Origin of the sequence: Cupriavidus basilensis OR16, from assembly GCF_000243095.1 — a bacterium.
In the GTDB taxonomy this organism is placed as follows: Bacteria; Pseudomonadota; Gammaproteobacteria; order Burkholderiales; family Burkholderiaceae; genus Cupriavidus; species Cupriavidus basilensis_D.
This window is the reverse complement of the sequence record NZ_AHJE01000099.1, coordinates 1-56,958: the sequence shown is the minus strand read 5'-3', so window position 1 is coordinate 56,958 and position 56,958 is coordinate 1. Positions and strand designations below refer to the sequence as shown.

Sequence of the window (56,958 nt, the reverse complement as noted above, 5' to 3'; positions counted from 1 at the left end):
GCTACGAAGCCAAGGCCGCCCGTGGCGAGCTCAAGCTGTTCAAGAAGATCCCCGCCATGCAGCTGTGGCGCAAGATGCTGGGCATGCTGTTCGAGACCGGCCACCCGTGGATCACCTTCAAGGATCCGTGCAACATCCGCAGCCCGCAGCAGCATGTGGGCGTGGTGCACAGCTCCAACCTGTGCACGGAAATCACGCTCAACACCAACGAGAGCGAGATCGCCGTTTGCAACCTGGGTTCGGTGAACCTGGTCGCCCACCTGAAGCAGCTGGCCGACGGCACCCAGGTGCTCGACCACGCCAAGCTCGAGAAGACCGTGCGCACCGCGATGCGCATGCTCGACAACGTGATCGACATCAACTACTACGCGGTTGAGAAGGCACGCAGCTCCAACCTGCGCCACCGCCCGGTCGGCATGGGCATCATGGGCTTCCAGGACTGCCTGCACCTGCTGCGCCTGCCGTACGCCAGCGACGCTGCTGTGCAGTTCGCCGACACCTCGATGGAGGCCGTGTGCTACTACGCCTACCGCGCCTCCAGCGAACTGGCCGAGGAACGCGGCCGCTACAGCACCTATGAAGGCTCGCTGTGGGATCGTGGCATCCTGCCGCAGGACTCGCTCAAGCTGCTGGCCGAGGAACGCGGCGGCTACCTGGAAGTGGATCACTCCTCGGCCATGGACTGGGACAGCCTGCGCGCGCGCATCAAGCAGCATGGCATGCGCAACTCGAACTGCATCGCGATCGCGCCGACCGCAACGATCTCGAACATCATCGGCGTGTCGGCCTGCATCGAGCCGACCTTCCAGAACCTGTACGTCAAGTCCAACCTGTCGGGCGAGTTCACGGTGGTCAACGAGTACCTGGTACGCGACCTGAAGGAGCGCGGCCTGTGGGATGAAGTGATGGTCGCCGACCTGAAGTACTTCGACGGCAAGCTGGCCCGCATCGACCGCATCCCGCAAGACCTGCGCGACATCTACGCAACCGCGTTCGAAGTCGAGCCGAGCTGGCTGGTGGAAGCCGCCAGCCGCCGCCAGAAGTGGATCGACCAGGCCCAGTCGCTGAACATCTACATGGCCGGCGCCTCGGGCAAGAAGCTGGACGACACCTACAAGCTGGCCTGGCTGCGCGGCCTGAAGACCACCTACTACCTGCGCACGATGGCAGCCACCCACGTGGAGAAGTCCACCGTGTCGCGCGGCTCGCTCAACGCGGTGTCGTCGGGTAGCGAAGGTGGCTTCAGCGCCGCCGGCATCGACCAGGCCGCCGCCTCGGCACCGGCCATGCCGGAAGCCGAAGGCGCGGTCTGCACGATGCGCCCGGGCGACGCCGGTTTCGACGAGTGCGAAGCCTGCCAGTAAGCCGCCAGTCAGTCATTACCTGCCCTGATCCTCGCCGCGCCGACCGCGCGGCGAGGACGGCGGCAAACCAAAGCATTCCACGGAGAACCACACCATGCTGAGCTGGGACGACGACGTTCAAGCCACCCCGCAGGCTGCCCCGCAGCCCGCGCCGAATCCCCCCGCCACGCCTGCTGCCGCACGCTCTGTCGACCAGCACGGCGTGCTGCCGCCGGCCGCCACGCAGCCGGCCGGCACGGGTATCCTCGGCAACCTGCCGGCGTCCGACGCGCCGACGGACCGCCGCGTGAATGCCGCCGACAAGCGCGTCATCAATGGCTCGACCGACGTCAACCAGCTGGTGCCGTTCAAGTACAAGTGGGCCTGGGAAAAGTACCTGGCTGGCTGCGCCAACCACTGGATGCCGCAGGAAATCAACATGTCGCGCGACATCGCGCTGTGGAAGGACCCGAACGGCCTGACCGAAGACGAGCGCCGTGTAATCAAGCGCAACCTCGGCTTCTTCGTTACCGCCGACTCGCTGGCCGCCAACAACATCGTGCTGGGCACCTACCGCCAGATCACCGCGCCGGAATGCCGCCAGTACCTGCTGCGCCAGGCCTTCGAAGAAGCGATCCACACGCACGCCTACCAGTACATCGTGGAGTCGCTCGGCCTCAATGAAGCCGAGATCTTCAACGCGTACCACGAAGTGCAGTCGATCCGCGACAAGGACGAGTTCCTGATCCCGTTCATCGACACGCTGACCGACCCGGCCTTCAAGACCGGCACGCCGGAGAACGACCAGAAGCTGCTCAAGTCGCTGATCGTGTTCGCCTGCATCATGGAAGGCCTGTTCTTCTACGTCGGCTTCACGCAGATCCTGGCAATGGGCCGCCAGAACAAGATGACCGGCGCCGCCGAGCAGTACCAGTACATCCTGCGCGACGAGTCCCTGCACTGCAATTTCGGCATCGACCTGATCAACCAGATCAAGCTCGAGAACCCGCACCTGTGGACCAACGAGTTCAAGGAAGAGATCACCGCGCTGTTCAAGAAGGCCGTGGACCTCGAATACCGCTACGCCGAGGACACCATGCCGCGTGGCGTGCTGGGCCTGAATGCGCCGATGTTCAAGGGCTATCTGCGCTTCATCTGCAACCGCCGCTGCCAGCAGATCGGCCTGGAGCAGCTGTTCCCGAACGAAGAAAACCCGTTCCCGTGGATGAGCGAGATGATCGACCTGAAGAAGGAACGTAACTTCTTCGAGACGCGTGTGATCGAGTATCAGACGGGTGGGGCGTTGTCCTGGGATTGAGTTGTTGTTTGTCGATGATGACGTGATGGATGGTTTGTGCGGTCGTTGCGGTGAATGCCGCCACACGCAGAGAAAAAGCTCCTTCGGGAGCTTTTTTTTTTCGCTGCATGCACCAGCGATCAGCGATCAGCGCCGCCAGCCAGCATCAGCCAGCGATCCGCCTCAATGCCTCGCCGATCGCGCGCGCGTCGTCCGGCCGCACCAGCCGCGCCACTTCCACGCCATCGCGCATGAACACCAGCGTGGGCCATAGCTTGACCCGGAACGAGCGGCCGAGCGGCTTGCCGCTGCCGTCCTCGACCTTGAGGTGAGCAACCTCCGGATGGCTGGCCATGGCGCTGGCCAGGTGGGGCTGGGCCCGCATGCAGTAGCCGCACCAGGGCGCGCCGAATTCGATCACGGCCGGGCCTTTCATGGCGTCGATCTCGGCTCGGGCCGGCTCGCGTGCTGCGTACACGTCGGTCATCGTCATAGGGAATCCTCTCGCCTGTCCAAATGGGGATGCACGGATTGTATGACTGCGGATGCGTCCGCGTTTTCCAGCGTTTTCCAGCGCTTGCCGCCGCGAACAGCTACTGGCGCGGCGTAGCGCGGCAGGTGTCACGCCTGCGAGGCCTGCGAAGCTTGCGAGCCGCCTTGCGGCACCTCGGCGGCAGCGGGCTTGCGCCAGTGCAGCGTGGCCAGCAGTGACGCCGCGACAATCAGGCCACCGCCCGTCCAGGCGGTGGCCGTGATTTTTTCGCCCAGCCACAAGCTGGCGAACAACGCGCCAAACGCAGGCTCGCTGCCCATCAGCAGGGCCACGCGGGTGGGGCTGCTGCGCTTGATCGCATAGGTCTGCGCGAAGAACGCAAAGAGCGTGCAGGCGATCACCAGGTACAGCACGCATCCCCAGAAGGCACCGTGGCCGGAGAACGATGGCAAGGGTTGCCACTGCGCGGGCATCAGGACCAGCGCCACGGCCGCGCTGCCGAACGCCACCACGCCGGATTGCACCGCTGTCACCGTCAGCGCCGGCATCGCTGTGCTTCCCTTTCCCGGCTTGGTTGCGCACACCATCAGTGCCCGCAGCATCGCGGCGGCCAGGATCAGCCCGTCGCCGGGATTCAGGACGAACTCGCCGTCGCCTGCCAGCAGCCACGCACCGAGCAGCGAGAGCGCTACTGCCACCCATTCGGTGCGGCTGGGCTTGCGCTTGAGCAGCAGCCATTCCACCAGCGGCGTCAGCACCACGCACAGGCTGATCAGGAAGGCGGCGTTGGAGGCACGCGTGAGCAGCACGCCAAACGTCTCGCACAGGAAGATGCCCAGCAGCAGCACGCCGGTGCCGAGCACGCCGCGCCGCGTGGCGCGGTCGGCTTGGCGCAGCCTGGGCAGCATGGGCGAGAGCAGCAGGAAGGTGATGCCAAAGCGCAGCGCCAGCAGGCCCAGCACGGGATAGAACGCCAGCGCGCTTTTGACCACGCCGTAGCTGCTGCCCCACACCACGGCGACCGCTAGCAGCATCAGGTCGGACAGCAACAGGAGGCGTTTTTGGGCTGGCATGGCGAACCTTCGAGGGATGGGCCATGCATTGTGCGGCTTTGCGTTGTCATTGATAATCGGGTCGAAACGCAAAGCTTCCATGTCGCAGATGCATTAATCCAATGCAGCACACGCCACCACCACCATGAATCCCACCGAGCTCTTTGCCTTGCTGCCCGACATGGCGGTGTTCGCGCGCGTGGTCGACGCGGGCAATTTCTCCGTCGCCGCGCGCCAGCTTGGCAGCACGCCATCCACGGTCAGCCGGCAGATCAAGCGCCTGGAGCAAGCCTTGGCCACGCGCTTGCTGGAGCGCTCGACCCGCAAGGTGCGCGTGACGGAGTCAGGCGCGCAGGTGTACCGGTACTGCCGCGACATGGTGAGTGCCGCGTCGGGCGCGATCGATGCGGCAGGCCATCTGGTGGGCCGGCCGCAGGGGCGGGTGAGCGTGAGCGCGCCAACCGCGTTTGCCAAGACCGTGATCCATCCGCTCGTGCCTGGCTTCCTGCGCGCCTACGCGGAGATCGACCTGCAACTGCTGTTCACGGACCATGAGGTCGATCCGCTCGATGACGACCTCGACCTGGTGATCCGGCTGACCGAGCGCCCGCCGCCCGGGCTGGCCGGCCGGCGGCTTGGGGCCGTGCGCTGGGTGCTGTGCGCGTCGCCGGCGTACCTGCGCGCACGCGGCACGCCGGCGCATCCGCGCGATCTCGCGCAGCACGATTGCCTGTACCTGGGCGAAACCACCGACGACAACCGCTGGCGCTTTCAACGGGATGGGCAGACCCACATGGTGGAGGTGAGAGGGCGCTATATCGCGAACCACGCCGGGGCACGGCTCGAAGCGGCGCGGCAGGATTTCGGCATCGCGAACCTGCCGGCCTTCACCGCGGCCGACGCACTGCATAGTGGCGAACTGGTGCAGGTGCTGGCCGACTGGGAACTGCAGGCGCGGGCCTACGTGGGCTCGGTTTGGCTGCTGTATCCGCCCAACCGCTTCCTGCCGCCCAAGGTGCGGGTGCTGATCGATTACCTGGCCCAGCATATCGGCGACACCACCGGCCCGGGTTGACTACCGTTCAGCGCCGGCTGTCAGGTTCCTGTTGCGAGCGCTGGTAGTCCCCCGGTGAAATGCCGACCAGGCGCGTAAAGTCGCGCGTGAGGTGGGCCTGGTCGAAATAACCCAGCTCCGCGGCGAGCCGGGCCAGCCCGACCGGCTCGCCGCGCGCCAGCCGCCATGCGGCCTCTTGCAGGCGGTAGCGGCGCAGCACCCATTTGGGCGCCACACCGACGTATTCCTGGAACATGCGCTGCAGCGCCCGCACGCCCATGCCCGCGTATTGGGCCAACGCTTCCACGCTGGCCGGCCCATCCGCGCTGGCGGCGTGCGCCATCACGCCTTGCAGCTCAGCCACCGTGGGGGTCGGGCGCAGGCAGTGCGCCGCAGAGCAGGGATTCCGCGGCGCTAACCATGGCCTCGTCGCTGCCGGCATCCAGCACCAACGCTTCCGCGCGCGCTTCGTCGCACCGCAGCAAAGGGCGTGCCGGCCGCGTGGCATCGGTCAGCGCGGACATCGGCTCATCGAGCAAAGGGCGCAGGCCGCCCACGCGATAGCGCACGCCGAGTACATGGCCCGTGCCTTCCAGCTTGCGATCGAAGACCCCGCGCACCACCCCGAACAGGGCTGTCTGGCCGCGCTCGAACACCAGGTTGGCGTTGGGGTAGGGCAGCACGCGTTGTACCTCCGGCAGCTGGCCTGACAGGTCCCATGCGACGATCCAGTAGTGCTCGACAAAGGGCGCCAGCGTAGCCGACGGCAGGTAGCGGCCGAGCCGGATGCGCCGCTGCGTGCCGAGCGGGTCGACGATGCCCTTGGGGTCGGCGGTAACGGGCGCGTGCGTGTCGCGTTTTTCCAATCGGGACATGGGGAACGGTGTAAAACTGATGGCTTCGGCAGCAAACAACGAACAGCGATTTGATCCGATTCGATTCGATTCTATCGGAGACAACCATGCCAGAAGCCCGTTACACAGGCGGCTGCCATTAGCGAGGCGATAGCCATGCCGTTCGTCCAGAGTTGCACGATTCCCTTTTCCCCCCGGAGCCAACGCAATGTCCCAACCTGAACTCACCCTGTTCCATTCACCCAACACGCGTTCCACCGGCGCGCTGACCCTGCTCGAGGAACTGGGCGTGCCGTATCGTCTGCATACCCTCGACATGAAGGCCGGCGAGCAGCGCGAGCCGGCTTACCTCGCCATCAATCCAATGGGCAAGGTGCCGGCAATCCGCTATGGCGATGCGCTGGTGACGGAGCAGGTTGCCGTGTTCATCTTCCTGGCCGACCTGTTCCCGCAAGCAAAGCTGGCGCCTGCGCTGACCGATCCACTGCGCGGGCCCTACCTGCGCTGGATGGCGTTCTATGGCTCCTGCTTCGAGCCGGCGCTGGTCGACCGCTCGCAGCAGCGCGAGACGCCGCGCGCGATGTGCCCCTACGGGGATTACGACACGACCATCGGCACGCTGCTGGGCCAGCTGGAAAAGGGCCCCTACCTGCTGGGTGACACCTTCACCGCCGCCGACGTGCTGTGGGGCACCGCGCTGACCTGGACCACCATGTTCAAGCTGGTCGAGGCGACGCCGGTGGTGCAGGCCTATATCGACCGCGTCAACGCGCGCCCGGCGGTGGCGCGGGCGCGCGCCATCGATGCGAAGCTGGTGGCAGGGCAGGGCGGCTGAGCACCGGCCGCGCTCATAGCTCCAGCACAATCCGCTGGCACTTCGCGCGGGAGCAGCAGGTCATCATCTTGGTGTTGGCCTCGCGCTCCGCGCGCGTGAGCACCACGTCGCGGTGATCGACCTCGCCGGCCAGCACGCGCACCTCGCAGGAGCCGCACAGGCCTTCCTCGCAATCGCTCTGCATGTCGATGTTGGCGGCGCGCAGCGCGGCCAGCAGCGTCTGGCCCGGCGCGACCGTGACGACGATGCCGGAGTCCTTCAGCTCGGCTTCGAACGCTTCTTCCTGGCCGGGATCCCGCGTGGCCAGCACCGATTCGAAATGCTCGATGCGCAGCGCGTCGTCGGGCCAGCCGGCGCAGGTCTGCCGCAGCGCTTCAAGCATGCGCGCGGGGCCGCAGGCGTAGATCTGCGTCTGCGCTTCGGGCCGCCCCAGCAGGTTGGTGAAATCGTTGCGGCGCCCTTCATCCTTGGCGTAGATGTGCAGGCGATCGCCATGCAGCGCGATGAGTTCGTCGAGCAGCGCCATGGACGCGCGCGAGCGTCCGCTGTAGTGCAAGGCATAGTCCATGCCGAGCGCCTTTGCGCGCCGGGCCATGGCGCTGACGGGCGTGATGCCGATGCCCCCGGCGATCAGGATCAGCTTGCCCGCGGTCTCATCCAGGCGGAAGTGATTGCGCGGGCCGCGGATCTTCAGCCGGTCGCCGGCCTTGACGCCATCATGGACCCACGCGGAGCCGCCGCGGCCTTGCGCTTCACGCAGCACGGCGATCTCCAGCGTGCCGCTGTCGTCCGGGTCGCCGCATAGCGAATACTGCCGCGACAGACCGGTGTCGCCGCATTCCACGTCGATGTGCGCGCCCGGCGCCCAGCGCGGCATCGGCTGGCCATCGGGCGCCACCAGCCGCAGCCGCACGATGCCCTCGGCCGCGCGGGTCGCGCTGGCCACCACCACCGGCCGGCCGATCGCGTGCCCGGCGGGCTCGCCGATGCGCACCGGCACCTGAACATCCAGCAGCGCGGGGTTGGCGCGCTCGGGGTTTTGCCTGGGGTCCCATTCCACCCACACGTGCTCGGGCCCGCGGAACGAGGTGTTGGGGACATAGCTGAACCGTTGCTGCGCCAGGCGCATATGAGGCAGGCGCCGCGTGAGCTCCTCCAGGAAGACCTGCATCTCCATGCGCGCGAGGTTCTTGCCCATGCACTGGTGAGAGCCGTAGCCAAAGGTGAGCTGGTCGCTGGCGTTCTCGCGGCGGATGTCGAAGAGATCCGCATCGGCGAAGTGCCGCTCGTCGTGATTGGCCGAGGACGTCACGATCAGCAGCTTGGCGCCGGCGGGGATCGCGACAAGTCCCACCTGTACGTCGCGCGTGGCCAGGCGCCGCCAGGCCGCCACCGAGCCGTTGTGCCGCAGGCATTCTTCCACCGCGTTGGGGATCAGGCCAGGGTCTTCGCAGATTTCCTGCCAGGCGCGCGGATGCTGCAGCAGCAGCTTCATGGCATTGGCCGTGGCGTTGGCCGTGGTCTCATGCGCGGCGACGATGCCGGCCATCATCATCGAGTGCAGGTAAGAGTCGGTGACGATCTCCGGATACTCCACTTGCTTGCGGATGCCGTAGCGCATCCAGCCCGGGCCGGACGGGTCCTGCCGCATCTTGTCGAGGATCTTGCCGGCCAGTTGCCAGAAGTTGCCCACGGCATGCGCGACTTCGACCTGTTCCTCCGGTCTTGGCCGGCCCCACGTATTGACGGTGTGCGCGATGGAGTATTTGCGCAGCAGGTCCATGTCTTCCTCGGGCACGCCAAGAAAATGCAGCGCCACGGTCAGCGGCACTTCCCACAGCATCTGGTCGACCAGGTCGGCGCGGCCGTCGTCGACAAAGCGGTCGACGTACTCGCGCGCGAGCTTGCGCACCATGGGCTCGTGATGCTTGAGTTCTTCCGGCGTGAACGGTGCCATCAGCACGCGGCGGCGCGGCATGTGCGCGGGCTCGTCTTCGTTGACCAGCGTGCGATTCATCGCATAGCCGTAGGACGCCAGCACGGCGTTGGCCTGCGGCCCGGTCGGCGTGATCTTTTCCAGCGCGATGGATGGGCTGAAGGTGAGGTTGTCGCGGAAGATCGCCTTGATGTCGTCGTAGCGCGTCACCACCCAGTAGCCCAGCTTGGGGCTGTAAAAAACCGGCTCCTGCTCGCGCGCCCAGCGCACGTATTCGGGCGGGTCCTGCTGGTAGCCATCCTCGAAGGGATCGAAGCTGGCGGCACCCTGGCTGACCGGGCAGCCGGTGGGCGAGCGCTGCGCCGTCAGCAAGCTATGGTCAACGGGACATCCCGAGGCGGCTGGGTTGGGGGTGGCGTTGGCCATGCTTGTTGCTCCGTGTTCTCGTTTGCGGGGGGGGGCGGTGCGGTGCGCCGCGATTACTCCAGCGTGATCTTCAGGTCGCGAATCAGCTTGTGCCAGCGCGTGGTCTCGCTGCGCAGCAGCTCGGCGTATTGCGCGGGCGTGCTGCCCACGGGCTCCACGCCGAAATCCACCAGCCGCTTGTTGACGGCGGGTTCCTTGATGGCGGCCACCACCTGCTTGTTCAGCGTGGCGACGATTTCCGGCGGCGTGGCGGCGGGTACCACCATGCCCACCAGCGCGGCGGCTTCCACGTTCTTGTAGCCCACCTCGGCAAAGGTCGGCACGTCCGGCAACTGGGGCAGGCGGGTCGGGTTGGCCACGGCCAGCGCCTTGACCTTGCCGCCCTTGATGAAACCCGCACCCGCGGCCAGGTCGACCATCATCGCCGGGACCTGCCCGCCGGCCACATCGGCCAGCGCGGGCGCCGCGCCGCGATAGGGGCGCGTGGACCATGTTCAATCCGGCTTCCACCTTGAGCAGCTCCATGGCGAGATGGTGCGGGCTGCCGGCGCCGGCCGAGCGTAGTCGATGCCGCCCGGCCTGGACTTGGCGCGGGCGATGAATTCCTGCACCGTGTTGACGTTCATGCCCGGGCCGACCACCAGGATCATCGGGAAGCGGCCCAGCAGGGTGACCGGCGCCAGGTCCTTGGCCGGGTTGTAGGAAAGGGTCTTGTACAACGCGGGGTTGAACACCAGCGTGCCGTTGTCCGCCGACAGCACCGTGTAGCCGTCCGCCGGCGCACGCGCGGTTTCCGCCGCGCCGATCGCGGTATTGCCACCGGGCTTGTTGTCCACCAGCACGGGCTGGCCCAGCCGGGCCGAGAGCGCCTGGCCGATGGAGCGCGCCAGGAAGTCCGAGCCGCCACCGGCGGCGTAGGGCACGATCCAGCGCACCGGCTTGGCGGGGAAGGCCGGCTCGGCGGCAGCGGTGACCGCCAGCAGGGGAATGGCGGCGAGGCCCAGGCCTGCGGCGATGCATGTGCGGATGGTGATCATCTTGTCTCCTGTTCCCGTTTTGATGCCGGTTGAGGCGTGGCGCTCCCCGGTGTCGTTATGCGTAAATGATATACGCATTGCGTAATATGGCGATACGGGTTAACGTGGGTTTGATGCCGCCGCGCGTTGCACGGCACTAGAATCTCCGCCCATGAAGACACGAATCGACCCAAGCGACCCAAGCGACCCAAGCGACCCAGCCGAGACAGCAACGCCCACAGAGCCCCCGGCGCGCGAGCGCCGCCAGCGCGTGCAATCGGCGCAGACCGGCATGACGGTGCTCAAGGGACTGGCCAACCTGGGCGGGCGCGCCAGCCTGACCGCGTTGGCCACGCGCATCGGCGAGAGCCCGGCCAAGGTGCACCGCTACTTGGCCAGCCTGATCGACGAAGGGCTGGTGGCACAGGAGTCGGTGTCGCAGCAATATTTCCTGGGCGTGGAGGCCATGCTGATCGGGCTGGCGGCGATGCGGCAGGTCGATCCGATCCGCATCGCCGAGCCGTCGCTGATCCGCCTGCGCGAGCGCCTGGACGTCACTTGCTTTGTGGCTGTGATGGGCAACAAGGGTCCGACCATCGTGCGCTTCGAGGAGCCGGGGTTGCCCGTGACGGTCAATGTGCGGGTGGGGTCGGTGCTGTCGATGCTGTGGTCGGCCACGGGCCGCGCGCTGCTGGGCTTGCTGGACGAGCCGCGCGTGCGCGCAATGGCGCAAGAAGAACTCGCGGCGGCACCAGCGGACCTGCGCGCGCAACTGGATCGCGATGACCCCATCGGCGCGCTGCGGCGCGAAGTGCAGGCCGCCGGGTGCGCGGTGGTGCGCGATACCAACCTGAAGGGAATCAGCGCGGTGGCGGCGCCGCTATACGACTACACCGGGCGCATCTGCGCGGTGCTCACGGCGCTGGGCGCCACCGGCGGCTTCGACGCGTCCATGGACGGGCCGATCGCGGTGGCCGTGCGCCATGAGGCGCGGGTCGCCAGCGGGTTGCTCGGCTACGCCGCGGCGCCGCCTGGCGGTGGCGCCGCTTGAATCCAGGCCAAGCCGGGCCGGGCCAGCCGGCCCGCCCGATGGCCTGGCTTACAGCTTGCGTTCGCCGCCAAGCGCAGCCGTCAAGTCCGACAGCAGGTTGGCCAGTTCGCCGGCCATCATGGTGAAGTCGCCGTCGAAGCGTTCTTCATCATCGCGGGCGCTCGGGTCGGCCTGCTCCTTGATCACGTCCAGCGGCGCCACGCGCTTGATGGTCAGCGACTCGGTCAGCACGAAGGACACGCGGTCGTTCCAGGTCATCGCCAGGCGCGTGCAGCGCTTGCCGGCGGCAATGTGGCGGCGCAGGTCCTCGGCATCCAGCGGATGAATGGCCTTGAACAGCAGGCCGCGCACCTCATCGGCCTTGGCCGGGGCGGCGGCGTCGATGGCGAGCCAGCCGTTGACCGGGTCGATCCACACCCGGGTGTCGCGGCGGATGCTGAATGCGCGCGGCAGCAGTTCTTCGGTGATCTGCTCCTTGAGCTCGCGCATCTGCTTGCGGCCCGGCTTGAAGCCTTGCTGCTCTTCCAGTTCGACGGCGCGCGCCTTGGTGACCTGGTTGACCACCGTGGACGGCAGCAGCTTCTTTTCGGTGCGCATGGTCAGCAGCAACTGCTTGCCGACCTGGTGGACGAGCGCGCCGTTGTCACGCGGCGAGGCCCAGCCCTGGGTTTGCATCTCCAGGCTGGTGCCGGGGAAGAATGCGTGGCGCGCCAGGCATGCCTCGACCTCTTCGGCGGCGAGGGACCACGGTGCGGACAGACGGTGCAGCTGGAGATTCTTGAACCACATGTGAATTCGGCCAAAGGGACGGATTCTAGCCGGTTAGCGTGGCGCATGCGGTAACAATGCGTGAGTGTGTGTGGGAAACGGGAAACGGGAAACGGCGGGGAAACGGCCGGGAAGCGACCTGGGCCGGGTTGCGAAAGCGCAACCCGGCCCAAGTGCGAGCGCCGCAGGCGCCCTGCGCGGCTTTAGATATCCAGCCTGGTGATCTTCGAGCCTTCCAGCGACAGGCCTGCCATCAAGCCTGCGTTGGTCACCACGAAGCCGACGATTGGTTGCTGGGCAGTATTGGTGTCCAGCACACCGTTCGCGCCGATCTTGGCCAGCGCCACGGTGGCGTCCACGCCGGCTGTCCAGCCCTGGCTGGCGACGAACTTGTCAAGCGCGTCCTGGGTAAGGAACATCAGGACGATGGCCTTGGATTGCGCGCCGATTTGCCAGCCGACCGAGCCCGAGACGATGCGGTAATAGCCGCGGGTGGTGGCGCCGGCGCGCAGCGCGCCGTCACCATACTCGCCGCCGACGACGAAGCCCGCCGAGAGCGTGTTGGGGAAGACCAGGATGCCGCGTGCCCGGTTAGCCAGCTCGCGCGAGCCGCTCACCGAGGTGTACAGCTTGTTGAGGGCGCCGTCGACGCCACTGTCGATTTCCCGGCGCTTGGCGGACTTGTCGGTGGGCGTGCTGGGCGTGGTGGTACAGGCACCCAGCCCCAGGCCCGCGCTTGCCAGCACCAGTCCAGCCCCAACCGTCAAAAACGATCTGCGTTCCATGCTTACTCTCCTGATTGTTTTGCCTCACACTGCATTGCTACCCCGGTTAACCGCTCCCTGTGCTCAAGGATAGGCGTAGTCAGCACTTGTATAAACGTGAAATCATGCAGCTGGCCGGGTTATCGGGGTTTGCCCGGAATGCCCTTGAACTTTTTCCCCGTTTCTGTAGAAATATACAAAACCCGTCCGGGGAAAGCTGTAGGACGAGGGCTGCATTTTTGCAGCGTGGCTGTCCTACATGGCGGCTCGGGGTTTGCCAGGTGTCGCACACAGCGCGGGAACCTCGCCGCGTGCCGCCGGTCCACGCAACATGAAATTGAAATCCGTTCTCGCTCTCATCCCGGCCGCGCTGCTGGCAGCAGCCTGCGCCTCGCGTGCGCCCGCCGATCCGCAAGCTGTCAGTGACGCCAACGAGCAGTGGCAATCGATACGCGCCGCCTACACCACGTGCGCCAAGGACCAGGCCGATGCCGGCATGGCCAGCAGCGCCTCTGCGCAGGATCTCGCCAGCGCGGCGCTCAAGGCGTGCCAGCCTCGGCTCGATGCCATGCGCGCGGCGTTTCGCGATTACCTGGACGCCCAGATGGTGTCCTCGCATGGCCGCGATGGGGCACGCCAGGCCGCCGCTCGCGTGAGCCAGGATACCGAAGCCAAAACCCGCAACTACCTGGTCCGCCACATCGAGCGGGAGCGCTATGTCGCCAAGCTGCACTAGCGCGGGGATGCCCGCGGTTGGGGCCTGCGCCACGGCTGTGGTGTAATGCGCGGGCGCCGGCGCGCATTACAGCCTCGCTTGCGCCTGCAAGGCCCGTCGCGCCCCACCCACCTTAATGTTGATGCGGTCCCCTCCCCATGACTCTTTCCCCCGAACGCTTGCAACTTGCCCATGAGCGTTTCCTCGCCGACAACCCCGAAGTGGTGGCACTGCTCAAGGTCATCACCGAGCGCCACGCGCGCGCTGTCGGCATGAGCGTGGAGGCCTTCCAGCGCTCGGAGCTGGAGCGCGCCATTGGCCGCGAAGCCAGGCTGCGGCGCCTCACCGTCGACGAACTGCTGCTGGTGTACCTGGGCGAGCGCGCAGCGCCGGCGCCCCCGGCGCTAGAAGCGCGAGCTGCTCGGCGTCCCGGTGCCGGTCTTGCCGCGCCGAGGGCTGAGGAAAGCCCAGGCGCATGCTGCCCCGCCGGCAGCCAGCAGCGCCGACAGCAGCATGACCGAGCGAAAGCCCGCCACGAAGGCGCCGGCCACCGCTTGCCGGACGGCCGCTTTCACCTGTGGGTCAGTGGCCGCAGGCAGCGCGATGGCGGCGAGCTTCGCGCGTTGCGCCTGCACGGACCGCGCTACCTGTGCCGGCACCGCGCCGCTCGCCACCGACTGGCCCAGCGAGCGGTCCAGCCGGTAGTCGAACACGCGCACCATGACAATCCCCAGCACGGCAATCGCCAGCAGCGTGGCCACGCGCGCCGCCGCGTTGTTGATGCCGGACGCCGTGCCGGCCGAGTCCGGCGGCACCGCGTTCATGACCGTGGTGGTCAGCGGCGCCACGCTGATCGTCATGCCCGCGCCGAGCACCAGCACCGCGGGAAAGAACGTCAGCCAGTAGCTGCCGCCGCTGCCGCCGCTGGCGCCGGCAGCGGGCAGCGCAAACAGCGCGAAGCCCGCTGCCGCAACCAACGGCCCCACGATCAGCGGCTTGCGCGCGCCATGCCGGTCCACCAGCCCGCCGGCCCAGCCGGACAGCAGGAACATCAGCAGGATGAACGGCAGCAGGGCCGCGCCGGCCTCCGTCGACGAATAGCCCTGCACCTGGATCAGGTTGAGCGGGAAAAAGAACAGGCCGCCGCCAAGCGCCGCGTAAAGCAGCAAGGTGAGCAGGTTGGCGCCCAGGAAGGCGCGCGAGCGGAATAGCGCGGGGGGCATGACCGGGTTGGGCACGCGCGCCTCCACCAGCACGAACAGGCCAAGCGCAACGAGGCCGGCGGCCACCGGCATCCACACGGCTGCGTGGCCCCAGCCCAGCGCCGGCGACTCGATCAGGCCATAGACCAGGCCGCCCAGCCCCAGCGCGGCGAGCAGGCTGCCGGGCCAGTCGAGTCCTCCGGGCCGCCGCGGCGCGCGGCTTTCCGGCACGCGCCAGCACACGATGGCCAACACCGCCGCCGCCAGCGGCAGGTTGACCAGGAAGGCCGCACGCCACGACAAATGCTCGATCAGCCAGCCGCCCACCACGGGCCCGAGCGCGGTGGTCATGGCGGTGGCCCCGGACCAGGTGCCGATGGCCTTGCCGCGCCGGCTCGCCTCGAACGACGCTGACAGCAGCGCCAGGCTGCCCGGCACCAGCAGCGCCGCGCCCACGCCCTGCAGCGCCCGCGCCGCGACCAGGTGGCCGATGTTGCCCGCCAGGCCACACCATGCCGAACTGGCCGCGAACATCGCCACGCCTAGCGCGAAGACGCGGCGGCGGCCAAAGCGGTCGCCGGAGGCACCGCCTACCAGCAGCAAGGCCGCCAGCAACAACGCATAGGCCTCCACCGCCCACTGCATGCCGCTCAGGCTCGCGTCGAAATCCTTTTGCAGCGCGGGCAGGGCCACGTTGACCACGGTGCCATCGATAAAGGCCATGCTGGACGCCAGGATGGTGGCGGCCAGCACCCACGGCTCGTCGGCCCTGGCGCAGGGTGGCCCGCCGGGGCCGCCCGGCAGCGTTGCGTCGTCGCGCGGGCTGCGGGCCAGCGGCGTGTCGGACATGTTCAGCGCTGGCTGCGCGGGCCTGTCACGCTGCCGCCGGGCCGGCCGGCGCCAGCGGATGCAGCTCGCCCAGCATGGTCGGGATCAGCTCGGACACCGTGGGGTGGATATGCATGGCGCGCTGGATCACCGTGTACGGCGCACAGGCATACATCGCGTCCAGGATGCAATGGATCACCTCGTCGCCGCCCACGCCGAGGACCGCCGCGCCAAGGATCTCGCGGCTGTCGGCATCCACCAGGATCTTCATGAAGCCTTGCGTCTCGCCTTTTTCCACTGCGCGGCCCACCCGCGTCATCGGCCGCATGCCGACCAGCACATTGCGCCCGGACTGGCGCGCCTCGGCCTCGTTCATGCCCACGCGCCCCAGCGGTGGGTCGGTGTAGAGCGCATAGGCGGGGATGCGGTCGCCGACCGTGCGGGGCGGCTCGCCGGATGCCGCGTCCAGCAGGTTGGCGGCGACGATCTCGAAATCGTTGTAGGCGGTATGGGTAAAGGCGCCGCGGCCGTTGCAGTCGCCCATGGCCCAGATGCCGGGCACATTGGTGCGCAACTGTTCGTCTACCTGGATATAGCCGCGCGCATCCACGGCGACCCCGGCGCGGTCGAGGCCAAGGTCGTCGGTATTGGGCCGCCGTCCTACCGCCCGCCAGCAGCACGTGCGAGCCGACGATCTCGGGCGCGCCTCGCGCGCAATCCATCTTCACCACGACCTCGGCGCCGCGCTGCTCCAGCGCGATGCACTCGGCGTCGAGGCGCAGCCCGACACCCTCGGCGGCGAGGATGTCGCGCACGGCGTCGGACACATCGGGATCCTCCCGCTCGATCAGGCGCGGGCCGCGCTGCACGATCGTGACCTCGCTGCCGAAGCGGCGAAACATCTGGCCGAACTCCAGCCCAATATAGCTGCCGCCCACCACCAGCAGGTGCCGCGGCAGCGTGCCCATGCGCATCATCCCGGCGTTGGTCAGGTAGTCCACCTGTTCCAGCCCGGGCATCGGCGGCGCGGCGGCGCGCCCGCCGACGTTGATGAAGATCTTGCCGGCCCGCAGCAGGGTGTCATTCACGCGCACGGTGTCCGGCCCCTCAAAGCGAGCGTGGCCGAGATGGACCGTGCCGTGTTCCAGCGTGCGCACCCACGTTTCCACGCCGTGCGTGGATTTGCCGACGACGCCGTCCTTGCGCGCCTTGACGCGAGCCATATCCACCGTCACCGGCCCGGTGGGCACCACGCCATACTCGGCGCCGCGCCGGGCCAGGTTAGCCGCGTAGGCGCTCGCCACCATGGTCTTGGTGGGAATGCAGCCGGTGTTGACGCAGGTCCCCCCGAACGACTGGCGCTCGATCACCGCGACCTTCTGGCCGGCAGCGCTCAGGCGCGCCGCCAGCGGGGGGCCGGCCTGGCCGGTGCCGATGATGATGGCGTCGTAGTCGAGGGTCATGGCGGGGGGCTCCTGGGTATCACAACATCAGGGCATCACAACATCACAGCATCGCCAGCGGGCGCGGGCCGTCCGGTGGCTGGAAGGCAGCGTCCAGCTCGGCCAGTTGCTGCGTGGAGAGTCGCAGCGCGAGCGCGCCGTGGTTCTCGCGCAGGCGCTCGCGGTGGCTGGTCTTGGGGATCGCGATGACACCCTGCTGCGCCAGCAGCCAGCCCAGCGCCGCCTGCACCGGGCTGATGCCATGCGTCCGGGCAAAGCGGGCAAGCCGGGGATTGCGCAGCAGCGTGGCTTGCTCGATCGGCGAGTAGGCCATCAGGGCAACGCCATGCTCGCGCAGCCAGGGCAGCAAGTCCCATTCGATGCCGCGCCGCGTGAGGTTGTAGAGCAACTGGTTGGCCGCCACCTCCTTGCCGCCGGGCACGCGCCACAGCGCGCGCATATCGTCCAGGTCGAGGTTGCTCACGCCGAAGTGCCGGATCTTGCCCGCCTTGCGCAGCGCCATGAAGGCTTCCATGGTCTCCGCCAACGGCACGCCGCCGCGCCAGTGCAGCAGGTACAGGTCGAGGCGGTCGGTGCCCAGGCGGCGCAGGCTGCGCTCGCAGGCGGCCACCGCGCTGGTACGCCCGGCGTTGTGCGGGTACACCTTGCTGACCAGGAAGACCTCGTCGCGCCGACCGGCGATGGCTTCGCCGACCAGTTCCTCGGAGCGGCCATCGCCGTACATCTCGGCGGTGTCGATCAGGGTCAGGCCCAGGTCCAGCCCGAGGCGCAGCGTGGCTAGCTCTTCCGCGCGCGCGGCTGGGGTATCGCCCATGTTCCAGGTGCCCATGCCGAGCGCGGCAACGTTTTCGCCGCCGGGCAGACTCACGGTTTTCATGCGGTGTTCCGGTGGGAAGTGCAGGGTGGGGTAGCCGCCATGTTCTGCATAAAGCATATACGCGCCGTCCGCCACCCACTCACACTAGGTAACGACGGCGCGATCCACAAGGTGCGGCGCGCGCAGCCGGATTCAGACCAGGCCGGTCACGTAGTAGGCCGTGATCACGAAGAACACGGCCAGTGTCTTGATGGCGGTCACCGCGAAAATGTCGCGGTAGGACTCCCGGTGCGTCAGGCCGGTCACCGCCAGCAAGGTGATCACCGCGCCGTTGTGCGGCAGCGTATCCATGCCACCGCTGGCCATCGACACCACGCGGTGCAGTACGTCGAGCGGGATGCCGGCGGCCAGGGCGCCGTGGATGAAGGTGTCCGACATCGCCGCCAGGGCGATGCTCATGCCGCCGGAGGCCGAGCCCGTGATGCCCGCCAGCGTGCTGACAGATACGGCAGCATTGACCAGAGGGTTGGGGATGCTCTTGAGCGCATCGCTGACTACCAGGAAGCCGGGCAGGGCGGCGATCACGCCACCGAAGCCATACTCGGAGGCCGTATTCATGGCAGCCAGCAGCGCGCCGCCGATGGCGCTCTTGCTGCCCTCGGCAAAGCGCTCGCGCACCGCGCCGAACGCGGTCGCCAGCACCACCACGATGCCCAGCAGCAACGCCGCCTCCACCGCCCAGATCGCGGTCACGGTGGCGATCTGCGTCTGCACGGGCTTGGCCAGCCCGGGCAGCGACACGCTATAGCTGCTGCCGTACCACTGCGGAATCATGCGCGTGAAGACGAAGTTGGCCACGCCCACCACCACCAGCGGCAGCAGTGCCAGCGCCGGGTGCGGCAGGTGGCCGGTCTGGCTGCGTTCGGGCTCGTTGCGCAATGCAGTGCCGTAGCCCTCGCCACGCGCCATGGCCGCGCGGCGGCGCCACTCCAGGTAGGACAGGCCCACCCCGATGATGAACAGCGAGCCCAGCAGGCCCAGCACCGGCGCCGCCCAGGTCGTGGTCTTGAAGAAGGTGGTGGGGATGATGTTCTGGATCTGCGGCGTGCCCGGCAGCGAATCCATGGTGAACGAGAACGCGCCCAGCGCGATCGCGCCCGGCATCAGGCGCTTGGGGATATTGCTCTGCCGGTAAAGCTCCGCCGCGAAGGGATAGACGGCGAACACCACCACGAACAGCGAGACGCCGCCATAGGTCAGCAGCGCGCAAACCGTGACGATCACCGCATTGGCACGCGAGCGGCCAATATAGCGGATGGCGGCGGCCACGATGGACTCGGAGAAGCCCGACAGCTCGATCACCTTGCCGAACACGGCGCCCAGCAGGAAAACCGGGAAATACAGTTTGACGAAGCCGACCATCTTCTCCATGAAGATACCGGAGAAGACCGGCGCCACGGCGGCCGGCTCGGTCAGCAAGACGGCGCCGAGCGCGGCCACCGGGGCGAAGAGGATGACGCTGTAGCCGCGGTAGGCGGCAAACATCAGGAATGCCAGGGCGGCCAGGACGATCAGGAAGGACATCGGTTCTCCTAGTGGTTTTCTGCCGTGCGCGGCGCTCGTGGCGCCGCGCGGCAGATCAGGAGCCGACTTTGCCACAGCTTGCTGCGCCGCGACAATGTCCTGCCTCAAAGGCGGGTCTGTTGCCGTCGCCCGTGGCCTCGGCTCAGCCGTGGTGGTAGCGGTACTCCTGCGACAGGCCGCCATAGCCGTAGGTGGCGGCGCGCGCATCCACCACGTGGATGTATGAAACCGGATGCACGTTGCCGATCAGCTCCGAGAGGGTCTCGAACACGGCCTTCAGGTACTGCGCTTTCTCAGCCTTGGTGTTGGTTTCGTCCGTCACGCTGATGTCGAGGTGGAAGGCGTTGCGGCCCAACTCCGAGAGCGGTTGGCCGCCGATGATCCAGGCGTCGTGGTCGATGTACTGCACGGACACGACGGTGACCTCCGGCCTTTTGCCCAGCACGCGCTGGGTCAGTTCGGCCACGGCGGCGGCGCTGCGGCGGGTCAGCAACGCATCGGGCTTGCCGGAGATCTGCAGGTTGATGTGGGGCATGGCGGACTCCTTTGTTCTTGCGGTTTCACCGGATTGGCTAGGTTTGCTTCAGCGGGTAAGTGATGCCAGTCTAGGCCCTTTCATTCCATCGGAAAAACGGGAATTTGCGATACTATCCATCGTAAATACCGAAACATGATGGGGGCCTGCCATGCGCGCACTTGAACTCGACCAGCTACGCACGTTCGTGACCGTGGCGGACGCCGGCAGCCTGTCCGCGGCGGCGCCTCGGCTGTTCCTCTCGCAGTCCTCGGTCAGCGAGCAACTGCGTAAGCTGGAAGAGCGCGCCGGCGTGCCGCTGAACTGGCACTGCAAGACTTGCGCGGCCACACGCTGGATGGCGAGCTGCGGCTCGCGGTGACGGACTACTTCCGCCCGGGCGAGATCGCCGGCATGCTGCGCGGGCTGCGTGAGCGCTATCCCTACCTCCGGCTGCACGTACAGGTGACGAAAAGCAGCGTCATCGATGCGGGGATGCACACCGATGATTTCGATATCGGCTTGTCGATGCGGTTGCCGGGAAAGGGAGGCGGCCAGCAGGCTGGCACCAAGGGCGCGCGTGGCACCGTGCTGCGCCGCGAGGCGCTGGCCTGGGTCGCGGCGCAAGGCGAGGCGGAGCGCGTGAGCGGCCCGCTGCCGCTGGTGCTGCTGCCCGATACCTGTTCGTTGCACCAGTACGTGGTGCAGACGCTGCGGCGACGGCGCCTGGACCACGTGATTGCCCATTCCGCCTCGGGCGTCGCTGGCCTGCATCTGGCGCTGGCTGCCGGGCTTGGCATCTCGTGCCTGAACGAGTCGGCGATCGGGCCGGGCGTGGCGCGGATCGATGCGGCTACGCAGGCCAGGCTCAAGCTGCCGGCCTTGCCCACGGCGGAATTCTTCCTGCTGCCTGCCCGGGCCGGGGAGGCGGCACTGGTCGGCAAGGTCAGGGCCGCGCTGGCGGAGCAGCTTGCATGAGCGCACGGTGCCGGTTTCCGCCTGCCACGGCCGTACATGGGCCGTAAGCGGGCCGTACGTGGGCCGTACGTGGGCCGCACAGGGCCGCACAGGGCCGCACAGGGCCGCACTTGAGCCGCACAGCAGATTGACTCGTCCTCTTCAGGTCTCGGTCCACTGCCGCAGGAGGTTGTGATAGCAACCTACCAGCGAGCGCCGCGCGCCATCGTCGGCGCCGGTCTGGTTGAGTTTCTGGATGGCGTTGTCGAGGTCGAACAGCAGCGCGCGCTGCGCATCGTCGCGCACCAGGCTCTGGATCCAGAAGAAGCTTGCCACACGCGTGCCGCGCGTGATCGGCGTGACCTGGTGCAGGCTGGTGGCGGGATAGATCACCATGTCGCCGGCTTCCAGCTTGACGCTGTGGGTGCCGTAGGTGTCTTCCACCTGCAGCTCGCCGCCGTCATAGCTGGCGGGGTCGCTGAGGAAGAGCGTGGCCGAGATATCGGTGCGCAGCTTGCGGCCATTGTGCGGATGAATGCGCACGCTGCCGTCCACATGGGCGCCGAAGGTCATGCCCTCGCTGTAGCGGTTGAACATCGGCGGGTAGACGATATTGGGCAGCGCCGCGCTGATGAACAGCGGATTGCGCTCGAGCATGCCAAGGATCAGGTGCTGGCACTGCTGCGCCACTTCGGCGCGCTCGTCGATCTGCTGGTTGAACTTGACCGGCGCGCCGGAGTAGCCGGCCGATACGCGGCCATCCACCCAGGCCGCGCCGGCCTGGTCGAGATGCTGGCGCAGCAAGGCAAGCTGCTCCGCGTTGAGGACCTTGGGAATGCAGACAAGCATGACGATCTCGACAGGGTTCGGCGGCAGCGCGCGGGAGGTTTCCGGCCCTGCCGCGTGGTGTGACATGGCGTCACGCCACTTTACCTCAGCTTACATGCGGTAAATGAGGGACAGCATCGCGGTGCGGCCGGTGCCGGGCACCGAGCGTCCGCCGTCCGACTGGATCAGCGCATCGTAGTACTTCTTGTCGAACACGTTGAACAGGTTCAGGCGCACGTCGTACTTCGGCTGATGGTAGGCAATCATGCCGTCCCAGCGCACGTAGCCGCCCACCTGCACGGTGTTGGTGTTGTTGGCGTAGCGCTGCGACATATAAAAGGCGCCGCCGCCCACTTCCCAGTCCTGCAGCACGCGGTAGCTGGTCCATGCCGTCGCGGTGTGCTTGGGCGTATTGGTCGGGACCATGCCCTGCGTGCCGGCGGCGATGCCGTTGACGATCTCGCCGTCCAGGTAGGTGTAGCCCGCGAAGACCTGCCATTTGCTGGTGATGCGGCCGGTCGCGCCGGCGCGAAAGCCGCGCACGCGGATCTTGCCGGCCAGTGAATACGTGGTGGCGTCGATCTGGCTGCGGGCGTTGTCCTTGGTGATCTGGAACAGCGCCGAGTTCAGCGTCAGGTCGCCGCCCAGCAGGTCCCACTTGCCGCCCACTTCATAGGACTTGTTCTTTTCCGGGTCCAGGTTTTGCTGGCCCACGGTGCCCACCAGCTGCTCCAGCGACGGGTTGAACGACGTGCCGTACGACAGGTAGTAGGACTGCGCCTCGGTCGGCTGCCAGATGCCGCCCACGCGCACGCTGGTGAAGTTGACGGTCTGGTTGGCGCTGGGCAACACGGTGCTGCCCAGCGTGTTGGACGCGTTGACCGAGTTGGTGATGCTGGCAATGTACTTGTCGTAGCGCAGGCCGCCCACCAGTTTCCATTGCTTGCTGAACTCCACCGAGTCGTTGATATAGGCTGCCAGCGTGTTGGCAGCGGCGCCCTGGCGGTTGCCGGCCACGCTCGGCGCGGTGGCCGGCGAGTTGCTGTAGGTCGGGTTGACGACCGGCTCGCACGCCGCATAGCCGCTGGTGCCGGCGGCCGCGGTGGCGCTCGCCGCAGCGTTCAGCGCCACGCCGTTGCAGCTGCCGTTGCGGTAGTAGTTCTGGTTGTCATAGCCATCGTGGCCGATCTCGGCACCCACCAGCACGGTGTGCTTGACCGGGCCGGTGTCGAACTTGGCGGTCAGCTCGGTCTGGTTGAAGATCGAGTAGTCGCGGATATGGCGGTCATGGCTTTGCTGGCGCACGAACAGCGCATCGAGCGGCAGCGTGGTGGTGGTCAGCGGGGCGAAGCCCTTGGCGTTGACCGTGCCGACGGCATTCGGCGCGGTTTCGCGCGCGTTGGTGTTGACGTAGTTGAACTGGGTCTGGTTGCGCAGGCGCAGGTTGGGCGAGAACTTGTGATCCACGGTGGCACCCAGCGCGGCCACGTCCTGGATGGTGCGGTCGTCGTTGAAGCCATAGGCCGTCTTGCGGTTGACGTTGACCGGGTGCCCATTGATGGCCGGCAGGCCGTAATCGGGCTGGTCCTCGTTGTGCTGCAGCAGCGCCGACAGCGTGATCTCGGTGGGGGTGCCGATGCCCAGGCGCCATGACGGGTGACTTCGGTGGCAGCCTTCAGCGACGGCTTCTTGGTGACCTGGTTGATCACGCCCCCGGTGGATCCGCGCCCGAACAGCATCGAGGAGGGGCCCATCAGCACTTCCACCGAATCCAGCGCGAAGATGTCGCGATAGTACTGGCCGCGATCGCGGAAGCCATCCAGGTAGATGTCGGTGCGCGCGGAGAAGCCGTTGAGGTTGATGTTGTTGCCGATCTGGCCGCCCTCGGCGCCACCGATGGTGATGCCCGGGACATTACGCAGCGCATCCGCCAGCGAGGTGCCACCCTGTGCGTCGATCAGCGCTTTGTTGACCACCGTGACCGATTGCGGAATGTCGCGCAGTTCCGCCGGCAGCTTGCTGATCGAACTCTTCACCGCGTTGTAATCGTCGTTGGCGCTGCTGCCTTGCACCACCACTTCATGCAGCGTCGGCGCGGGCTGCGTCGCGGGGGCCGTGGCGGCCGTCTGGGCCAGGGTGACAACGGGCGTGGCGAACAGCGCGAGCAGGGCAGTTGCGATCGGCGTGCGGCGATTCATGTCGTTTCTCGGTTCCGGTGCGGCCGCGGGTACGAGCCGGCCGGCAGCGGCGAGAAAGTGCACGTCTGGTTCGGTTCGGCCAACGGCGGAGGCAGTTATGGTTGGTCGAGCCGGAATATAAATGCGAATGATTTGCGTTGCAATTCGCGTTGTCTTTTTATCACAGACAATACAGAGCCGCCTTCAATGTTCTAACTAAGAAACATGATTCGGCATTGGTGAACTCAATTGCGCACATCGCTGACTAAAAGTTGTGTATAAAACACTTTAAGAAAAAGAAACGGGCCCGTACGTAACGGGCCCGATACAAGACATTGCCCACCCCTTTCACAGGGGCGGTTGAAATATTTCTTATTCCGCCGTCATGTTGGCGTTTTTTGCGAGACGGCCAAGGCGCTCGCGCTCCGACTTGATGAAGGCAATGAAGCTCTCCTGCGTGCCGCCGGCGGGTTCGATGCCGTTGGGAATCAGCCGGTCGCGCGTTTCCTGCGTCTGCATGGCGGCGCTCATTTCGGCGTTCATCTTCTTCAGGATGGCGGGGTCGGTGCCCTTCGGCGCGAACACGCCGGCCCAGTGGCCGATGCGCACGTCCGGCATGCCTTGCTCGGCTGTGGTCGCGATGTTCGGCGCCGCGCTCATGCGCTTGTCCCAGGTCGCGCCCAGGGCCTTGAGCTTGCCGGCCTTGATGTTGGGCAGCACCACCACGCTGGCCTCGGAGGTAGCCGTGACCTGGTTCCCGATCACCGCGGTGATGCTCTCGGAGCCGCTCTTATAAGGCACCACGGTCAGCGCCGCGCCTTTCTCCTTGAGCATCTCTTCGACAAAGTGCGGCGTGCTGCCACTGCCGGCGGTGGCAAAGTTGGCGCCCGATGCCTGCTTCTTGGAATACTCGACCAGTTCCTTCAGGTTGTTCACCGGCAGAGACGGCGAGACCACGATCACGGATGGGCTCACCGCGACCAGCGAGACCGGCACCAGGTCGTCGGCCGCGTAGGGCATCTTGGCGCGGATCAGGCTGTTGGTGACGGTGCCTACGGCGCCGATCAGGAAGGTGTAGCCATCCGGCTTGGCCTTGGCCACGTAGTCCGCGCCCACCACGCCGCCAGCGCCCGGGCGGTTCTCGATCATCACCGTCTGGCCCAGGCGCTTGCCGACCGCGTCGGCGGCGGCGCGCGCCACCAGGTCATTGGCGCCACCGGCGGTAAACGGCACGACGAACTTGATCACGTGGGTCGGCCAGGCATCGGTGGCCCGCGCGGGCATGGCGAAGCCGGCAGCGGCGAACAGGGCGGGAACGGCAAGGGCCAGCGCGCGGCTGGTGGCGGGAATACGCATGGTTGTCTCCATTGGCTGTTTTGGGTACTTAGGTACTTAGGTACTTAGGTACGAAGGTGCGGCTGCAAGCAACGGATGATAACCAGCGAAGCTGTCAATTCGCTGAACCCCCGTTCGCCAGCCTGCTACTGGCTTTCCGCGCTCTGCTGCACCAGCCAGTTGCGCAACGTCCGCGCTGCCGCGGCCTCCGCGCGGTCCTGCGGCCACACCGCGTAGTAGCCGCCGCCCAGGCTCGCGCTCGCCTCGCAGGCGCGCACCAGCAGTCCCTCCTGCAGGCAGCGGTCGATCATGTGGCGCCACCCCAGCGCGATGCCCTGGCCTTCCATCGCGAGCTGCAGCAGGATCGGATACTGGTTGGCCACCAGCTTGTGCGGCGGCCGCGCGTCCGCCAGCCCGTTGTGCGCCAGCCAGGTCTGCCACGACATCCATTGGCGCTGCCCGTCCTCCAGCATCAGCAAGGTCTCGCCGGGGAGGTCGGCCGGCTCCAGCCGGCGGCCGCCCAGGTAGTGCGGTGCGCAGACGGGAAACACGTCTTCATCGTAGAGGCGGCGCGAAGCCAGTCCCGGTGGTGGTCCCTCGCGCAGGTAGTACATGCCCACGTCGAATTCGGCGGGCGAGAGCGAGGCCAGGCTGTCGTTGACGAGCAGGCGCAGGTGAATGCCGGGATGCGCTGCGCGGAACGCGCCCAGCCTGGGGGTGAGCCAGAGCACGGCCACGCCGGACGAGCACGCCACCGTCAGCTCGCCATGACCCTTGCGCTTCATTACGTCCTCGGTGGCTTCGGCGCAGGCCGATAGCAGGCGCTGCACTTCTTCGGCATAGGCCTGGCCGCTCACGGTCAGGCGCAATGCGCGCGGCTCGCGGATGAAGAGCTTCTTGCCCAGGAAGTGCTCGAGCTGCGCCACCTGGCGGCTGATGGCGCTTTGCGTCAGGTGAAGTTCGCTGGCGGCGCGGGTGAAGCTGCCATGCCGCATGGCCGACTCGAAAGCGACCAGGCAGGGCAGGGGCGGAAGGGGGGAGATACGCATGGCGGGGACTCGACGGTTTAGTCGCCATGATAGTGCGGGGGGAGTATAAAACCGTCGGCTTCGCTACAAGTGGCTGCCAGCTAAGCCACCCCGCTACCCGGCCCTCTCCCCCTGAGGGGGCCCTGAGGGGAGAGGGAGGGACAGCCGTCGTCATGGCAGACGGCTCTGGCCTGTCCTGCCGGCTTCGTTCGGCATCCTGGCTTTCAGGCGGGCTGCCGATGCAGCTTGCCGGCCTGCATCACCAGCGCCAAGTGCTCGCCCTGGCCGCAGAGCACACCGATGTCCGCCAGCGGGTTGCCGTCCACCGCGATGAGGTCGGCCAGCGCGCCGGCCCGCACGGTGCCGAGCTCGCCTTCGCGTTGCAGGATCGCGGCGGCGGTCGAGGTGGCGCTGCGGATCGCTTCCAGGTTGCCGAGCAGCTCCGCGCGGATGCGGAACTCATCCGACTGGGCCGCGTGCATCTCGCCCAGCAGGTCGGAGCCAAAGCCCATCGGCACGCCGGCTTCCGCGTAGATGGCAAGCGAATCGCGGCCGGCCTGGCGCACGGTCTCGATCTTGGCCACCGATTCCGCCGGCAAGCCCAGGCGCGCGCCGTCGCGCGCGAGCGCCTCGTAGGTGACCAGGGTAGGCACCACGAACGCGCCGTGCTCGCGCATCACGCGAGCAGCTTCGCGGTCAACCAGGTTGCCGTGCTCGATGGTGCGCACGCCGCAGCGCACCGCGCGCGCGATGGCGCGGCCGGTATAGGCGTGCGCCATCACATACGTCTGGGCCGCCTCGGCCTCGGCCACGATGGCGCGGATCTCGTCTTCACTGTATTGCGTGTTGCCGATCGGGTCGGTGGGCGACGCTACGCCGCCGGACGCCATGATCTTGATCTGGGTGGCGCCCTTCTGGATCTCCTCGCGCACCGCCAGGCGCACCGCGTCGACGCCATCCGCCACACGGGCGATGGCGCCGGCACGGAAAGCGCATGAGCATGGCTCCAGCACGTCGGCGCGCGGGCGGAAGTCGCCGTGCCCGCCGGTTTGCGACAGCGCCTTGCCGGATGGGAAGATGCGCGGGCCAGGCACCAGGCCGGTCTCGATTGCCTGCGACAGGCCCCAGTCGGCGCCGCCCGCATCGCGCACGGTGGTGAAGCCGCGCTCGAGCATGGCCTTCATGATCGGCATGGCGCGGAACGCCACCAGTACATTAGGCTGCACCGCGTTCAGGCCGAGGTTGGCCAGCGAGGCCAGCACGTGCACGTGGCAGTCGATCAGCCCGGGCATGACGGTCTTGCCGGCGAGGTCGATCACCTGCGCGGCAGGCGCGCGGATCGGCGTGGCCGAAACTTCGACGATGCGCTCGCCTTCGATCAGCACATCGTGGCGTTGCAGGAGGCTGCCGTGGGCAGGGTCGAGGACGTTGCCGCCCTTAAGCAGGATCTGTTTCATATGCGGGACGATCATCAGGCAGGTTGAGCGGCACGGGCTGCCCGCGCGGGGTGAAGGTAGGCGGGCTCGCGCACCAGGCGCGTGCCGGCCAGGCTGATCGCGGCGGCGAACATGACGTAGAACGCCGGCGCCATCGTGCTGCCCGTGCTGGCAATCAGCCAGGTGATGATGAACGAAGCGAAGCCGCCGAAGATGGTGACTGCCAGGTTGTAGGCCACCGACAATCCGGTCGACAGCACCTTGGCCGGGAACAGTTCGGAGAACGCCGCCAGGATCGGGCCGGTATAGGTGGCGATCAGCACGCCAAACACCAGCTGGAACACCACCAGCGATGCCAGCCCCGGCGCCTGGTTGATGTAGACGAACATCGGGTAGGCCAGCAGCAGGATCAGCAGCGCGGAGGCGGACAGCAGCACCCGGCGCCCGATCCGATCGGCAAGCAGCCCGACCAGCGGCGAACACACCATGATCGCCAGGCCGCCCACCATGCCGGCGATGAAGCCAGTCGACTGCGGCACATGGAGCACTTTGACCGAATACGTCGGCATGTAGAACAGCAGCACGTAAGTGCAGACCGTCCACAGGATCACCATCGAGAAGCTGGCCGCGGTCTGGCGCGGGTAGTCGCGCAGCACTTCGGTCAGCGGCGAGTCCGATTTGTCGGTGGCATCGCGGAAGGCCGGCGTCTCGTCGAGGTGATGGCGGATGTAGTAGCCCACTGGCCCGATGACGATGCCGAGCAGGAAGGGCAGGCGCCAGCCCCAGCTATTGAGCGCCTCGGTGCTCAGCGCGGCGGTGGCGAAGGTACCGACCGCGGCGCCCAGCAGCACGGCCACACCGATGCTCGCCTGGATCCAGCTGGAGTAGTAGGCGCGGCGCTCGACCGGTGCGTACTCGGTCAGGAACGCGGTGGCGCCGCCCATCTCGCCGCCGGCGGAGAAGCCCTGCAGCAGCCGTGCCACCACAATCAGCAGCGGTGCGAAGACTCCGATCTGATCATAGGTGGGCGCCAGGCCGATCATGGTGGTGCCCAGCGCCATCAGCAGGATGGTCAGCGACAGCGCCGCCTTGCGGCCCACGCGGTCGGCGTATACCCCGAGGATGATGCCGCCGACCGGCCGCATGAAGAATCCCACGCCAAAGGTGGCGACGGCGAGCAGGAGCGAGGACAGATCGTTGCCGGTGGGAAAGAAGAGCTTCGCGATGATGACCGCGAAGAAGCTGTAGACGGTGAAATCGAACCACTCGAGACCGTTGCCGATCACGGTGGCGACGATGGCGCGGCGGCGTTGCGCGCCGCTGACGCTTGGTGGCTTCGATGGCGCTTCTGTGTGGGCGCTTGCGTGCATGACATCCTCCTGGGTTGGCGGGCCCGGCGCGCGGACCGCGTCGATGCCGGGTCGGCGTGGCAGCGCCGCCCGGCGCGGTCGGGGATAAAGCGGCGCACGGCAGGTAGTCCGATGGTAGGAGGAGCGAGGTCGGGCCGAAAACGAATTCTGCGCATGTCGTCATGCGGGCAGCGCATGGCAGGCAGCGGGCCGCACGCCGCGCAAGGGCACGCGCGGCAGTAGTGGGCAAGGCGGGCAGGGGTGCGGTGGAGGTGTGGAGGAGGTGGCGCGGCGGTGATGCGGGCAGGCAACGAGGCGGTGTCGCCGGCGCCGTCGGTGGCACCGGCACCGCCTGTCGTGGATGGCTAGCGTTCGCGCTCCCAGGTCTGGGTGCGGCCCAGCAGGCTGATGCCGATGAAGCCGCGCACGTTGAGCTTCTTGCCGTCGTCCGCCAGCGACATCTTGGTCTTGTAGAGCTTGCCGCTTTCGGGGTCGAGGATCTCGCCGCCGCCCCACTCGTTGTCGCCAGTCTTGCGCAGGCCGGTGATGATCGTCATCCCCATGATGGGCTGGTCGCGGCGCGCGTCGGTGCACTTGTCGCACACCTTGGGTTTGCCATCGCTCTCGACGAAGCTCTTGACGAGCTTGCCGCTGTAGACGCCGTTCTGTTCGCTGATCTCCACCAGGCCGCGCGGCTTGCCGGTGGCGTCGTCGATCGGTGGCGTCGTCGATGGTCCTCCATGCGCCGGACGGGGTGGCCTGGGCCAGCGCGGCGGCACTACCCAGCAGCGCACCGGCGAGCACGGTGACGCGTGCCGCGACGGCGGCTGCGCGTGCGACGGAGCGGGGGGCAGTAAAGTGCATCGGGATCTCCTCTTCGAGTTGGTGCGCGCCATGATGCCGGTACAGGACCAGCCCAGCGGCGCGCGTACGCCAATCTACTGGCGATGGGCTCGCGCTGCAATCGCCAGCCTACCTTTGCGTACGCACCAAAGCCACGTCGGCACCTGCCGGAGACCGGCCTGGCGGCTGGCAGCAGGCGGATTCTGTCATGCAGCAAATTGTCCACTGGCCGCCACTCGAAGCAATCCTCTAGCTAGGCGTTTTAATTGGTGCCGCCATGCTGCCATCCCCTCTGTCTTCCCTGCGCGCATCGGCAACCGCGCCGCCGTTGGCGGTAGTCCATTCGGATGGTGCGCGAGCCGACGCCTCGCCAGGCGATCGGCCTCCCCGGTCGAGGCACCGAGGCATCCGCTGCCGGACGCGTGCCGACACTACTACCGTCGCGACACCACTGTCGATGCGCTACGCGCGATGGCAACTCGCGCGTCGACAGCGCCTGCGCGAAGCGAGTGCGAGATGCCGTTCGGCATCGCCCGATGCATCGTTCGCGCATCGTTGGAGCGCGCGTGTCGCTGTCACGATTCTCAAACCGTTGCGTCGGCGCATCACTGCGCGCACTGTGCGTGAGCGCACGTGCCGAGTTGAGGCGACGCGCTGCGTTCGCGTTGCGCGTCGCGTTGCCCAAGCGCGTCGCCGCGGTGGCGTTGTCGATGTCCGCGCCGCGTCAGTTGGCACCCGGGCAACACGCGCGGTAACGACGATGCGACGCGTGCGCGTGATTGCCGAGCGGGAATTTCCAGCCTCCCGAAAAGCCTTTGCGCATGCGGGTTTCCGGTTTTCCGGAATGGTCGCGAAAGGCTTCGCCGATGCGCATCGAAGGCGCGCCGGCGATGACGCGCGAGATGAAAAAACGGAGCGCGCGGGCGACGTCTTCACGCTCGCGCAACGCGGTGTCGAAGCTGCGCCGAGCAGGCTCGCGAGCAGTGCCGCGAGGGTGCGAGAGACACGATGAGCGCGCAGCGCGCGCAGGCAAAGACGAGGTGAGCGCAGCGCAACGACGAAGACGATGAAGTTGTCATGCGCGCGCGCAAGTTTTTTTGCACTTTTTTCTTAACATCGCCCAACAAACGAATTATGATTCGCCTTGACAAGAGTCTCACTTCATTGCATGGCTTGAGTGGCAAGCAAGACAGCAAGATGCAACGATGAGGTTGGACGTGATGCGCAACGATGAGCGCCGCCCACTTCGATGCAATGAAACAGGTAGCTCAGGAGCACTAGAACTTTGACGCAGACCAAGCCGTACTGGTTTTCTAAAACGCGTGCAGTCTCCTTTGGCCCAGTAACGGGATGGGCGAACTACCCCCGAAAGAATGCCGTACGCGGTGTGCGTGGCTTAGCCCGCATCGCGGATATGCCGGCCGATATCTCTCTTTTCATGTCGCGTGCCGATCCGGCGGATGGCGCGGACAGATCGAATATTCCAGGGCGCGGCAAGCGTCAGAAGCCCGGCTGTGGGCTCCGCTTGGCCACATTCGCACCGCGCGCCGCGGTGCCCCTGCCACCGAATTCATTAGCGTGCGGCCACAATGCGCGCCGTGCGCCGATGAATCGCTCGCTCGATTGGGGTCGCACCGCAGTATCGCGCCTCGGGTCGGTCGGGTCGCCAACTTAGGTCATTCGATATTCACTCTCTAGTGAAGGAGTTATCCATGGCAACGACTGCAAAGAAGAAACCGGCGGCTAAGAAGGTCGCCGCCAAGCCGGCCGCCAAGAAGGCAGCCGCCCCGGCCAAGAAAGCCGCTGTGAAGAAGGTCGCCGCCAAGAAGGCAGCACCGGCCAAGAAAGCTGCGCCGGCCAAGAAGGCTGCAGTGAAGAAGGTCGCTGCCAAGAAGGTCGTAGCGAAGAAGGCAGCGCCGGCCAAGAAGGCAGCCGCACCGGCCAAGAAGGCCGCAGCCAAGAAGGTCGTAGCCAAGAAGGCCGCACCGGCCAAGAAGGTGCCGCCAAGAAGGTTGTAGCGAAGAAGGCCGCACCGGCCAAGAAGGTCGCCGCCAAGAAGGCCGCACCGGCCAAGAAGGCTGCACCGGCTGCCAAGAAGGCCGCGCCTGCCAAGAAGGCTGCTGCCAAGAAGGCTGCACCGGCCAAGAAGGCGCCTGCTGCCAAGAAGGCACCGGCCAAGAAGGCTGCTGCCAAGAAGGCCGCGCCTGCCAAGCCTGCCGCTGCACCTGCTGTTGCACCCGCTGCAGCTGCCAAGACCGCGCTGAACCCGGCTGCGGCATGGCCTTTCCCCACGGGCACCCGTCCGTAAGCGTGCCGGTAACGGCTACTGCTGGGAATTGCCAAGGCACGCAGGGCGTGCCGCACTGACCGGATACCACGTATCCGGTCCGCAAGACGCTAGTCTTGCCAACCCGCCGACGGCGCAAGCCCGGCGGGTTTTTTCATGGGCGGTCAAAACACGGCAAGCGGGATACTGGAGCGCTGGCCGGGATCGCGGCAAAGAGTAAAGAAAAAGCGCTGCTCCGGTGAAGGAGGCAGCGCTTTGCCGGGGTTGCGTTGCGGCGAGCGCCGCGCGCTCCCGGAGGTCGCTCCAGAACGTGCCAGAAGCCACTGCGCGGCAGGGCGGCACCGTGGGGGGTGCCGGCCGCTACGCGGCCATCCAGGGCCGCTTTATGCCGCGTTATGCCGCCCTATGTCGCCCTATGCCATCCCCGCGTCCCGCTCTTAGTGCGTGACGCGAGTCGTGCCGCCCGACGACAGCAAGCGCACGCGCTCGCCCGGGCGGAAGGCTTCGTCGGCGTCCTGGACGATGGCGCGCATCTCGCCGTTGTCCAGGCGCACGGTGATTTCCAGCCCGCGACGCTGGCTGATCTTGTTCTCGGCCATGCTGCCTGCGATGCCGCCGAGCACGGCGCCCAGCACGACGGCCGCCACCGAGCCGCCGCCGCTGCCGATGGTGCTGCCCGCCGCGATGCCGCCGATGGCGCCACCGGCGATGGTGCCGGCACCGGTCTGGTCGCCCTGGATCAGCACCTCGCGAACCGTCTCGACCACGCCGTAGCGCAAGGTCTGCTCACGCTGCGCCTGGCCAGGCGTATAGATGCTGGCGGAGTTCGACTGCGAGGCGCAGCCAGCCACCAGGGTGGCTGCGGCGGCGAGCGCGATGGCGCTGGTGCGAATCAGGGTGTGCATAGGATCAATCCCGAAAAAGGTGTTACTCGTAGCGGTAGCCAAAAGCGGACTGGAAGCGATCACCGATTTCGTCGCGCGACGGTTTATGGTTCTGCGGACCTTGGTGCGCGATCTTGATGGAGCCGATCAGGCTGGCAAGCCGGCCCGTTGTTTCCCAGTCGAAGCCCCGTTCGATGCCGTAAAGCAGGCCGCCGCGGAAGGCATCGCCGCAGCCGGTCGGGTCGACGACGCGATCCGCTTTTACGGAGGCGATATTGTACTTCTGCTTGTCGGCGAAGATGGTGGCGCCCTTCTCGCCGTGGGTCACGATGAACGCCTTGACCTGCGCGGCGACTTCTTCGCTGGTCCAGCCGGTACGCGACAGCAGAACCTGGGCTTCGTAGTCATTGACCGTCACGTAGCTGGCGAGTTCAACGAACTGGCGCAGATCGTCGCCGTTGAACAACGGCATGGCCTGGCCCAGGTCGAAGATGAACGGCACGCCGGCGTCGGCGAACTGGCGGGCGTGGTGCAGCATGCCTTCGCGGCTGTCGGGGGCGACGATGCCCAGGCCGGGTGCGTTGCTGCCGCCGAGCGCGTCCTGCACTTGCGAGAGCTGCGACTGGTTCATCGCGCCGGGGTGGAACGCCGTGATCTGGTTGTTCTCCAGGTCGGTCGTGATCATCGCCTGCGCCGTGAAGGTGTCGGGCAGGGTGCGGATATGCTCGGTGCTGATGCCGAGCGCGCGCAGATGTTGCAGGTAAGGCTCGGCATCGACGCCGACCGTGGCCATGACCACCGGATCGCCGCCAAGCAGCTTGAGCGAGTAGGCGATATTGCCGGCGCAGCCGCCGAACTCGCGGCGCATGGACGGGACCAGGAAGGACACGTTCAGCATGTGGATCTGGTCGGGCAGGATATGTTCGCGGAAATGTCCCTCGAACGTCATGATGGTGTCGTAGGCAACGGATCCACAGATCAGGCTGGACATGCTCTCTCCAATTCTCGTAGTGCGGGCTGACGGGGCCGCGGGCTTGGGCCGGTGCCCCTGAATGCAAAAACGGCCACCCGTTTTGCCGGGTGGCCGCGCCTGGCAGGTGGCGCGCTTACTTCAGCGCGGCCAGTGCGGCGTCGTAGTTCGGCTCGTTCTTGATTTCCGAGACCAGTTCGCTGTACTTCACGGTGTCGTTCTCATCGAGCACCACCACGGCACGTGCGGTCACGCCGGCCAGCGGGCCGGTCTTGACGTCTACGCCGTAATTGCCCTTGAAGTCGGCGCCGCGCATCAGCGACAGCGGCACCACGTTGGCCAGGCCTTCAGCGGTGCAGAAGCGGCCCATGGCGAACGGCAGGTCGGCCGAGATGGTCAGCACGACGGTGTTGGCCAGGCCGCTGGCGGCTTCGTTGAACTTGCGAGCCGAAGCCTGGCACACCGGAGTGTCCAGGCTGGGGACGATATTGAGCACCTTGCGCTTGCCGGCGAAGTCGGCCAGCGTGACGTCCTTCAGGTCCTTGCCGACCAGCGAGAATGCAGGGGCTTTGTCGCCGGCTTGCGGAAACTTGCCGCCGACTTCGATGGCGTTGCCGCCGAGGGTGACGTTGCTCATATGTGCTCCTGTGTGAAATGCGGACTCGCGAATCGGGGCGCTCGGGATGAGCGGCGAGCCCGGTGGAATTCAGGGGTAGAAGATCAGCACGCGGTAGTTTGCCGCCGCCTGCTGCGACCGGAATCGTACCCGAACCGGAAGCTCCGTGCCTGCCCGCAGGCCGTGTGCGGCAAAGGCGAGCTGCTCGGCTTCGAGGTAGTCGGCCGGTTGCAGCACACGGCGCAGCAGGAGCTGGTCCTGGAGGTCCGTCATGACCAGCTCGATGGCGGGCAGGGCCACGGTGGCGCGGCCCTGGTTGCGCAGCGTCACGGCGAGCAGGTAGGCGTCGGACGCCTCATCCTGCTTCTGTAGTTGCGAGCTCTCGATGCGCAAGGCGTCGATGTCGCGCCACGGCGCCACCTCGCAACCCAGCCGGGCGCAGGCCGCCTCGAAGGCAGGGCGCAATACGGGGAAGCGGCCGGACAACTGGCTGCGCGCCAGGTAGGTGCCTTGCACCAGGCCCGCAATCACGAGGAACCCGATCGCCAGCCTTTGCAGCATGCGCTTGCGCTTGGCCGGGCCAGGATCGCGCTCACGCGCGTGGCGCAGGAAGTCGGGCGCGAAAGATGGGGTGGCGGGCGTGTCGCTGCGCATCCACGGCCGCTCGGCCTGCCCGCGTGCCATGGCTTCGGGAATTTCGGGGAGGTCGTCCTGTGCTTCGGCGCGCAGGTAGCCGCTTGCGCTAGGGATGGCGGCGGTGTTGGCGTCGGCGGCGGCACTCGAGGCGGCATGGCTGGTGGCGGATGCTTCGTTCGCCGCTTGCGCCGTGTCGGCAGCGTTTTCCGTATCGGCGATGTCCGCGGTGTGCGTGGCATCGTCGTCGCCCAGCGTGCTGGGGTCTAGTTGCGGCCAGGATGTTGCTTCCGGCGCGGGGGCAGGTGCTTCGCTGGCCTGCGATGCCTCTACCTCTGCCTCTGCCTCTACCTCTGCCTCTGCGTCTGCGTCGGTAGCGGCGGCAAGGCCAGCTTCCTCGCCCTCGACGATGCCGGGTACGAACACCGCGGAAGGCTCGTCCTCGTCAGCGTCGGCGGTGCCGGCTTCCGGCTCCGCCTGATGGTTGCTGGCCTGCACCTGCACCTGCACGGCCTCGTCCGCTTCCGCCTGCGTCTGGTACAGCATGACGGTGGGCGCGTCGAGTGCCGGCACGTCGTAGCCAGGGTCGTAACCGGGGTCGAAGGGCGCAGCGGGAGGGCGGCTGTCGTCGGCGTCGTGTTGGGGAGGCGTGTCGAAGTGCGCTGCTTCGTGCGGCACGGCGGCGGCTTCGACTGCCTGTGCTTCGGGGGCCGGGTGCGCTCCGGCATGCGTCCGCTTGCGCGGGGCGCGCGCAGCCTGGTGTGCGCCTTCGTGCGCGTGCTCGGCGGGCGCCTCCCGTGCCGGGGGCTCGGGGGGCAGGGGCGGCAATGCTTGGTCCCGCCTGCGCGGCGGTCTCAGGGCCGGCCGGCTCGGTAGCCGGCAGCGCGATCAGGTGCTCGCGCGCATCGAAGACGGTGTCGCACTGGCCACAGCGGACCGGCGCAGCCGCAACTGGTCCGCCACCAGCCGGAAGGCGGTGCGACAGGCCGGACAACGCGTGACGAGCTTGGCTGCGGCCATGGGCTGGTCTCAGCTCTGGGTGCCGGGGCCTTCACCGCGGGTACCGTGCAGGCACACCCAGCCTTCCTCGCTGCGCCAGACCGACATGGGCAGCCAGGGCGCGTAGGCCGCGGCGACTTCATCGGCCTGGCGCTCCAGCACGCCCGACAGCACCAGCCGGCCGCCAGGGCGAACTCGCGCGCTCAGCATGGCCGCCATCAACTTCAGCGGGTTGGACAGGATATTGGCGACGACGAGGTCGTAGCTGGCCTCGGAGACGGTTTCCGGTAGCGCGAAGGTGGCCTCCACGCGATTGCGCTCGGCGTTATAGCGCGAAGCTTCCACCGCGTTGGGGTCGATATCGATGCCGAGCGTGTCGCCGGCACCCAGCTTGCGGGCCACGATGGCGAGGATGCCCGAGCCACAGCCGTAGTCGAGCACCGTTTCGCCGGCCTTGATGTTCTGTTCCAGCCACTGCATGCACAGCCGGGTGGTGGGATGGCTGCCGGTGCCGAATGCGAGGCCCGGGTCCAGCTCCAGCACCACCGCGTCGGGTTCCGGCGCCTCGTGCCACGACGGCACCACCCAGATGCGCTCGCCGATGCGGATCGGCGCGAACTGGGATTGCGTCAGGCGCACCCAGTCCTGGTCTTCGACCGGGCGCAACTGGTACGCCGGCACCGGGTCGATGCCCAGTGCATTGGCGGCGGCGGCCACCACCAGCACGGGGTCGGCGCTGTCGTCAAACAGCGCCACCACGCGCGAGCGGTTCCATGCCAGGCGGGTCGGCTCCATGCCGGGCTCGCCGAACAGCGGCTGCTCTTCGGGCGTATCGGCATCGGCGTCTTCCACCGAGACCGATAGCGCGCCGAGGTCGAACAGCGCGTCAGACCAGGCTTCGGCCTGGTCTTGTGCGATTTCGATCACACATTCCTGAAATGCCACAGGCGATCCTTGTCGATCCGTTATGACTGGCCGCGCCGGGGCTTCAGATCTTGCCGCCCTTGGCCACGTTCTTCTGGGCCAGGCGGTGCTCGAGATAGTGAATGCTGGTGCCGCCTTCGACGAAGTTGGCATCGAGCATCAGCTCACGGTGCAGCGGTACGTTGGTCAGGATGCCGTCCACCACCATTTCCGACAGCGCGATCCGCATGCGGGCGATGGCCTGCTCGCGGGTGGCGCCGTAAGTGATGATCTTGCCGATCATCGAATCGTAGTTGGGCGGCACGAAGTAGCCATCATACGCGTGCGAGTCGACCCGTACGCCGGGGCCGCCGGGCATGTGCCACGCGGTGATCCGGCCGGGCGATGGCGTGAACTTGAACGGGTCCTCGGCGTTGATGCGGCATTCGATCGAGTGGCCGCGCAGTTGCACGTCCTTCTGGCGCCAGCGCAGCTTCTCGCCAAAGGCGATGCGGATCTGCTCCTGCACGATGTCGATGCCGGTGATCATCTCCGTGACCGGGTGCTCGACCTGCACGCGCGTGTTCATCTCGATGAAGTAGAACTCGTTGTTCTCGTACAGGAATTCGAAGGTGCCGGCGCCACGGTAGCCGATCTTCTTGCAAGCCTCGGCGCAGCGGTCGCCGATGCGCTCGATCAGGCGGCGCGGGATGTGCGGCGCGGGTGCTTCTTCGATGACCTTCTGGTGGCGGCGCTGCATCGAGCAGTCGCGCTCGCCCAGCCAGATCGCCTGGCGATGCTGGTCGGCCAGGATCTGGATTTCGACGTGCCGGGGGTTCTCCAGGAATTTCTCCATGTAGACCTCCGGATTGCCGAAGGCACGGCCGGCTTCTTCGCGCGTCATGTTGACCGCGTTGACCAGGGCTGCTTCGGTGTGCACCACGCGCATGCCGCGGCCACCGCCGCCGCCCGCTGCCTTGATGATGACCGGATAGCCCACGGCACGCGCCGTGGCCAGGATTTCCTTGGGGTCGTCGGGCAGGGCGCCCTCGGAGCCCGGCACGCACGGCACGCCGGACTTGATCATGGCCTGCTTGGCCGAGACCTTGTCGCCCATCAGGCGAATGCTCTCGGAGGTCGGGCCGATGAAGACGAAACCGGACTTTTCCACGCGTTCGGCGAAGTCGGCGTTTTCCGACAGGAAGCCGTAGCCCGGGTGGATGGCTTGCGCGTCGGTCACCTCGGCGGCCGAGATGATGGCCGGCATGTTGAGGTACGACAGCGGCGAGGGTGCCGGGCCGATGCAGACGGCTTCGTCGGCCAGCTTGACGTATTTGGCTTCCTTGTCGGCTTCCGAATACACCACCACAGTCTTGATGCCGAGCTCGCGGCAGGCGCGCTGGATGCGAAGGGCGATTTCACCGCGATTCGCGATCAGAATTTTTTCAAACATAGTCACTCTCTGCGAGGAGAAAGGCGGTCCCACCGCGGCGGATCGTGGCATCCCCGGCGAGGGCAGCCGGAGTGCTGGCGGGGGTGCTGGCACCGGGACGAGGAACGCCCGGTGGCCGCCGCCGCCGTGGCTGGCCGGAGAACTCCGGCGCAGGCTGCGGGCGGCGCGGCATGCCGGTCAGTTTCAGCCGATGATGAACAGCGGCTGGCCGTATTCCACCGCCTGGCCATTCTCGACCAGGATTTCCTTGATCACGCCAGCCTTGTCCGACTCGATCTCGTTAAGCAGCTTCATCGCTTCGATGATGCAGACCGTCTGGCCTTCCTTGACGGTATCGCCCACATTGACGAACGACGCGGCGCCCGGCGAGGGTGCGCGATAGAAGGTGCCGACCATCGGCGAGGTCACGACATGGCCCACCGGCAGTTGCGGCGCGGCCGGCTCGGTACCGGCGGCGGGCATTGCGGCCGGCGCGGCGGCCGGGGGCAGTGCCTGCATCGGCTGCATGGCCATCGGCGCGGCGATGACCTGCGGCGGCGCCTTGACGATCCGCACCTTGCCTTCGCCTTCGGTGACTTCCAGCTCGGAGATGCCGGACTCGGCCACCAGGTCGATCAGCGTCTTCAGCTTGCGCAGGTCCATCTTCTATCCTCCTGAATCGGGTTGTCCGGCGGCCACCGCTCTGGTGGCTGCGTCCGGGAAAAACTGACGCCTCCGGCGGGCTGCCTTGGTCCGCCGCGAAAAACGGCGGCGGGGCAGGCGCCGGGGGCGCGGTAACGGTTTAAGAAATCAATGGGCGGATCAGGCCTTGGGCGGTGCCTGCTCCAGCTCCTGCCCGAGGGCATATTCCAGCGCCAGCAGGTACCCCTGCCAGCCAAGTCCGCAGATCACTCCGATCGCCACATCGGAGAAGTAAGAGTGATGACGGAAGTTCTCGCGTCGATGCACGTTCGACAAGTGGACTTCCACAAACGGAATCGCCACCCCGGCCAGCGCATCGCGCAGCGCTACGCTGGTATGCGTATAGGCGGCCGGGTTGATGACGATGAAATCCACACCCTCTTCACGTGCCGCGTGGATACGATCCACCAGCGCGCCCTCATGGTTGGACTGAAACGTAGCCAGGGCGATGCCGGCCTGGCGGGCTCGCTGCGCGAGGGCCAGGTCAATATCGGCTAGTTTCGTGTACCCATAGGTTTCCGGCTCCCGCGTGCCCAGCAAATTCAGGTTCGGCCCGTGCAGGACCAGCACCTTGCGGTAGCGGGGGGAGCGGCGTTCGGGAGGTGTATCGATCACGGCGGCTCGACCATTTCAACGAAATTGCGCGGAGATTACCGTAGCTTAGAGTGATTTGTCTAGCAGCGTAGACATAGGCAGCTTCGAAGCAGGCGAGTTTCCTGACCTTGTTCCGCACTTTGGGGTGGTGAAATCGTGTTTCGATCAAATTGCGTGACGATCGAACAAGATTAGGGGGGAATCGCCAAAAATCAAGAATCTTATGCCTAGCTGCGAGGCAGTGCCGCACGCAACTCGTCAGGGGAAACCCTGCCCATTTTGCGGTAACTGACCGTGCCATCTGGCGCAATGATCACTGTGTAGGGCAGGCCGCCGGCCGCGTTGCCGAAATTACGCGACAGCTCCGTGCCGGCAAAACCAGCTACGGCAAGCGGGTAGGAGACGGGGACTTTCTTGATGAACTGCTGGATGTTGTTGGCGGAATCGATACCGATACCGACAAATTCCACTTTCCGTCCCGCGTACTCCTTATGCAGGGTGGTCAGGTCGGGCATTTCTTCCACGCAGGGGCCGCACCAGGGTGCCCAGAAGTTCACAACCACTGTTTTTCCACGAAGTTGCGCGAAATTGATCTGGGCGCCGTCCGGATCCGGCAGTTGCGTGTGCAGGAATGTCTCGACGGCCTCATCGGATGCCGGCTTGGGCGAAAACACATAGTGCCCGGCCAGAGCGCCCGCGGCGGCGGCGACGACGGCTACGGCAAGCCAGACCCAGAGGCGGCTGCGGCGGACGGGAGTGCTGGTGGAAGAGGTCATGGCAGCAAGAAAGATAGCGGCTGATGGAAGGGGTAAGGACCCGGAGGGCTCCGTGGGGAACGTGGCTGGCTTCGCCCGCGTTCCCGCTCAAGGCAAGGGTGGCGCTCAGGCCGCCGCGGGCGCGTCGGGCACCTGGGGTGCCGCCGCTTCGGCGGCCGCCAGCAGCGCCAGCACCGCGTCCACGTCGGCACGGGCCACCCGGCCGCTGGCTGCGGCCCGGACTGCGCCGCGTTCGTCATCGGCATCATACAGCGCTATATGAATGCCAACGGGCTGGCCAAGTTCCGCACGGATCTCGCCTGCCAGCAGGCGCGCGTCGCGCAGGGCCGGCCACTGCCCCTTCCAGAGGAAACTCAGGGTCTCGACCTCGCCGCGGCCGGCAAAGTGCCGGGTCTCGCTGGTGTCGAAGTCCACGCCAGCATTGAGCAGGTGCAGGGTGAGGTCCTTGGGGCTATCACAGAAGCACTGTAGATAGACGTCGGAATGCTCGGTGGCGGTACCGTTGAGCACGGCCCCGGCCAGGTACGGGCGGAATGCGGCGAGGTCGCGCATGGCAAGCACGGCGAGCCGGCGCAGCAGTGCCAGGACGCGGGGCTGGCTCTCCGAGTGGAACAGCGCCTGATAAAGACGGACCTCCGCCTCAACGGCCTCATTGTCGGGGAGCCACTCTCCCGCCACGCGCACGTCGCCCAGCAGTTGCCGCGCGGCCTTGCGCTTGGCCGTGGCGTAGTCGGTGCCGTCCTCCGCGATCATGCGGGCGGCGGCCTGGGCGATTTCCTCGCGCAGGCGGATGGGGTCGAGCGTGGGGCGGCGGGGCATGGAGGAATGATACCGGAGGGATCGCGGCCTCTCGCGCTAGGGTCTGGATAGGGTCTGGATTTGCTCTTTAGAGTGCTCGGTGACGAGGAGATTCCTTGGCGCCAAGGCTCCGGCCCGGAAATCTGCCGTGCCCGGCAGCGGGCCTTTCCTGCACGGCTTCGCCGTCACCCCCTCAGGTACAATTCTTTCCATCCAGAAGCAACCCGGCCCGGCCGCCCTGGCCCGCCCAATCCTAAATCCCATGCATATTCACATCCTCGGTATCTGCGGCACATTCATGGGCGGCCTTGCCGTGCTTGCCAAGCAGGCTGGCCACCGTGTCACCGGATGCGACGCCAATGTCTACCCGCCGATGAGCACGCAGCTCGAGGCGCAGGGCATTGAACTGATCGAGGGCTTCGATCCCGCCCAGCTGGCGCTGGAGCCGGATCTGTTCGTCATCGGTAATGTGGTCTCGCGCGGCAATCCGCTGATGGAGGCCATCCTCAACCGCAACCTGCCTTATGTCTCCGGCCCGCAGTGGCTCGGCGAGCATGTGCTGCGCGGCAAATGGACGCTGGCGGTGGCGGGCACGCACGGCAAGACCACCACCACCTCCATGCTGGCCTGGATCCTGGAAGATGCCGGCTACCAGCCGGGTTTCCTGGTGGGCGGCGTGCCCCAGAACTTCGGCGTGTCGGCCCGGGTGACCGAGTCCGACTTCTTCGTGATCGAGGCCGATGAGTACGACACGGCGTTCTTCGACAAGCGCAGCAAGTTTGTCCACTACCGTCCGCGCACCGCCATCCTGAACAACCTGGAATACGATCACGCCGACATCTTCCCGGATCTTGCCGCCATCGAGACCCAGTTCCACCATCTGGTGCGCACCGTGCCCGAGCAAGGCCGGCTGATCGTCAACGGCTTTGAAGACAGCCTGGCGCGCGTGCTGGAGCGGGGCTGCTGGAGCGAGACCGAGCAGTTCGGCCTGGGCGACTGGCGTGCCGCCGAGCCTGCCGGAGAGGCTGGCGCCGGGGCTCGCGACAGCGTGACCCAGGACAGTTTCGATGTCTGGTTCGGCGGCGAGCGGCAAGGCCGGCTCAGCTGGGCCTTGCAAGGCACGCACAATCGCATGAACGCGCTGGCTGCGATCGCGGCCGCCCGCCATGTCGGCGTGCCAGCGCCGCAGGCGATCGATTCCTTGTCGCGTTTCGCCAATGTGAAGCGCCGCATGGAAGTACGCGGCGTGGTTGACGGCATCACGGTCTATGACGACTTTGCCCACCATCCCACGGCGATCCAGACCACGCTCGACGGCCTGCGCAAGCGGGTCGGCGCGGCGCGTATCCTGGCGGTCCTGGAGCCGCGCTCCAACACCATGAAGCTGGGCGTGATGAAGGCGCAACTGCCCGCGAGCCTTGAGACGGCCGACCTGGTGTTCGGCTACGGCGCGGCCAGCGGCAAGGATGCCCTGGGCTGGGACCTGGCCGAATCGCTGGCGCCGCTGGGCGCGCGCGCTGCCGCCTTCAGCAATCTTCCCGAACTGGTCCGCGCGGTGCGCGCAGCCGCGCGCCCGGGGGATCACGTCCTGGTCATGAGTAATGGCGGCTTCGGCGGCGTCCACCAAGCTGCTGGACGCCTTTGCCGCAGGTGCTTCCGCCTGAACGGGGCCTGCCATGCTGCTATACCTGCACGGTTTCCGCTCGTCGCCGCAGTCCTTCAAGGCGCGCCTGGTCCAGGAGCGCATGCGTGAATGGGGCGTGGGACGCTATTACGCCTGCCCGGTGCTGAATGTGTCGCCGGCCCAGGCCATCGCCCAGGCCGAAGCGGCCATCGCGGCCTCGCAGGCCGGTGGCGCGCAGCCACTCACCATCATCGGGTCCTCGCTGGGCGGCTTTTATGCGCGCTGGCTGGCCGAGCGCCACGGCTGCCGCGCGGTGTTGCTCAACCCGGCGGTGCATCCCTGGACCGACCTGGAGCGCCACCTTGGCGACCAGCCGCTCTGGCACGGAGGCGGCTCGGTGCGGGTGGAGCGGCATCACCTGGATGAGCTGCTGGCGCTGCGGGTCAAGCCCATCACCCGGCCCGAGCGCTATTTCCTGGTGGCCGCGACTGGCGACGAGGTGCTGGACTACCGCGAGATGCTGGCGGCCTTCCCCGGCGCGCGCACGCGCGTCATCGAGGGCAGCGACCATGGCATCAGCGAATTCGCCGACTACGTCGACGAAGTCCTCGCTTTCTGCGGTTATGGTCCCGCCGGCCTGATCAGCCAGTTCGATCCCGTCGATCCCGTCGATCCCATCGCCCCGGAGCCGCTGGCATGAGCGCGGCATGAACGGGGCGCAATTGCGCCGCAGCGGTTGGCACGCTCATTTGCCCGAAGGTCCCGCTATCAGCGCCAACCTGCGCCGCTGGGTCATCGGTGACGGCTCGCTCACCGCGCGGCTGGTGGCGGCGTCAGGCCACTTCCGGGTGCGCCGCCTGGCGCAGCGCATGGAACTCGCGCTTGCCGATGAATGGCAGGCACTGGGCCTGCCTGCCCGTCGTCGTGCGCTGGCTCGCGAGGTGCTGCTGATCTGTGACGGGGCACCTGCCATCTTCGCCCATACCGTGGTGAAGCCCGACCATGCCCGGCGTGACTGGCCCTTCCTGCGCGGCCTGGGCGAACGCCCGCTTGGCGGCGCGCTGTTCGTCGATCCCCGCGTGCGGCGCGAGCCGTTTGCCTTTGCGCGCTTGCTGCCGCACCACCCGCTGCGGCGTCGGCTCGAACTCCCGGCGGCTCCTGCGAGAAGCCGCCAGGTAGGCAGCCAAAGCCAGATTTTTCCCCACATCGATAATCGCTGACAAGAAGAAGAGACGACCATCATGAAATTGCAGGGACGTGTTGCCATCATCACCGGCGCTGCCGCCGGGATCGGTTTTGCCACCGCGCAGCGCTTCGCCGCGGAGGGGGCGCTGGTGGTGCTTTGCGATGTGCAGGAGGAGCGCGTGCGCGCGGCCGCCGAGACGCTCGCCGCTTCTGGCGCTACTGTGAGCGCCCACAAGGTCGACGTGACGCGCCGCGACGAGGTCGACGCCATGGTGGCGGCTACGCTGGCCAAGCACGGCCGCATCGATATCCTCGTCAATAACGCCGGCATCACCAAGGATGCGCGCTTGACCAAGATGACCGAAGTCCAGTTCGACGCGGTGATCGACGTCAATCTCAAGGGTGTCTTCAACTGCGCGCAGGCCGTGGCCGGCATCATGTCCGAGCAGGGCAAGGGTGTGATCCTGAATGCCTCCAGCGTGGTTGGCCTGTATGGCAACTTCGGCCAGACCAACTACGCGGCGAGCAAGTTCGGCGTGATCGGCTTCACCAAGACGTGGGCGCGCGAGCTTGGCCCCAAGGGTGTGCGCGTCAACGCGGTGTGCCCGGGTTTCGTCGCCACCGAGATCCTGCAGACCGTGCCGGAGAAGGTGCTGGATGGCATGAAATCGTCTTGCTGGCTGCGCCGGCTGGCCGAACCGGCCGAAATCGCCAGCATCTACACCTTCCTCGCCAGCGACGATGCCAGCTACGTCAATGGCGTGGCGATCGAGGCCAGCGGCGGCATGTCGCTGTAACAGCCCGGCCCGCGCCGGTCTCGCGGCCGGCGCGGTGCGGTATCATCTCAGGTCCGGTTGCCGTCTCGCCTGAAGGCGGCCTTGCACCATTTCTCTCACCGGGCCGTTCCCGCAGGCGTCACAAAGCGCCAGGGTGCTTGGTTTACCAAGTGCGGTTCCCGGCATTTCTGAAAGTACCGATCCATGCAGTTGCTGTTCGAAGAAGGCGGCGAGATTCGCGCCGGCACCGTGCTGACCCAGCAGGGCGAGTCGTACCAGGTGGAGTTGCCCGCGGGCAAGCGCACCAAGGTCAAGTCGCGCGACGTACTGCTGCAGTTCGCGCAGCCGTCGGCGATCGAGCTGTTGCGCCAGACTGCCGACCTGGTCGGCGAGGTCGACCTGGAATTCCTGTGGGAATGCGCGTCGGAGGAAGAGTTCGGCTTTGTCGACCTCGCGGCCGAGTACTACGGCGCGGGTGCGAGCGTGGTGCAGCAAGCCGCGCTGGCGCAGACGCTGCACGGCAATCCGGTCTATTTCCGCCGCAAGGGCCGCGGGCGCTACCAGCGCGCGCCGGAAGACCAGCTGAAGGCTGCGCTCGCCGCGCTCGAGCGCAAGAAGCAGCAAGCCCTGGTGCAGGCCGAGTACGAAAACCAGCTCAAGGCCCTGACCCTGCCAGACGCGTACCGCGGCAAGGCACTGCAACTGCTGTTCAAGCCTGACAAGAACAGCCTCGAATACAAGGCGATGGACGCCGCCTGCACCGCGCTTGGCATGTCGCCGATGCGGCTGATGGTGGCGGTGGGTGGCATTGCCAGCCCGCGCGCGCTGCATGAGGCCAAGTTCCTCTCCGAATGCTTCCCCAAGGGCACCGGCTTTCCCGACGTGGCCGTGCCGGAACCCGTCGTTGACCTGCCGCGCGCGGACGTGGAGGCGTTCTCGATCGATGACGTCACCACCACCGAGATCGACGATGCCCTGTCGGTCACGCCGCTGGACGGCGGCAAGATCCGCGTGGGTATCCATATCGCGGCGCCCGGCCTGGGCATCCGCCGTGGCGAGCCGCTCGACGCGGTCGCGCGCCATCGCCTGTCGACGGTCTATTTCCCCGGCGACAAGATCACCATGCTGCCGGATTCGGTGGTGGAGCGCTACACGCTGCAGGAAGGACGCGAGTGCCCGGCCCTGTCGCTGTACGTGGTCTACGACCCGGCCCTGCAGATGATCGTCAGCAGCGAGACCCGAGCCGAGCTGGTCAAGATCGCGGCTAACCTGCGCCACAACCTGCTTGAGGATGTGGTGACCGAGGCCGCGCTGGCTGCCGGCACCGGCGACTACCCGTTCCGCGACGCGCTGACCCAGCTGTTCCATTTCTCCGGCTGGCTGCACGACGAGCGTCAGAAGGCGCGTCTTGCCAGCGGGCTGCGTCCCGAGTCGCACAACCGCGCCGACTACAGCTTCTACATCGACTTGCTGGAAGACGGCGGCGAACGCGTGCGCATCGAGCAGCGCCGCCGCGGCTCGCCGCTCGACAAGATCGTCGCCGAACTGATGATCCTGGCCAACAGCACCTGGGGCAAGCTGCTTGCCGACAACGGTGTGCCGGGCATCTACCGCACGCAGAAGGCCTGGGGCATGAACCGCACCCGCATGCAGACCTACCCGGCGCCCCACGAGGGGCTGGGCGTGGCGCAATATGCGTGGAGCACCTCGCCGCTGCGCCGCTACGTCGACCTGGTCAACCAATGGCAGATCCTGGCCGTCGCCCAGCACGGCATCACGGCCAAGCTGGTGGCGCCGTTCAAGCCCAAGGATTCGGACCTGCTGGCCGCGGTGGCGGATTTCGAAGGCACCTACGCCGCCTATGCCGACCACCAGTCGACCATGGAGCGCTACTGGTGCCTGCGCTGGCTGCAGCAGGAAAAGCGCGAGCGCCTGATGGGCTCGGTGCTCAAGGAAGGCGCGGTGCGCTTTGCCGAGATCCCGCTGGTCACGCGCGTGCCGGAGTTGATGCAGGCTTCGCGCGGTACCCAGGTGCTGCTGGAGATCGGCGCCATCGACGAGATCTCGCTGGAAGTGTCGTGCCGGGTCCTGGAAGTCTTCGCAGGCGAAGGCGAGTTGCCGCAGGAAGAGATGGAACGGGACGACGAAGCCGGCGAGGTGTCGGCACCAAGCCGCCGCTGAAGCCGCGGCCGAGGAGGCCGCCGAAGCCGCTGCCGAGGGCGCGGTCGAGGAGGCAGCCGAAGGTGAGGTCGACGCGGCGGCTGGGGAAACCGGCGACGGCGAAGCCGCGAGTGCGGCGGATGCCACAAGCGAAGGCGCGGCGTCGGACCCAAGCGACACCGGCGCCGGCGGCGCGGGCTGAGTTCCTCGGAAAAAACGAGGCGCTCCCTTACAATCGCAGTCTGAACCGGGGTCCGACCGACCCCGGCCCCAGTTTCGCCCGATCGACGCTTCCCAGCCAACGTCCCGCCCATCGTGAAAGCCGCTTTTTCTCCCCGCCAGTGGTGGAACGCCAGCAGCACGATGGCCAAGGCGCTGGTCGTCTCGTTGCTGGCCCACGCTTTGCTGCTGACCGTGCGCGTGGTGGCGCCGGAGGCGTTCGAGATCAAGCGCACCGATGCCGCGCTCGATGTGGTGCTGGTCAACTCCAAATCGGCGCAGCGCCCGCAGAAGCCCACCGTGCTGGCCCAGGCCAACCTGGACGGCGGCGGCGAGCATGACCAGCAGCGCGCCACCACGCCGCTCCCGGCCCAGACCGTCACCAAGGACGGCGACTTGGTGCGCCAGATGCAGCGCCGCGTGGAGCAGATGGAGCAGGAGCAGCAGCGCCTGATGACGCAGTCGCGCGAAGCCGCGCCGTCGGTGCGCAGCCAGCCGCTCAAGCCCGGCCAGCAGCGCGTGGAAAACCCGCTGCGCGGCCAGGACGAACGCACCTCCCTCGACGAGATGGCCAAGCTCGAAGCGGAGATTGGCCGCAACCTCGAGCAATACGCCAAGCGGCCCAAGCGCTACCAGCTCACCGCCACCAGCGCGCAGGAGGTGGAATACGCGCAGTACTACGACCGCCTGCGCCAGAAGATTGAAGCGCGCGGCACCACCGATTTCCCCCAGCGCAATGGCAAGCCGATCTACGGGCAACTGATCCTGGTGATCAATGTCAACCGGCAGGGCCGGCTTGGCTATAACCGCGATGGCTACAACATCGACGCCATCGACGTGGTCAAGAGCTCGGGCGATCCCGCGCTGGACCGCCAGGCGGTTGCCATCGTGCGCGCGGCGGCGCCCTTCGGCGGGTTCACGGCGCAGATGCAGACGCGCCAGGATATTCTCGAAGTCATTTCCACATTCAAGTTTTCGCGCAGTGGGCTGGAAACTCGCCTGCAGGCCCGATGACGTCATCCCCTACCGCTATGCAATCCCAGACTCCCGCCGACCGTTACGTCGTGATCGGAAACCCCGTCGCGCACAGCCGCTCGCCCGCCATCCACGCCGCGTTCGCGCAGCAGACCGGTGAGGCTGTCGAGTATGAGCGCTTGCTGGCGCCGCTCGACGGATTCGTTGCCACCGTGCGCGCGTTCTTCGACGGCGGTGGCCACGGCCTGAACGTGACCGTGCCGTTCAAGCTCGAAGCCTATGACTTGGCCGAGCGCCTGACGCCGCGCGCCGAGAGCGCGGGCGCGGTCAACACCATGTGGATCGAGGATGGCGTGATCCATGGCGACAACACCGACGGTGTCGGACTCACGCGCGACATCGAGGTCAACCTCGATACCTTGCTCGAAGGCAAGCGCATCCTGCTGCTGGGCGCGGGCGGTGCTGCCATGGGTGCCATGCTGCCGCTGATTGCCTGCCGGCCGGATCGCATCGTGGTGGCCAACCGCACGCCCCAGCGCGCCAGCGACATCCTGGAAAACGTGGCCCAGCAAGCCGACGAGTACGGCGTGGAGCTGTGGGGCGGTGGTTTCGACGCGCTGGCGGGTTTGACCGATGAAGATGCCTGCGACGTGGTCATCAATGCCACCAGCAGCAGCCTGCAGGGCGAGTTGCCACCGGTGCCGGCGGAGCTGCTGGGCAAGGACGTGCTGGCCTACGACATGATGTACGGCGCCGAGCCCACCGTGTTCCTGAAGTTCGCTGCCCAATGCGGCGCGCGCACCAGCGACGGCCTGGGCATGCTGGTCGAGCAAGCCGCCGAAGCCTTCTACAACTGGCGAGGCGTGCGGCCCGCCACCGCGCCCGTGCTGGCCTCGCTGCGCGCGGCGCTGCAGGCCGAAGCCGCGCGCTAAAGCGGTGACCGGCAGGCTCGAACATGGTTGAGCGCAAGCGCACCACCCGTCCCGGGCCCGTTCGCAGTGGCGGTGGTCTCGACCCGCTGCGCTGGCTCGCCTACCTGCTTGGCACGCTGATTGCCGGCGTGCTGGCGATGCAGGTGTATTTCTTCCTGCAGATCGCTGCCTGGCAAACCGTGAACCCGTCGTCGACGGCGTTCCTGCGGGCCGAGCAGTGGCGCCTGTGCGGTTTTCGCTTCTGGAGTTGCCAGGTGGATCGCCGCTGGGTCGGCTATGACGATATCTCCCGCAACCTCAAGCGCGCGGTGATCGCCAGCGAGGACGCCGACTTCGTCAACCATCCCGGCTATGAACTCGACGCCATGCTCGACGCCTGGGAGCGCAACAAGAAGCGCGGGCATATCGTGCGTGGCGGTTCCACCATCACGCAGCAACTGGCCAAGAACCTCTTCCTCTCGTCCGAGCAGCACTACCTGCGCAAAGGCCAGGAACTGGCCGTTACCTGGATGCTCGAGTTCTGGCTCGACAAGCAGCGTATCTACGAGATCTATCTGAATTCGGTGGAGTGGGGCGAGGGCGTGTTCGGCGTTGAGGCCGCCGCCCAGCATTACTTCAAGACCAGCGCCGCCAAGCTGAGCGTGGGCCAGGCAGCGCGCCTGGCCGCCGCGCTGCCCGCGCCGAAGTGCTTTGACAAGAAGGAGTACTGCGCCAATGTGCGAGTGAACTTCAAGGTCAAGGCCAGCATCATCGCGCGCCGCATGGGCGCGGCCACGCTGCCCGACTGAGTCCGGGGCAGCGCGGTTCAGGCGCCGTTCAGCTGAGCCAGCCCTTGCGCTTGAAATACACCAGCGGGATCGCCGCCGACACCGCCATCAGGGCGATGGCCCAAGGATAACCCGCGGCCCAGTCCAGCTCCGGCATGAACTTGAAGTTCATGCCGTAGATGCTGGCGATCAGCGTGGGCGGCATCAGCGCCACCGACACCACCGAGAACAGCTTGATGATCTTGTTCTGGTTGATGTTGATGAAACCGACCGTGGCGTCCATCAGGAAGTTGATCTTGTCGAACAGGAACGCGGTGTGGTTCTCGATGGAGTCGATATCGCGCAGGATCTGGCGGGCCTCGTCCTGCTGCTCGGCCGACAGCAACTGGCTGCGCATCAGGAAGGACACGGCGCGGCGCGTGTCCATCACGTTGCGGCGGATGCGGCCGTTCAAGTCTTCTTCGCGGGCGATGGTTTCCAGCACGTCGGCCGCGGCGGCATCGGTCACGTTCTCCGCCAGCACGCGCTTGCTGGCCTCTTCCAGCCGCTCGTAGACTTCCTCGATGGAGTCCGCCGAGTATTCGGCATCGGTGGCGTACAGGTCCATCAGCACGTCCTTGGCGTTGCGCACCGAGCCCGGGCGCATGCGCGCGCGCAGGCGCACCAGCCGGAACACCGGCAGGTCTTCGTCGTGGATGGAGAACAGCACGTCGCGGGTCAGCACGAACGCCACGCGCACGTTGCGCGAGATGTCTTCCTCGTCGAGCAGGAAGTCGGTGCGGATGTGGATGTTCTCGTCCTCGCCTTCGAAATAGCGGGCCGAGGCTTCCAGGTCGCCGAGGTCCTCCAGCTCCGGCAGGGCTACGCCGTAGGCTTCCTTGATCCAGGCGAGTTCCTCGTCATCGGGGCTGATGACATCGATCCAGATCGGCTTGTGCTGCAGAAGTTCATTGCGATCGTCGACCTGCTCCTGTGCGAGCCGGCCTTTCTGCAGGACGAACAGGTTGATCATCCCAGGGCTTCCTTGTTGCGTTTGGTGAAGAAACGCGCAGGCTTGGCTGGCCGGCCATGGGGCGAGCCCATGCTTCGCGCGAAAACGGCGAAGCGTAGGGCCGCTGGCAAGCGTGATCGCGCTGTGCGCTTGGGGCGCGCAAGGCGATGGCGTTTGCCGTTCATGGCTGGCAAGCCGGGGGAGGGATTAGTCCGGGACGAAGCGGCGCGCAGCGGCGGCCGTCAGGAGCACGGAAGAACACTCACCCGCAGTATGTGCTGCGGGCGAGTCCGACGAGGCGGTGGAGCGGGATAGTCCGGCTCCGGCGGTCGTCGTTACGCAGCCCGCAGTGACATGGCATTCGGTGCGATCGCAATCTGGCTGCGGCAACTCGAACACCCGATGCTACTGCCCACGTAGTTTCTCCGGGATTATGATGGCCGCGAGTGTAGCCCAACGAGGGGGGCTTGTTAAGTGAAATCTGGGTGAACGCGGGCGAGGGCGGGCGCCGGTGCGCGGGGCGCCCGTCATGCCGCGCGCGGCCCGTCGCGCCAGCGCCGAAGCAGCGGCGCGAGCAGCACCGAGGCCAGCGCGGCAAACATCAGCACAATGGCGGTGTAGTCCTGCCAATGCGGCTGCTCCCCCAGCATCCACATGCCGGAAAACACCCCGACCACCGGGATGAACATCATCGATAGCCCCGACACCACCGGCGGCAGGCGGCGCGCCAGCATGAACCACACCAGGTGGCAGAACGCGAACACCACCACCGCGTTATAGGCGATCGCGCTCCATTCCACAGCGTTCGGCAGGCGCCAGCCTCGCTCGAACAGCAGCGTGCCGAGCAGCAGGAAGGGCAGGGTGACCACCAGCATCCAGAACGTCAGCACGCCGACCGGCAGCTCGGTCTTGCTGCGCTTCATCATCTGCGTGCCGTAGCCCCAGCCGGCCGCCGCGCCCAGCATCAGCAGGGTGCCGCCGGGGCTGCCGGCCAGCGCCGCGATCTCGCCGGACAGCAGCAGGACGGTGCCGGCCAGCGCGCAGGCAATGCCGGCCCAGGCCGCCGCGCCGATGCGCTCGCGAAACAGCACCAGGCCCCAGACCACGGCCCAGATCGGCATGGTGTACCCGAGGATGGCGGCGCGCCCGGACGACAGCATCTTGACGGCGCAGATGGCCAGCAGGTGCCAGATCACCATATTGGGAATCGCCAGCTTGATCACGCTCGGCCACTGCCCGGGCGGCATGCGCAGCGATTCGCCGCGCAGGCGCAAGGCCAGCCCCAGCGCCAGCACGCCGCCGGCCATGCAGAGCAGGCGAAATCCCATGGCCGGGAAGTGCGCCACGCCGAGTTTCATGATGGGCCAGTTGATGCCCCAGGCAAGCGTGAGGATGACGAGCAGCACCAGGCTGCGGCGATCGAGATGCATGGCGGACTGGCGGCTGTGTGCGACGCCGCTCTTTGTATCGAGGAAGAACGGCAGAAGATAGCACGCAGCGGGTAAAATCGCAGGCACGACAGTTGCCGCGGGGGAGCGCCGACCCGGCTTGACAAGCCCGGCGCGCAGCCGATGCGGCCGACCCAGATTAGCGAGCACCCCATGACCTTCACCGAGCAGCTTGCTGCAGCCTGGCAGCGCAACGATTCCCTCCTCTGCGTCGGGCTAGATCCCGACCCGGGCAAGCTGCCCCTGTCCATGACGGGCACGGGCGGCGCGATCTTCTCCTTTTGCCGCGAGATCGTCGACGCCACCGCCGACCTGGTCTGCGCTTTCAAGCCGCAGATCGCCTATTTCGCGGCGCAGCGCGCCGAGGACCAGCTCGAGCAGCTGATCGCTTATATCCATGACGCCCACCCCGGGATTCCCGTGATCCTGGACGCCAAGCGCGGCGACATCGGCTCGACCGCGCAGCAGTACGCCATCGAAGCCTTCGAGCGTTACCGGGCGGACGCAGTCACGGTCAATCCCTATATGGGCCTGGATTCGCTGGAGCCGTACCTGGCCTATCCGGATCGCGGCGTGATCGTGCTGTGCCGCACCTCCAACCCGGGCGGCTCCGACGTGCAGTTCCTGCCGGTGGATGGCAAGCCGGTGTACCAGGTGGTGGCGGAGGCAGCCGCCACGCGCTGGAATACCAATGGGCAGATGGCGTTGGTGGTGGGGGCGACCTTCCCCGCGGAGATTGCCAAGGTGCGCGAGATCGTGGGCGACATGCCGCTGCTGATCCCCGGCATCGGCGCCCAGGGCGGCGATATCGAGGCCACCGTGCGCGCGGGGCGCACCGGCGCTGGCGCCGGCATGATGATCAATTCGTCGCGCGCCATCCTCTATGCCAGCCGCGAGAAGGATTTCGCGGCTGCGGCGCGCAACGTCGCGTTGCAGACGCGCGAAATCATCAATCGCTTTCCGGCGGCCATCCGGCCGCCGCATGCCTGGCCTCAGGCCTCGTTGCGGACCAGTTCGAGCAGGCCGCGGATCGCGTATTCCGCGGCCTGGCGGCGGATCTGCTGCCGGTCGCCGCGAAAGCGCTGCGTTTCCATCTTGGTGGTGATGCGGTTGCTCCAGCCGAAGCACACCATGCCTACCGGCTTTTCCGGCGTGCCGCCGGTCGGGCCGGCCACGCCGGTGATCGACAGCGCCACCTGGGCACGGCTGTTGAGCAGGGCGCCTTCGGCCATGGCACGCGCCACTTCCTCGCTGACCGCGCCATGATCGCGGATCAGCTTGGCCGGCACACCCAGCATGGTCGACTTGGCCTCGTTCGAGTACGTGACGAAGCCTCGCTCGAACCACCCTGACGAACCCGATACATCCGTAATGGCAGCGGCCACCAGGCCGCCGGTGCAGGATTCCGCCGTGGCGAGCAACAGCGACTTCTCGTTCAGCGAGATTCCTACCTGGACGGCGAGTTGGTCGAGCAAGCGGCTGACGGGCATGATGGCGGTTCAGTAGATGGGGTTGGGGGAACGGCGGATTACAGCGAACGCCACAGGGCGAACACCAGCAGCGTGTAGAAGGCAGCCATGATGTCGTCGAACATCACGCCGAAGCCACCGCGCAGGCCGGGCCCCTTGAGCGTGCGGTCGAGATGCCCGATAGGCGCGGGCTTGACGATATCGAACAGGCGGAACCACAGGAACGCCGCAAGCTGGCCCCAGAATCCGGTCGGCATGACAAAGGCCATGACCAGCCAGAACGCCACGATCTCGTCCCAGACCATGCTGCCGTGGTCATGCACGCCCATGTCGCGCGCGGTGCGCGCGCAGGCCCAGAGCCCCAGCATGAAGCTGCCGACGATCAGCCACAGCCAGGTTTCCGGCCGTACCCACATCGAGATCACCAGGTAGGACAGCCACGCGTACAGCGTGCCGACCGTGCCGGGCCCGACCGGCGATAGTCCCGAGCCGAAGCCGAGCGCGATCAGGTGAGCAGGGTGCGAGAGCATGAAGCGCGCCGTGGGGCGTGTGACCTTGGCGGCCTGGCCGGCTTCCAGGGTCAGGGCGGGATCGTGCGCGGTAGGCCCGGGCGGGTAGGCGGACATCGGGGGTTGGCTCGTCTGGTTCGGATGGGGTGATTCCGGACAGCGTGTCCGGGCAAGGTCTGGCGCCTCGCATGGCTGCATGATGACATGGCGCACGCAAGCTTGTCAGGGGGAAGCGAAGTGGTCGAAGCTGGTGCCGTGGTAAGCGCTCGGGTTGCCCTCGCGGTCGACCAGGCGCAGGCCGGCCTCGGGCGTGATGGCGCCGACACGCGTCACCGCCAGTCCGAGCCGCGCGCCGATGGCGGCAATGCGGTCGCGTTCGCCCACCGGGGCGGTAAAGCAGAGTTCGTAGTCGTCGCCGCCGGCCAGCGTGCACTCCAGCTGGCGCGCCTCCGGCTGGCTGGCCAGCACCGTCGAGCGGGGCAGGGCGTCGACGTCAAGCAGGGCGCCGACCTGGGAGCGCTCCAGGATATGGCCCAGATCGCCAACCAGGCCATCGGAAATATCGAGTGCCGCATGCGCCACGCCGCGAAGGGCCATGCCCAGCGCGATGCGCGGCGTCGGCGTGTCCATGCGCGGGCGCACCTGGCTGAAGTCGGGCTCAGGCAGCAGCCATTCGCCACGGAAGTCGCCCAGCGCCAGGCGGGCGTCGCCGAGCGTGCCGGAGATCCAGATATCGTCGCCGGGGCGTGCGGCATCGCGTCGCAGCGCCTTGTGCACGGGTACGTCGCCGAACACCGTCAGGCTGAGCGTGAGCGGGCCGCGCGTGGTGTCGCCGCCGATCAGTTCACAGCCGTGGGCATCGGCCAGTTCCAGCATGCCGGCAGCCAGTTCGGACAGCCACGCGGCTTGCGCATCGGGCAGCGCCAGCGCCAGCGTGAACGCGCGGGGCTCGGCGCCCATGGCCGCCAGGTCCGACAGATTGACAGCCAGCGCCTTGTGGCCAAGTGAGCGCGGCGCCACGTCCGGGAAAAAGTGCCGCCCGCTGACCAGCATGTCCGTGCTGATGGCAAGGTGAGAAACGCAAAGGTGCCTCGCGCAAAACGCTTATTGTGAAATAATATTTCACAATATAAAATGTCAGGTTCCAAAGGAAGAGACCGCGGGTACGTGGAGCCGACCCGCCATTTCGTTTCCCACAACGTGATTAACGGCTCCACCGACCGGAAGATGCGCCGATGACCAGTCCCCAGCAGCCCACGCCCCAAGACGACCTGAAGCAGCAGCAGCGTGAGGCGCTGCGCAAAGCTGCCCTGGAATATCACGAGTTTCCGACCCCGGGCAAGATTTCCGTCACGCCGACCAAGCCGCTGTCCAACCAGCGCGACCTGGCCCTGGCGTACTCGCCGGGCGTTGCCTACGCGTGCGAGGAAATCGTCGCCGATCCGCTCAATGCATTCCGCTACACCGCCCGCGGCAACCTGGTGGGCGTGATCACCAACGGCACCGCCGTGCTGGGCCTGGGCGATATCGGCCCGGCGGCTTCCAAGCCGGTGATGGAAGGCAAGGCTGGCCTGTTCAAGAAGTTCGCCGGCATCGATGTGTTCGATATCGAGCTCGACGAGAAGGACCCCGAGAAGCTGGTGCAGATCATCGCCGCGCTCGAGCCCACCTTCGGCGGCATCAACCTGGAAGACATCAAGGCACCGGAGTGCTTCTACGTCGAGCGCAAGCTGCGCGAACGCATGAAGATTCCAGTCTTCCACGATGACCAGCATGGCACCGCCATCGTGGTCGGCGCAGCCGTGGTCAACGGCCTGACCGTGGTCGGCAAGGATATCGGCAAGGTCAAGCTGGTGGCCTCCGGCGCGGGCGCCGCGGCGCTCGCCTGCCTGGACCTGCTGCTGGACCTGGGCCTGAAGCTAGAGAACATCTGGGTGACCGACCTGGCTGGCGTGGTCTACGAAGGCCGCACCGAGCTGATGGACCCGGAAAAGGCCCGCTTCGCGCAAAAGACCGACAAGCGCAAGCTGGCCGAAGTGATCGAAGGCGCCGACATTTTCCTGGGCCTGTCCGCCGCTGGCGTGCTCAAGCAAATCCTGCCGGAGCTGGTCAAGGAAGTGCGTCCGGACGCGGTCATCGCCACCGGCCGTACCGACTACCCGAACCAGGTCAACAACGTCCTGTGCTTCCCGTACATCTTCCGTGGCGCGCTCGATTGCGGCGCCACCAAGATCACGGAAGCCATGAAGCTGGCCTGCGTCAAGGCCATCGCCGACCTGGCCGAAGCCGAGCTGAACGACGCCGTGGCCGCCGCCTACGGTGGCCAGGAACTGAAGTTCGGCCC

At 66.9% G+C, this 56,958-nt stretch carries 46 protein-coding genes and 10 pseudogenes (1 of these 56 only partly in view); 19 read left to right on the top strand and 37 right to left on the bottom strand.

The genetic code is table 11. The features are described from left to right. Positions 1-1,364, top strand: partial view of a ribonucleoside-diphosphate reductase subunit alpha gene (locus OR16_RS30355; protein ID WP_006162492.1) — the 3' end only. 1,579 nt of this gene lie to the left of the window's left edge; only the last 1,364 of its 2,943 coding nucleotides appear in the window; its start codon lies off the left edge, out of view; it ends in the stop codon at positions 1,362-1,364. A 94-nt stretch (positions 1,365-1,458) separates the two neighbouring features. Continuing rightward, positions 1,459-2,661 (top strand): ribonucleotide-diphosphate reductase subunit beta, encoded by a 1,203-nt coding sequence (locus OR16_RS30350; protein ID WP_006162491.1) that lies wholly within the window; start codon positions 1,459-1,461, stop codon positions 2,659-2,661. Positions 2,662-2,806: 145 nt separating this feature from the next. On the opposite strand, the gene OR16_RS30345 is transcribed toward OR16_RS30350, so the two are convergent. Continuing rightward, positions 2,807-3,133: a thioredoxin family protein gene (locus OR16_RS30345; RefSeq protein ID WP_006162490.1), complete on the bottom strand. Its 327-nt coding sequence runs from the start codon at positions 3,131-3,133 to the stop codon at positions 2,807-2,809. Positions 3,134-3,261: 128 nt separating this feature from the next. Continuing rightward, positions 3,262-4,206: a DMT family transporter gene (locus tag OR16_RS30340; RefSeq protein ID WP_043421786.1), complete on the bottom strand. Its 945-nt coding sequence runs from the start codon at positions 4,204-4,206 to the stop codon at positions 3,262-3,264. A 124-nt stretch (positions 4,207-4,330) separates the two neighbouring features. Here OR16_RS30340 and OR16_RS30335 point away from each other — a divergent pair, with 124 nt between their 5' ends. Next, positions 4,331-5,260: a LysR family transcriptional regulator gene (locus OR16_RS30335; RefSeq protein ID WP_006162488.1), complete on the top strand. Its 930-nt coding sequence runs from the start codon at positions 4,331-4,333 to the stop codon at positions 5,258-5,260. Positions 5,261-5,267: 7 nt separating this feature from the next. Here the strand turns inward: OR16_RS30335 and OR16_RS46575 are convergent, their stop codons facing one another. Together OR16_RS46575 and OR16_RS46570 are read right to left on the bottom strand one after the other, a co-directional pair. Continuing rightward, positions 5,268-5,603, bottom strand: a complete 336-nt coding sequence (locus OR16_RS46575; protein ID WP_237717283.1) for a helix-turn-helix transcriptional regulator — start codon at positions 5,601-5,603, stop codon at positions 5,268-5,270. Beyond that, a complete protein-coding gene (locus tag OR16_RS46570) occupies positions 5,596-6,114 on the bottom strand; it encodes a DUF6597 domain-containing transcriptional factor (RefSeq protein WP_237717282.1) in 519 nt (172 codons plus the stop codon). The genes OR16_RS46575 and OR16_RS46570 overlap by 8 nt, the downstream gene beginning before the upstream one ends. Positions 6,115-6,301: 187 nt before the next feature. Between OR16_RS46570 and OR16_RS30325 the strand changes: the two genes are divergently transcribed. Next, the gene (locus tag OR16_RS30325) at positions 6,302-6,928 is read left to right on the top strand and encodes a glutathione S-transferase family protein (protein ID WP_006162487.1); all 627 of its coding nucleotides are present in this window, start codon (positions 6,302-6,304) and stop codon (positions 6,926-6,928) included. Positions 6,929-6,941: 13 nt separating this feature from the next. Here the strand turns inward: OR16_RS30325 and OR16_RS30320 are convergent, their stop codons facing one another. Then, complete coding sequence (locus OR16_RS30320; RefSeq protein ID WP_006162486.1) at positions 6,942-9,290, bottom strand: cytochrome P450/oxidoreductase; 2,349 nt, start codon at positions 9,288-9,290, stop codon at positions 6,942-6,944. A gap of 53 nt (positions 9,291-9,343) precedes the next feature. Continuing rightward, positions 9,344-10,327 (bottom strand): annotated as a pseudogene (locus tag OR16_RS30315) (Bug family tripartite tricarboxylate transporter substrate binding protein). Between the two features lie 271 nt (positions 10,328-10,598). Between OR16_RS30315 and OR16_RS30310 the strand changes: the two are divergent. Beyond that, complete coding sequence (locus OR16_RS30310) at positions 10,599-11,357, top strand: IclR family transcriptional regulator (RefSeq protein ID WP_006162485.1); 759 nt, start codon at positions 10,599-10,601, stop codon at positions 11,355-11,357. A gap of 48 nt (positions 11,358-11,405) precedes the next feature. Here the strand turns inward: OR16_RS30310 and OR16_RS30305 are convergent, their stop codons facing one another. Together OR16_RS30305 and OR16_RS30300 are read right to left on the bottom strand one after the other, a co-directional pair. Beyond that, entirely contained in the window at positions 11,406-12,146 is a 741-nt protein-coding gene (locus OR16_RS30305; RefSeq protein ID WP_006162484.1) for a recombination-associated protein RdgC, read from the bottom strand. A 182-nt stretch (positions 12,147-12,328) separates the two neighbouring features. Further along, positions 12,329-12,910: a BPSL1445 family SYLF domain-containing lipoprotein gene (locus OR16_RS30300; RefSeq protein ID WP_006162483.1), complete on the bottom strand. Its 582-nt coding sequence runs from the start codon at positions 12,908-12,910 to the stop codon at positions 12,329-12,331. A gap of 310 nt (positions 12,911-13,220) precedes the next feature. Between OR16_RS30300 and OR16_RS30295 the strand changes: the two genes are divergently transcribed. Together OR16_RS30295 and OR16_RS48510 are read left to right on the top strand one after the other, a co-directional pair. Continuing rightward, positions 13,221-13,625 (top strand): hypothetical protein, encoded by a 405-nt coding sequence (locus OR16_RS30295; RefSeq protein ID WP_237717281.1) that lies wholly within the window; start codon positions 13,221-13,223, stop codon positions 13,623-13,625. A gap of 137 nt (positions 13,626-13,762) precedes the next feature. Then, positions 13,763-13,939 (top strand): annotated as a pseudogene (locus tag OR16_RS48510) (DUF6388 family protein); the annotation flags it as partial. 69 nt (positions 13,940-14,008) lie between these two features. Here the strand turns inward: OR16_RS48510 and OR16_RS30290 are convergent. From OR16_RS30290 to OR16_RS30270, 5 genes and pseudogenes are all read right to left on the bottom strand, one after another. After that, the gene (locus OR16_RS30290; protein ID WP_006162481.1) at positions 14,009-15,655 is read right to left on the bottom strand and encodes an MFS transporter; all 1,647 of its coding nucleotides are present in this window, start codon (positions 15,653-15,655) and stop codon (positions 14,009-14,011) included. Positions 15,656-15,680: 25 nt separating this feature from the next. Continuing rightward, positions 15,681-17,097: pseudogene (locus OR16_RS47470) on the bottom strand (FAD-containing oxidoreductase). Positions 17,098-17,140: 43 nt separating this feature from the next. Continuing rightward, positions 17,141-17,974 carry an aldo/keto reductase gene (locus tag OR16_RS30280; protein ID WP_006162479.1) on the bottom strand — a complete coding sequence of 278 codons (834 nt, stop codon included), beginning with the start codon at positions 17,972-17,974 and terminating at the stop codon, positions 17,141-17,143. 132 nt (positions 17,975-18,106) lie between these two features. Next, positions 18,107-19,498 (bottom strand): GntP family permease, encoded by a 1,392-nt coding sequence (locus tag OR16_RS30275; RefSeq protein WP_006162478.1) that lies wholly within the window; start codon positions 19,496-19,498, stop codon positions 18,107-18,109. 142 nt (positions 19,499-19,640) lie between these two features. Continuing rightward, positions 19,641-20,033 carry a tautomerase family protein gene (locus OR16_RS30270; protein WP_006162477.1) on the bottom strand — a complete coding sequence of 131 codons (393 nt, stop codon included), beginning with the start codon at positions 20,031-20,033 and terminating at the stop codon, positions 19,641-19,643. 151 nt (positions 20,034-20,184) lie between these two features. On the opposite strand from OR16_RS30270, the pseudogene OR16_RS30265 reads away from it, so the two are divergent. After that, positions 20,185-20,990: pseudogene (locus tag OR16_RS30265) on the top strand (LysR family transcriptional regulator). 141 nt (positions 20,991-21,131) lie between these two features. On the opposite strand, the gene OR16_RS30260 reads toward OR16_RS30265, so the two are convergent. The 8 genes and pseudogenes from OR16_RS30260 to OR16_RS30225 form a co-directional block, all read right to left on the bottom strand. Next, entirely contained in the window at positions 21,132-21,818 is a 687-nt protein-coding gene (locus tag OR16_RS30260; protein ID WP_006162476.1) for a Fe2+-dependent dioxygenase, read from the bottom strand. A gap of 90 nt (positions 21,819-21,908) precedes the next feature. Next, positions 21,909-23,995: pseudogene (locus OR16_RS30255) on the bottom strand (TonB-dependent receptor). 351 nt (positions 23,996-24,346) lie between these two features. Beyond that, entirely contained in the window at positions 24,347-25,330 is a 984-nt protein-coding gene (locus tag OR16_RS30250; RefSeq protein ID WP_006162475.1) for a Bug family tripartite tricarboxylate transporter substrate binding protein, read from the bottom strand. 125 nt (positions 25,331-25,455) lie between these two features. Next, the gene (locus OR16_RS30245; RefSeq protein ID WP_006162474.1) at positions 25,456-26,358 is read right to left on the bottom strand and encodes a LysR substrate-binding domain-containing protein; all 903 of its coding nucleotides are present in this window, start codon (positions 26,356-26,358) and stop codon (positions 25,456-25,458) included. A gap of 203 nt (positions 26,359-26,561) precedes the next feature. Then, a complete protein-coding gene (locus OR16_RS30240) occupies positions 26,562-27,794 on the bottom strand; it encodes a metal-dependent hydrolase family protein (protein ID WP_043421778.1) in 1,233 nt (410 codons plus the stop codon). Positions 27,795-27,808: 14 nt separating this feature from the next. Further along, on the bottom strand, positions 27,809-29,143 hold the full coding sequence (locus tag OR16_RS30235; protein WP_006162472.1) for an MFS transporter: 1,335 nt from the start codon (positions 29,141-29,143) through the stop codon (positions 27,809-27,811). Between the two features lie 344 nt (positions 29,144-29,487). Next, complete coding sequence (locus OR16_RS30230; protein ID WP_423739696.1) at positions 29,488-29,916, bottom strand: DUF2147 domain-containing protein; 429 nt, start codon at positions 29,914-29,916, stop codon at positions 29,488-29,490. A 773-nt stretch (positions 29,917-30,689) separates the two neighbouring features. Further along, complete coding sequence (locus tag OR16_RS30225) at positions 30,690-30,911, bottom strand: hypothetical protein (protein WP_006162470.1); 222 nt, start codon at positions 30,909-30,911, stop codon at positions 30,690-30,692. Positions 30,912-31,677: 766 nt separating this feature from the next. Between OR16_RS30225 and OR16_RS30220 the strand changes: the two are divergent. Further along, positions 31,678-32,273 (top strand): annotated as a pseudogene (locus OR16_RS30220) (histone H1-like DNA-binding protein). Between the two features lie 416 nt (positions 32,274-32,689). Here OR16_RS30220 and OR16_RS30215 read toward each other — a convergent pair. From OR16_RS30215 to OR16_RS30170, 11 genes are all read right to left on the bottom strand, one after another. Then, on the bottom strand, positions 32,690-33,157 hold the full coding sequence (locus OR16_RS30215) for a hypothetical protein (protein WP_006162468.1): 468 nt from the start codon (positions 33,155-33,157) through the stop codon (positions 32,690-32,692). Between the two features lie 22 nt (positions 33,158-33,179). Further along, the gene (locus OR16_RS30210) at positions 33,180-34,127 is read right to left on the bottom strand and encodes a carbohydrate kinase family protein (protein ID WP_006162467.1); all 948 of its coding nucleotides are present in this window, start codon (positions 34,125-34,127) and stop codon (positions 33,180-33,182) included. Positions 34,128-34,242: 115 nt separating this feature from the next. After that, positions 34,243-34,743 (bottom strand): thiol peroxidase, encoded by a 501-nt coding sequence (gene tpx / locus OR16_RS30205; RefSeq protein ID WP_006162466.1) that lies wholly within the window; start codon positions 34,741-34,743, stop codon positions 34,243-34,245. A gap of 69 nt (positions 34,744-34,812) precedes the next feature. Next, positions 34,813-36,183 (bottom strand): DUF3426 domain-containing protein, encoded by a 1,371-nt coding sequence (locus tag OR16_RS46555; protein WP_006162465.1) that lies wholly within the window; start codon positions 36,181-36,183, stop codon positions 34,813-34,815. Between the two features lie 60 nt (positions 36,184-36,243). Beyond that, positions 36,244-36,375 carry a zinc-ribbon domain-containing protein gene (locus OR16_RS46550; protein ID WP_081488919.1) on the bottom strand — a complete coding sequence of 44 codons (132 nt, stop codon included), beginning with the start codon at positions 36,373-36,375 and terminating at the stop codon, positions 36,244-36,246. Positions 36,376-36,384: 9 nt separating this feature from the next. Continuing rightward, entirely contained in the window at positions 36,385-37,299 is a 915-nt protein-coding gene (gene prmA / locus OR16_RS30195; protein WP_043421755.1) for a 50S ribosomal protein L11 methyltransferase, read from the bottom strand. 43 nt (positions 37,300-37,342) lie between these two features. Continuing rightward, positions 37,343-38,710: an acetyl-CoA carboxylase biotin carboxylase subunit gene (gene accC, locus OR16_RS30190; protein ID WP_006162463.1), complete on the bottom strand. Its 1,368-nt coding sequence runs from the start codon at positions 38,708-38,710 to the stop codon at positions 37,343-37,345. A gap of 183 nt (positions 38,711-38,893) precedes the next feature. Further along, on the bottom strand, positions 38,894-39,352 hold the full coding sequence (accB, locus tag OR16_RS30185) for an acetyl-CoA carboxylase biotin carboxyl carrier protein (protein WP_006162462.1): 459 nt from the start codon (positions 39,350-39,352) through the stop codon (positions 38,894-38,896). A 159-nt stretch (positions 39,353-39,511) separates the two neighbouring features. Next, positions 39,512-40,006, bottom strand: coding sequence for a type II 3-dehydroquinate dehydratase (gene aroQ / locus OR16_RS30180; protein ID WP_006162461.1), 495 nt, complete (start codon positions 40,004-40,006; stop codon positions 39,512-39,514). Positions 40,007-40,212: 206 nt separating this feature from the next. After that, on the bottom strand, positions 40,213-40,761 hold the full coding sequence (locus OR16_RS30175) for a TlpA family protein disulfide reductase (RefSeq protein WP_006162460.1): 549 nt from the start codon (positions 40,759-40,761) through the stop codon (positions 40,213-40,215). Between the two features lie 105 nt (positions 40,762-40,866). Then, the gene (locus OR16_RS30170) at positions 40,867-41,580 is read right to left on the bottom strand and encodes a hypothetical protein (protein WP_006162459.1); all 714 of its coding nucleotides are present in this window, start codon (positions 41,578-41,580) and stop codon (positions 40,867-40,869) included. Positions 41,581-41,821: 241 nt separating this feature from the next. On the opposite strand from OR16_RS30170, the gene mpl reads away from it, so the two are divergent. The 8 genes and pseudogenes from mpl (at position 41,822) to mtgA (ending at position 50,218) form a co-directional block, all read left to right on the top strand. After that, positions 41,822-43,312, top strand: coding sequence for a UDP-N-acetylmuramate:L-alanyl-gamma-D-glutamyl-meso-diaminopimelate ligase (mpl, locus tag OR16_RS30165; protein ID WP_006162458.1), 1,491 nt, complete (start codon positions 41,822-41,824; stop codon positions 43,310-43,312). Further along, entirely contained in the window at positions 43,236-43,883 is a 648-nt protein-coding gene (locus OR16_RS30160; RefSeq protein WP_006162457.1) for a YqiA/YcfP family alpha/beta fold hydrolase, read from the top strand. The genes mpl and OR16_RS30160 overlap by 77 nt, the downstream gene beginning before the upstream one ends. Before the next feature lie 7 nt (positions 43,884-43,890). Further along, positions 43,891-44,337: pseudogene (locus OR16_RS30155) on the top strand (chorismate--pyruvate lyase family protein); the annotation flags it as partial. 87 nt (positions 44,338-44,424) lie between these two features. Beyond that, a complete protein-coding gene (fabG, locus tag OR16_RS30150; protein ID WP_006162455.1) occupies positions 44,425-45,165 on the top strand; it encodes a 3-oxoacyl-ACP reductase FabG in 741 nt (246 codons plus the stop codon). 183 nt (positions 45,166-45,348) lie between these two features. Further along, positions 45,349-47,506: pseudogene (locus tag OR16_RS30145) on the top strand (ribonuclease catalytic domain-containing protein). A 161-nt stretch (positions 47,507-47,667) separates the two neighbouring features. After that, on the top strand, positions 47,668-48,537 hold the full coding sequence (locus OR16_RS30140; RefSeq protein WP_006162453.1) for an energy transducer TonB: 870 nt from the start codon (positions 47,668-47,670) through the stop codon (positions 48,535-48,537). Next, the gene (aroE, locus tag OR16_RS30135) at positions 48,534-49,430 is read left to right on the top strand and encodes a shikimate dehydrogenase (RefSeq protein WP_043421750.1); all 897 of its coding nucleotides are present in this window, start codon (positions 48,534-48,536) and stop codon (positions 49,428-49,430) included. Before OR16_RS30140 ends, aroE begins: the two co-directional genes overlap by 4 nt. An 86-nt stretch (positions 49,431-49,516) precedes the next feature. After that, the gene (gene mtgA, locus OR16_RS30130) at positions 49,517-50,218 is read left to right on the top strand and encodes a monofunctional biosynthetic peptidoglycan transglycosylase (RefSeq protein ID WP_043421770.1); all 702 of its coding nucleotides are present in this window, start codon (positions 49,517-49,519) and stop codon (positions 50,216-50,218) included. A gap of 28 nt (positions 50,219-50,246) precedes the next feature. Here the strand turns inward: mtgA and corA are convergent, their stop codons facing one another. Then, complete coding sequence (corA, locus tag OR16_RS30125; protein WP_006162450.1) at positions 50,247-51,209, bottom strand: magnesium/cobalt transporter CorA; 963 nt, start codon at positions 51,207-51,209, stop codon at positions 50,247-50,249. A 506-nt stretch (positions 51,210-51,715) separates the two neighbouring features. Next, a complete protein-coding gene (locus OR16_RS30120; RefSeq protein ID WP_006162449.1) occupies positions 51,716-52,618 on the bottom strand; it encodes a DMT family transporter in 903 nt (300 codons plus the stop codon). A gap of 171 nt (positions 52,619-52,789) precedes the next feature. On the opposite strand from OR16_RS30120, the pseudogene pyrF reads away from it, so the two are divergent. Next, a pseudogene (gene pyrF / locus OR16_RS30115) lies at positions 52,790-53,596 on the top strand (orotidine-5'-phosphate decarboxylase); the annotation flags it as partial. A 32-nt stretch (positions 53,597-53,628) separates the two neighbouring features. Here pyrF and OR16_RS41995 read toward each other — a convergent pair. The 3 genes and pseudogenes from OR16_RS41995 to thiL form a co-directional block, all read right to left on the bottom strand. Then, positions 53,629-54,126, bottom strand: coding sequence for a CinA family protein (locus OR16_RS41995; protein ID WP_006162447.1), 498 nt, complete (start codon positions 54,124-54,126; stop codon positions 53,629-53,631). 38 nt (positions 54,127-54,164) lie between these two features. Continuing rightward, positions 54,165-54,731, bottom strand: a complete 567-nt coding sequence (locus tag OR16_RS30105) for a phosphatidylglycerophosphatase A family protein (protein ID WP_006162446.1) — start codon at positions 54,729-54,731, stop codon at positions 54,165-54,167. Positions 54,732-54,836: 105 nt separating this feature from the next. Next, positions 54,837-55,688, bottom strand: a pseudogene (gene thiL / locus OR16_RS30100) (thiamine-phosphate kinase); the annotation flags it as partial. 161 nt (positions 55,689-55,849) lie between these two features. Here thiL and OR16_RS30095 point away from each other — a divergent pair. Further along, a partial coding sequence (locus OR16_RS30095; protein WP_006162444.1) for a malic enzyme-like NAD(P)-binding protein occupies positions 55,850-56,958 on the top strand: 1,109 nt, incomplete at its 3' end.

Bases quoted from the DNA above. Each gene is read 5' to 3' on its own strand.
- OR16_RS30235 (WP_006162472.1), bottom strand. From the start codon at position 29,143: ATGCACGCAAGCGCCCACACAGAAGCGCCATCGAAGCCACCAAGCGTC.
- OR16_RS30175 (WP_006162460.1), bottom strand. From the start codon at position 40,761: ATGACCTCTTCCACCAGCACTCCCGTCCGCCGCAGCCGCCTCTGGGTC.
- OR16_RS30210 (WP_006162467.1), bottom strand. From the start codon at position 34,127: ATGTCCAGCCTGATCTGTGGATCCGTTGCCTACGACACCATCATGACG.
- corA (WP_006162450.1), bottom strand. From the start codon at position 51,209: ATGATCAACCTGTTCGTCCTGCAGAAAGGCCGGCTCGCACAGGAGCAG.
- OR16_RS30215 (WP_006162468.1), bottom strand. From the start codon at position 33,157: ATGCACACCCTGATTCGCACCAGCGCCATCGCGCTCGCCGCCGCAGCC.
- mpl (WP_006162458.1), top strand. From the start codon at position 41,822: ATGCATATTCACATCCTCGGTATCTGCGGCACATTCATGGGCGGCCTT.
- OR16_RS30140 (WP_006162453.1), top strand. From the start codon at position 47,668: ATGGCCAAGGCGCTGGTCGTCTCGTTGCTGGCCCACGCTTTGCTGCTG.
- OR16_RS30275 (WP_006162478.1), bottom strand. From the start codon at position 19,498: ATGTCCTTCCTGATCGTCCTGGCCGCCCTGGCATTCCTGATGTTTGCC.
- fabG (WP_006162455.1), top strand. From the start codon at position 44,425: ATGAAATTGCAGGGACGTGTTGCCATCATCACCGGCGCTGCCGCCGGG.
- OR16_RS30325 (WP_006162487.1), top strand. From the start codon at position 6,302: ATGTCCCAACCTGAACTCACCCTGTTCCATTCACCCAACACGCGTTCC.
- OR16_RS30290 (WP_006162481.1), bottom strand. From the start codon at position 15,655: ATGTCCGACACGCCGCTGGCCCGCAGCCCGCGCGACGACGCAACGCTG.
- OR16_RS30105 (WP_006162446.1), bottom strand. From the start codon at position 54,731: ATGTCCGCCTACCCGCCCGGGCCTACCGCGCACGATCCCGCCCTGACC.
- OR16_RS30245 (WP_006162474.1), bottom strand. From the start codon at position 26,358: ATGCGTATCTCCCCCCTTCCGCCCCTGCCCTGCCTGGTCGCTTTCGAG.
- OR16_RS30320 (WP_006162486.1), bottom strand. From the start codon at position 9,290: ATGGCCAACGCCACCCCCAACCCAGCCGCCTCGGGATGTCCCGTTGAC.
- OR16_RS30345 (WP_006162490.1), bottom strand. From the start codon at position 3,133: ATGACGATGACCGACGTGTACGCAGCACGCGAGCCGGCCCGAGCCGAG.
- OR16_RS30280 (WP_006162479.1), bottom strand. From the start codon at position 17,974: ATGAAAACCGTGAGTCTGCCCGGCGGCGAAAACGTTGCCGCGCTCGGC.
- OR16_RS30350 (WP_006162491.1), top strand. From the start codon at position 1,459: ATGCTGAGCTGGGACGACGACGTTCAAGCCACCCCGCAGGCTGCCCCG.
- OR16_RS30170 (WP_006162459.1), bottom strand. From the start codon at position 41,580: ATGCCCCGCCGCCCCACGCTCGACCCCATCCGCCTGCGCGAGGAAATC.
- OR16_RS30270 (WP_006162477.1), bottom strand. From the start codon at position 20,033: ATGCCCCACATCAACCTGCAGATCTCCGGCAAGCCCGATGCGTTGCTG.
- OR16_RS30240 (WP_043421778.1), bottom strand. From the start codon at position 27,794: ATGAAACAGATCCTGCTTAAGGGCGGCAACGTCCTCGACCCTGCCCAC.
- tpx (WP_006162466.1), bottom strand. From the start codon at position 34,743: ATGAGCAACGTCACCCTCGGCGGCAACGCCATCGAAGTCGGCGGCAAG.
- OR16_RS30260 (WP_006162476.1), bottom strand. From the start codon at position 21,818: ATGCTTGTCTGCATTCCCAAGGTCCTCAACGCGGAGCAGCTTGCCTTG.
- OR16_RS41995 (WP_006162447.1), bottom strand. From the start codon at position 54,126: ATGCCCGTCAGCCGCTTGCTCGACCAACTCGCCGTCCAGGTAGGAATC.
- OR16_RS30335 (WP_006162488.1), top strand. From the start codon at position 4,331: ATGAATCCCACCGAGCTCTTTGCCTTGCTGCCCGACATGGCGGTGTTC.
- OR16_RS30160 (WP_006162457.1), top strand. From the start codon at position 43,236: ATGCTGCTATACCTGCACGGTTTCCGCTCGTCGCCGCAGTCCTTCAAG.
- OR16_RS30340 (WP_043421786.1), bottom strand. From the start codon at position 4,206: ATGCCAGCCCAAAAACGCCTCCTGTTGCTGTCCGACCTGATGCTGCTA.
- accC (WP_006162463.1), bottom strand. From the start codon at position 38,710: ATGTTTGAAAAAATTCTGATCGCGAATCGCGGTGAAATCGCCCTTCGC.
- aroE (WP_043421750.1), top strand. From the start codon at position 48,534: ATGACGTCATCCCCTACCGCTATGCAATCCCAGACTCCCGCCGACCGT.
- OR16_RS30120 (WP_006162449.1), bottom strand. From the start codon at position 52,618: ATGCATCTCGATCGCCGCAGCCTGGTGCTGCTCGTCATCCTCACGCTT.
- OR16_RS30300 (WP_006162483.1), bottom strand. From the start codon at position 12,910: ATGGAACGCAGATCGTTTTTGACGGTTGGGGCTGGACTGGTGCTGGCA.
- OR16_RS30305 (WP_006162484.1), bottom strand. From the start codon at position 12,146: ATGTGGTTCAAGAATCTCCAGCTGCACCGTCTGTCCGCACCGTGGTCC.
- OR16_RS30310 (WP_006162485.1), top strand. From the start codon at position 10,599: ATGACGGTGCTCAAGGGACTGGCCAACCTGGGCGGGCGCGCCAGCCTG.
- OR16_RS30250 (WP_006162475.1), bottom strand. From the start codon at position 25,330: ATGCGTATTCCCGCCACCAGCCGCGCGCTGGCCCTTGCCGTTCCCGCC.
- OR16_RS30295 (WP_237717281.1), top strand. From the start codon at position 13,221: ATGAAATTGAAATCCGTTCTCGCTCTCATCCCGGCCGCGCTGCTGGCA.
- accB (WP_006162462.1), bottom strand. From the start codon at position 39,352: ATGGACCTGCGCAAGCTGAAGACGCTGATCGACCTGGTGGCCGAGTCC.
- OR16_RS46550 (WP_081488919.1), bottom strand. From the start codon at position 36,375: ATGGCCGCAGCCAAGCTCGTCACGCGTTGTCCGGCCTGTCGCACCGCC.
- OR16_RS46570 (WP_237717282.1), bottom strand. From the start codon at position 6,114: ATGTCCCGATTGGAAAAACGCGACACGCACGCGCCCGTTACCGCCGAC.